The organism is Acinetobacter sp. YH01009 (assembly GCF_013420765.1).
GTDB classification, from domain to species: domain Bacteria; phylum Pseudomonadota; class Gammaproteobacteria; order Pseudomonadales; family Moraxellaceae; genus Acinetobacter; species Acinetobacter amyesii.
Map to the genome: position 1 here is coordinate 288,358 of NZ_VOYE01000001.1, position 57,209 is coordinate 345,566.

The following is a 57,209-nucleotide window of genomic DNA, read 5'->3' on the forward strand; positions in this document are numbered from 1 at the left end:
TTCTGGAGAGTTGATTGTAAAAGCTGGCAAAGGAAATCAACCTGCAACTTATCAGCTCAGCCGAGATGCGTGCATAGAACCAATGTCTAAAGAGTTAGCACTTATTTTGGTTATGGCAAATGAATATTTACATCATAGTCTACCTGATGAAATTTATGAAAAAGTTGAGGGTTTTTTTCAATCTGCTGAATTGCAACTTCAGCAGAATACAAAATTGGATGATTGGAATAGACGTGTGCGATTTATTCCTGATGGATACGGGGAGACAGAGAAGGCGCAACATTATGTTGAAATGCAACAGTTGATTTATAAAGCATTATTACAGGGTGATGTTTGGCTTAAAGCAAAATACCGAAAAGAAGGTACGCAGCAAATTGGAAGCTATATGTTAAAGCCTCAAGGAATTGTTCAATATGGGCAAAAACCATACTTGATGGCAAGTAAAATAGATTCTAAAAAAAGCGTATTAAGAACATTTAATATTTTAAATTTTGAATTTTTAGAAATAGTTCCTGAGAAAATAGCAATTGATATAGATGCATATGATTTAGATGATTTAATTGAAAAACGCGAGTTTGAAGATGCCTATTTTAACCGTGAAGAAATTGACATTTTTTTTGTGTTTCAAGAAATATTATTGGATGAGCTGACGCGTAATCCTTTGGGTGATTGTCAATCTATAGTAAAAATAGATGAAGGTTATTATGAATTAAATACAAGTTGTATTTTTACAATGAGCCGTATGGATTGGTTAATTCAAAATGCTGAGTATATACAAATTATAGGACCCGATGAATTAAAGGAGGAAGTTGCGGATCGGATAATGAGAGCAGCTGAAAAGCATGAAGTTTTTAACCAATTAAATTTTGGAGATTATGAGTAATGTCTTCAAAAATATCTATGATTAACCAACTTCTTCATTTATCTGAATTAGTAAACTCATGTTATTTGATAGAAGAAGTGCTTAGTGAAAATTTATATTTAGCAATAGAACAGTTGATCCGTAATGATCAAAATAAACGATACCCTGATGTGCGCTGGCATACGGTTAGATGGGATGTCTGCGCAAACTTTGAGTATAAAGAAATTTGGTTTTCTCCGATTTTGGGGAGTAATATTCAAACAAATCACCAACATTTAAATATAGATGAGTGCTATGCATTTTTTAAGTTAACGATTCAGAATCATGATAAAAAAGAAGTTTATTTGGATGATTATTTTGCAAATAACGGAAATCGTTTACCAACGGTAAATTTTTTTAATCATACAAATGGTTTTGTTTGTATTCAATTTCATTTAAATAAAAACATGATATACAAGAATGATCAACAAACATGCATTTCAAAAGCAAGGAGTTGGAAAAAAAAGAGGAATGAACTTATTCAGCAATACGGTGAGCTCACAACATTTGGTTTTAAATTAAATGAAAGTGAAGGTTATTGGTATTTAATTATTGAAACTCTTGATCCAGTTCAAGTCGCTACGGATTTTGAGAATAAAGAATTTATAGGTTCACTGGATCCTGTTAAAGATGCCTTTAAAAAAATATATCAGGCTTTAGATATATTTGATTTAATTGAAAAGAAGGCAAAATTATTAATTTAAAAACGATTTAGAATGTTGGGGGTATAATTGGAATTTCAGGATATAGCGAAAAATTCCTCTGAGAATTTTTTAACACATAGTGTATGTTTAATGGAAACTGAAATAGTTTCTGCTAAAGAACAGAATTGTTCGAAACAGTTAGAAGCTTTTTTTAAAGCTTGGCAAAAGATAAGTCTTGATATACCAACACCTGAAAAAGTCATCAGTGTTGATCATTTGAATTTAAGCAGGTTTTTTGATGCCTATAAGAAAGCCTTATTTCTTGTTCTAGAAGCTAGAGAAGCAGGCTTATTACTAAATGTCTGGAAAAATTCAGGTTTAGGCAGTGATGAAGTTCGTAATTCAAAGGTTTTGAAATGGTTTCTAGATTGTAGTGGTGATCATGGTCAAGGTAATAAGATACTATTACAATTTTTGAAACTGTTAGAAGCTCCTTTTTGTGATTTTCAATCAGAATTTTATTCTACTATCGAAGAATGTTGTCCGTTAGGTAATTTAGAAAGTAGAGTGGATATAGAAATTGATGCTCTAGAGTTTCTATTATTTATTGAAATAAAAATTCATGCAAATGAGAGTTTTCAGCAATTAGAGCGTTATAGAGGAATTGCAAAGAAAAAAGCTGCAGGAAGACCTTGGTTAGTCGTTTATTTAACAAAAGATGGAAATCTACCAACAGATTATTTAGATAATGCTGAGGGGTTACGTGGGCTTTCATGGGGAAGAATGGCTAAAGCATTTAAAAAATATGTCAATAGTCAGAACTTAAATAATCGAAGCCTATGGCTATTAAGCCAGTTTGCTGATCATACAAAAACGTTTTAAAAAAATTGAAATTAGGAGAATCAAATGAGCAATATGCAAGCAGTGGAACTCATCATCAAGAATATTGAATATTTGGAGGATGCAAAAAGACTATTAGAAGGTGAAATTTCTGAAAAAATATGTGCAGCTTTAGACAGTAAAATACATAATTTTATCGACGATTTTGAAGATAAATGGGAGGGAGTATTTAATTTTTATGATAACTGTTATAGCCAATTTGCACCTGAAAAATGGCGAGTAACAAATGGTGATACCTTTAAACACCAGCAGTTTTATGCGAGATACTTTTTAGGCTATGAAAGTGATGAAACTGGTGGAGATTCGACGGAATGGTTTTTAACGGCTTTACTAAAAAATGATAAAGAGAAGTTGGTTTTCAATTTTTATCCTTGGAGAGAAAATTTTATAAAATGTACGGTAAAAGATTGGAAGGATTTTGCGAGTGAAAGTAATCAAATGTATCAGCAAATTGAAGAATTTGGCTTTAAATATAATGCAAAGCAAGGAAGTTGGTACTTAATTATTGATGGAATTGATCCAGAAAAACTAATTGAAAATTATAAAAATGAAACAATTGAAGATGCTTTAGAACCTTTTGAAATCGCATTAAAAAAATTACAGCAAGCACATCCGTATTTCGACGCAATTGTAACATCTGCGAAAAATAAATTTAACAATGAAGCAATTGGTGTTGTGTAGATTATGAATGAAATTTTTTGGGAAAATTATCCATCTAGTTCAATAAAATTAACAAGTAAAGATGACAGAATATTTTTATTATTTGAAGGTAAATCGACTGAATATGGGCGTTACTTTTCAGGAAAAATTGAGTTGCACCTTTCATTAGAGGAACAGGTCGCTTCGGGTTTAATTCAATATCGTTATCAGGATGGTTTAGAGGAAGAGTTTGCTTATAAATTGACAGGTGCATTTGAAGATGACTCTTGGGAATACTTTACGGGTAACTGGGAAGAAAATGGTGAACTTGAAACTTTCGAAGCCTTATTAGAAATTGGTGAGCAAGAGGTATTGAATGCTGTTGATGTAGAAGTTGATAAAGAGGCAGTTGTCTTTGATCACCTTACAGCAGAAATAAATATTGCTAAGAAAAAAACCATTGACCGTCATGGTGCTATGCGACAACGAGCAGCAAGAAGTGACGCAAGAGTAAGAAAAATTCAAAGAAGTATTGAACTTTATTATGGTTTACCTCAAGGCTCGGTACGGCTTGTAAATCCTGATAAAAGCATAATCCACCCTTCCGCAAAAATAGGTACCCTTCGTGGAAGATGGATAAGTGAGGACGCTTAACCATAAAAAAACCTCCATTTTGGAGGTTTTTTTATTGAACTTATTTATGAAAAATACGGGCTTTATCGCGCTGCCAATCACGGTCTTTTTCCGTTGCACGCTTGTCGTGAAGCTGCTTACCTTTTACTAGGGCGATTTCAAGTTTGGCATGAGGACCTTTCCAGTAACATGCCAAAGGCACACATGAATAACCTTTTTGGTTAATCGCACCTTGTAGTTTTTCAATTTCACGGCGGTTCAGCAATAATTTACGTGTACGTGTTGCTTCAGGCACCACATGTGTCGAAGCACTCAGTAAAGGTTGCACTTGAGCGCCGAATAAAAATGCTTCACCATTTTTAAACGTAATATAGCTCTCTACGATAGTCATACGACCCGCACGCATTGATTTGACTTCCCAGCCTTGTAATGAAAGACCCGCTTCAAATTTTTCTTCAATGAAATAATCGTGACGCGCACGCTTATTTAGGGCAATCGTACTGCTACTATTTTTTTTAACTACTGCTTTCGTCATAATCAAAAACTTCCAAACTTAGCACTATTGTACCCGAACTTTGAATAAGATGAAGGTTTTAAATTTACAAGCTGACTTCACCTATAAATCAAGATTTTGTTAAAATACCCATCTACAAAATAACAGAGTACAACTGGATGTCTAAAACTCGTGTAATTTATCCGGGCACATTCGATCCAATTACTAATGGTCATATCGACTTAGTGACACGTGCATCACGCATGTTTGACGAAGTTGTCGTGGCAATTGCAATTGGACATCACAAAAACCCTGTGTTTAGTCTGGAAGAGCGTGTTGCACTAGCGCAAGAGTCTTTAAGTCATTTGTCAAATGTTGAGTTTGTAGGTTTTGATGGGCTGTTGGTCAATTTCTTTAACGAGCAAAAAGCAACAGCCGTATTACGTGGTTTACGTGCAGTTTCAGATTTTGAATATGAATTTCAATTGGCAAATATGAATCGCCGTTTGGACAGTAAATTTGAAGCCGTGTTCTTAACCCCATCAGAGCAATATTCGTTTATTTCATCTACGCTCGTGCGTGAAATTGCACGTTTAAATGGTGATGTCACTCAGTTTGTGCCACAAGCTGTTGTGGAAGCCTTTAAGCGTAAACAACAGCAAGGTTGGTAGAGTGTCTTTATATATCACTGATGAATGCATCAACTGCGATGTCTGTGAACCTGTATGCCCCAATGAGGCGATTTTCATGGGGGAACTCATTTATGAGATTAACCCTGATTTGTGTACGGAATGCGTTGGGCATCACGATAAACCGCAGTGTCAGTTGTTTTGTCCGGTGGACTGTATTCCATTGGATCCGGCACATCCTGAAACTCAGGAACAGCTTCAACAAAAGTACGAAAAACTAACTGCTCAAAAAACATCAAGCAATTAGTTGTCAGATTTGTTAGAATGCGCCCCGAAGTGAACCAGACGATCGCTGCTGTGTATAGGTCTCCGTGACTAAAGCAGGGGAGGAAAGTCCGGGCTTCATAGGGCAAGGTGCCAGGTAACGCCTGGGCGGTGTGAGCCGACGGAAAGTGCAGCAGAGAGTAGACCGCCTTCATTATGGTTTCGAGCAATCGAAATCGGAGGTAAGGGTGAAAGGGTGCGGTAAGAGCGCACCGCGTGTCTGGTAACAGTTCACGGCATGGTAAACCCCACCGGAAGCAAGACCAAATAGGGATCCTTTAGGCATGGCCCATGCTGGATCCGGGTAGGTCGCTTGAGCGTATGAGTGATTGTACGCCTAGAGGAATGATCGTCCTCGACAGAACCCGGCTTATCGGTTCACTTCAACAAATTTTGATCAAATACGCGCATTATGGGCTTGACGATATTTAAATATCCCTCCATAATGCGCGCACAGTTTAAGGCTATGTAGCTCAGTTGGTTAGAGCACCGCACTCATAATGCGGGGGTCACAAGTTCAAGTCTCGTCATAGCCACCATATTCAAAAAAAGACCACTCCGATTGAGTGGTCTTTTTTTATGTCTAAATTTTCCAAATTTAAAAAATTAACGGTAAACAAAACGACGCATGCCTGCACGTAAGGCAAATGCGCCATGCATATATACGCCACCTAGCCAATACGGCACATTATAAATATCTTCATGGCGATATTTGACTAATGCAAACTCTGCCAATAGTCCTTCAAAGAACATGCCGCCAATGGCAAGCATAATGGCTAATATCAGTAGCCATGTACGCTCATAGCTAAATAGCCAGCGAATAAAAAAGCTCAGGTAAAAAATCCAACAAAGTGCTTCGGGATGAAAATTACCAAATCCGCTGAGTATGTAGACGATGGCAAATAGTATTAGGCTCTCGACGAGGGGCGCAGTGCCGTCATGATGACAACTGAGCTGAGTCATCACATAGTGTTTAAGTAGTTGTGTAAGTTGAATATAGCTAAATGCCATGAAAGCAAAGGCAATAAAAAAGCCGGGGAATACCCACCAAGCCTGATGGAAAAATAATGGGTTGGGATAACTAAGTGTTTTTGTATAGACATGAATCGCATCGCAAAAAGTTGCGACGACTGCTGCCAGCAGGGCAAGTATAAATATGCCTGAGAATTGAGTGGTTCTCGTCATCATTCATCCTGAAAAGTGGGTCTTTTTATTTTATGAGTTCTTTATAGTCTGAATTTGAGGAAAAGGCTATGACAAGTTACGAGATGCTCATGGGTTAAATGTTAATTTATAGCGCTACTGCTATACTCAATACATAGTTAACTTGATGAATATAAATAGAAATGATGGATAACCAATTAAACTGGCCTAAAGATAATTTTGAGAATATTGAAACTGCATGGGAAGGTGATCTTTGGCATCGCCGTCGTTTAGGAGAGCAGCTTACAAGTTATGTTGATCGCTTAAACTGCGGTGCTGTTCTTGCTTTGGATGCACGATGGGGTGAGGGTAAAACGTGGTTTGTTCGTAACTGGGCGAAACATTTAGATGATACTCAGCATAACGTGATTTATTTGGATGCGTTTGCAAATGATTATTTGGAAGATCCTTTTTTGGTTATTGCATCTGAAATTGCTTCAAAGTTAGATAAAACAGCCGAAAATAAGCCCTTAGTGCATAAATTTAAGAAAGCAGCAGCAGTTATGCAACAAGGACTTTTAACCTTAGCTCCAACACTCATTGCTTCAATGATTAGCTGTGCTTTAACTGGTGGGCTAATTCCACTGATTAAAATTGATAGCGAGAAAATTACAGATAAACTTGATGATGCAATTGATAAAGTAACAGAAAATATTGGAGAAAAAGTTACTGAGGCAATTCAAGCTAAGATTGATAGTTATGAAGAAGAGAAAAACTCCATAATTGCTTTTAAAGCAACATTGGCACAGTTAGCAGAAAATTTAGATAAGCCTTTAGTCTTTATTATTGATGAATTGGATCGATGCCGCCCTGATTTTGCAATACGTTTAATTGAGAGGATCAAACACTTTTTTGATATTAGAAAAATAGTTTTTGTATTGGTAATGAATAAAAACCAACTTATAAATGGTATTCAGCATATTTATGGATATGACAATGAGAGTTCGAAAATATATTTAGAAAAATTTATCGACTTTGAGATTCCCTTGAGAAATCAAGTAAATATTCTGGATAAAAATAAATCTAATTTAGAAGTAATTTCAAAATTATTAAAATTGGTGGGAGAAGAGTCCGTAGATATTGCTTTAGTCGTGCTACTTAGTATTAGTAAAGATATATCCACACGGGAACTTAAGAGGAAAATTAATCTTTATGCTTTATTAAAAAAAGAAAAATTAGAAAATAATATTTTTATCGCTTTGGGAGTAATTAAAGGGGCAAGGGATTTATTGCATGATATGGAACGCATTGCTGTGTTAATAATGAAAATGAAGCAAGGTAATGAAAATGTTTCTGGTCTAAATATGGCTCATTTTAATATAGAAAACTTTAAAGAAATAGTTGAGAAAGAGTTTAATGTTGAGTTATTGATAATTAATGATTATCTTGAACACGTAAGTGCGATGGAAGACTTACGTACCCGCTATCAGCATAATACTTATGAAATAGAATATACTAAGTTTTTAAATAAATATGCATTTAAGCCGTCAGAAGAAATGCAATATCATTTATTCCAGCAGCAATACTTTAACTATATCGAAAACAGTGTATGGCTAGAGGATTAATCAATCTTAAAATAATTTATCAATAGTTCTACATCATCAGTCTGCAACTGTTCCCGCATATTTAAAAACTGCTTTTCATCTAAGTCATAGAGCTTAAGGGAAAGTAGTTTTTTGATATCTTCTTCAGGAAAGCGATATTTAATTACTTTAGCAGGGACTCCGCCGACAACAGCATAAGGTGGCACATCTTTAGTCACCACCGCACCAGTAGCTACTACAGCACCTTCACCGAGTGTAACACCTTGCATAATCATCGCACGTGAGCCGATCCAGCAGCCATCACCAATGATTGTGTCACCCGCAGGGACAAAACTCCGTGTATCAAACGGAAATGCCGAAATCCAGTCTGTGCGGTGGAGTTGGTTACCGCCCATCATAATCACGCATTCTGCGCCAAAACAGACAAAATTACCGATATGTAACTGGTCTATCGGCTTTTCAGCTGTTGCAGGTTTATCGTGCAAATAACGCACCACACAGCGCTCAAAACCTTGATCCCAATATGCAGAATAATATGAATAATTACCTTTGATGTGAATATTAGGGTTCTTCACTGTTTTAGAGATGAACTCAAATTCACACCAATGATTTACAGGTGAATTAATCAATTTTTCAGACATAAACAGTACAACTTAAAAAGGGTAAACCATTATAACCAATTGAACTGATGTCATGCGTCGTTCATTCCTATTAAAAATCAATCGCTAGACCGAAGTGTTTGTAGGGAGGTTTGGGATCCGAGCAATGACTTTAATTTCAAAATCAAAACCTGCAAGCCAATTAACACCTATTGCTGTCCAGTTTGGATAAGGCTTTTGTGTAAACACCTCATTTTTAACTTTCATGATGACTTCAAATTGCTGTTCAGGGTTTGTATGGAAGGTGGTGACATCGACAATTTCATCGAAAGTACAGCCTGCCGCAGCGAGAGTATGGCTAAGATTCTGGAATGCTAGTTTTACCTGTTTCTCAAAATCAGGTTCAGGACTGCCATCTTCACGGCTACCGACCTGGCCTGATACAAAGAGTAAATTTTCCGATTTAATAGCAGCAGAGTAACCATGCTGTTCATACAAGGCATGGCGATCTTGGGGAAATATTGCAATTCTAGTCATGTTTATTCTCATTCAATATCTGGTTTTAAAAGTGGGGGGAAAGCAGCTTTATTTTTGACATACGTATCGTATGTCAACATAATTGACATACGCCTGGTATGTCAATTAAAATTTTTGTGATGATGAGGTAATCAAAGCAATGTCTGTTCGTGAAAAAAAAATGGCGGCAACCCGCAAGAAACTGATTGAAGTGGCACGCCGTACGTTTGCTGAGTATGGCTATGCAGACACCTCAATGGATAAACTCACGGCAGAAGCAGGGCTGACCCGTGGTGCGCTGTACCATCATTTTGGCGATAAAAAGGGCTTATTTGCTGCTGTGGTTAATCAAATTGATTCAGAAATGGCTTTATCTGCCCAGAAGTATCTGGAGCAACCCGAAGATCTTTGGGAGGGGTTGATGCTTGAGGGGAAAACCTATATTGAAAATGCCTTGAATCCTGAGTTTCAGCGAATTGTATTACGCGACGGACCTGCGGTATTGGGTGATCCTGCGCATTGGCCGAGTCAAAACAAATGCTTGAAGTCTACACGTGAATGCGTAGAACAGTTATTGGCAGCAGACCGAATTAAAGCAGTGAATTCTGAAGCGGCAGCCATATTTTTAAATGGAGCAGCCATGAATGCGGCGCTTTGGGTGGCTTCTAGCAAGAATCCTGAGCAGGTGTTGTCAGAAGCATTACATGCCTTTCAACTTTTTGCATCAGGATTATTAAAAGAAGGATAGAGCAGGGGTATAATAATTATTTGTCTGATTATAAAAAACCCCTCAAAAGAGGGGCTTAAAATTGCTATCTTAATGAATTAAAGATATTCAACTTTAGAAACTTCGTACTCAACTTCACCTTGTGGTGTGTTGATTTTTACATCGTCGCCTTCATTTTTACCCAAAAGACCACGAGCAATTGGAGAGTTCACAGAGATTTTGTTGATTTTAAAATCTGCTTCGTCATCACCAACGATTTTATAAGTCTTTTGTTCTTCAGTATCTAAGTTCTCAATGGTCACAGTCACACCGAAAACCACACGGCCATTTTGCTCAAGTGATTTAACATCAATCACTTGGCAAGCACCCAATTTACCTTCGATATCTTGGATACGGCCTTCACAGAAACCTTGTTGCTCGCGAGCAGCGTGGTATTCAGCGTTTTCTTTCAAATCCCCATGTTCACGCGCTTCAGCAATTGCTGCAGTAATACGTGGACGATCAACACTTTTAAGTTGCTGTAATTCTTTCTCTAGGGCAATTTTGCCTTCGGGAGTCATAGGATAACGTTGCATTGTTGTCCCTCATGTTTGTAAAAAGAAAAAATCAGTAAAATTTTTACTGACCTAGAAATGAAAAAAAGCCCGCCACCGAGAGGTGGCGGGACTTCTCGGTAACTTAATTAACCTTTAGTAAGGTCTTGTAAGCGGTATACATCCATTGGCAATTTGATTGCTAAAGCTTGGCATACTGCATCAGCACCGTTAAGGGTAGTTGTGTAATACACTTTACCTTGTAATGCAGAACGGCGGATCGAGAATGAATCTTCTTGAGCCTGTTTGCCTTCAGTTGTATTGATAATGAGGTGAACTTCGCCATTTTTCAAGCGGTCTACGATATTAGGACGGCCTTCAGTCACTTTGTTCACACGTTCACATTCAATACCAGCATCTTTAATCACATCATAAGTACCGCCAGTAGCGATCACTTTGAAGCCAAGATCTGTCAACTGTTTCGCAATACCAACAGCACGAGGCTTGTCAGAGTGACGAACAGATAAGAATGCATGTTTTACTTCGCCTTCCGTTGGTAGGCCTGGTAAACGGTCATTAGAGCCTAACACAGCTTTATAGAACGCTTCACCAAATGTTTTACCTACACCCATCACTTCGCCTGTAGATTTCATCTCAGGGCCAAGAATTGGGTCAACACCAGGGAATTTGTTGAATGGGAACACCGCTTCTTTTACAGAAAAGTGTTCAGGAATAATCTCTGTAGTGAATCCTTGAGATTCTAGGGATTGACCTGCCATACAACGTGCAGCAACTTTTGCTAAAGATTCGCCGATACACTTAGATACGAATGGAACTGTACGTGATGCACGTGGGTTCACTTCTAAGATGTATACGTCAGTACCTTTAACCGCAAACTGTACGTTCATCAAACCAATTACGCCAAGCTCTTTCGCCATAGCGATGGTTTGGCGGCGCATTTCGTCCTGAACTTCTTTAGATAAAGAGTACGGAGGAATAGAACATGCTGAGTCACCTGAGTGAATACCCGCTTGTTCGATGTGCTGCATGATACCGCCGATCACAACGTCTTTACCGTCAGATACGCAGTCCACGTCAACTTCAATCGCATCGTCTAGGAAGTGGTCAAGAAGTACTGGCGCTTCATTCGATGCTTGAACTGCATCACGTAGGTAGCGTTTCAATTCGTCATCGTTGTATACGATTTCCATCGCACGACCACCAAGTACATACGAAGGACGTACTACAAGTGGGTAGCCAACTTTAGCAGCTTCTGCCATACCTTCTTCAGCAGATTTTACAATGCTGTTGTTTGGTTGACGAAGTTGCAGACGTTGAATCATTTGTTGGAAACGTTCACGGTCTTCTGCACGGTCAATTGCGTCTGGTGATGTACCGATGATTGGTGCACCAGCTTCTTCTAAAGCACGAGCCAATTTAAGCGGAGTTTGACCACCGTACTGAACGATAATGCCTTTTGGCTTCTCGATACGAACGATTTCAAGTACATCTTCCAAAGTAATTGGTTCGAAGTACAAACGATCTGATGTGTCGTAATCTGTAGAAACCGTTTCAGGGTTACAGTTCACCATGATGGTTTCATAACCGTCATCACGCATTGCAAGCGCCGCGTGTACACAGCAGTAATCGAATTCGATACCTTGACCAATACGGTTTGGGCCGCCACCGATGACCATGATTTTGTCACGGTTCGATGGGTTTGCTTCACACTCTTCATCGTAAGTTGAGTACATGTAAGCTGTGTCAGATTCAAACTCTGCAGCACATGTATCTACACGTTTGTAAACTGGAGTTACACCCAAGTTCCAACGGTGTTTACGGAATTGTTTTTGTGAAATGCCCATCAAGTCCGCAATGCGAAGGTCAGATAAACCTTTGCGTTTGAACGAACGGATGTTGTCAGCGTTCAAATCACCAAAACCTAAAGTTTTGATTTGATTTTCAGTTTTGATGATGTCTTCGATTTGAATCAAGAACCAACGGTCAATTTTGGTTGCTTCAAATACTTCATCAAGAGTGAAACCGTGACGGAATGCATCGCCTACGTACCAAATACGCTCTGGACCAGGAACTTTCAATTCAACAAGAATTTTCTCACGTGCGCCTTCAGTGCCCACAGCGATTTTTTCGTCAAAACCACATGCGCCCACTTCAAGACCACGAAGTGCTTTAGACACAGACTCTTGGAAGTTACGGCCAATCGCCATTACTTCACCTACAGATTTCATCTGAGTCGTCAAAGTTGCGTCAGCTTGCGGGAATTTCTCGAAGTTGAAACGAGGAATTTTCGTTACAACATAGTCGATCGCAGGTTCGAAAGATGCAGGGGTTGTACCGCCAGTGATGTCGTTTTTCAACTCATCAAGGGTATAACCGACAGCCAATTTCGCCGCGATTTTCGCAATTGGGAAACCAGTTGCTTTAGAAGCAAGGGCAGATGAACGAGAAACACGTGGGTTCATCTCGATCACAACCATACGGCCGTCTTTCGGGTTGATACCGAACTGAACGTTCGAACCGCCAGTTTCTACACCAATTTCACGAAGTACCGCTAAAGATGCATTACGTAAAAGTTGGAATTCTTTGTCTGTCAATGTTTGCGCAGGAGCAACAGTGATTGAGTCACCTGTGTGCACGCCCATTGGATCAAAGTTTTCGATTGTACATACAATGATACAGTTGTCGTTTTTGTCACGAACAACTTCCATTTCGTACTCTTTCCAACCAATTAAAGATTCATCGATCAATAGTTGGTGAGTAGGAGAGAGGTCGAAACCACGTTCACAGATTTCAATGAACTCTTCACGGTTGTATGCGATACCGCCGCCTGAACCACCCATCGTGAATGATGGACGGATAATCACAGGAAAGCCGAAACGTGCTTGGATTTCCAAAGCATGTTCCATGTCTTCTGCAACATCAGCGCGAGGGCATTCCAAACCAATTTTGCGCATTGCGATATCGAAAAGTTTACGGTCTTCCGCTTTTTCGATTGCTTCTTTCGTCGCGCCAATCAATTCAACATTGTATTTTTCTAAAATACCGTTGGCATCGAGTGCAAGGGCGCAGTTCAATGCTGTTTGACCACCCATTGTAGGAAGAACTGCGTCTGGGCGTTCTTTCTCAATGATTGCAGCTACAGTTTGCCAAGTAATCGGCTCGATGTAAGTTGCGTCTGCCATCGCAGGGTCTGTCATAATGGTCGCTGGGTTAGAGTTCACCAAAATAACACGGTAGCCTTCTTCACGAAGGGCTTTACATGCTTGCGCACCTGAGTAGTCAAACTCACATGCCTGACCGATCACAATCGGACCAGCACCAATAATTAAGATGCTTTTAATGTCTGTACGTTTAGCCATGATGCTTCCTTAATTACTTCTTAGATGCTTCGATAAGTTCGATGAAATGATCGAACAGTGGTGCGCAGTCATGTGGACCAGGGCTTGCTTCTGGGTGGCCTTGGAAACTGAACGCAGGTTTGTCTGTACGATGAATCCCTTGAAGAGTTTGGTCGAACAGTGATTTGTGCGTAGCTTTCAAGTTTGCAGGAAGAGTTTCTGCATCCACTGCGAAGCCATGGTTTTGCGAAGTAATCATCACAATACCAGTTTCCATGTTTTGAACAGGATGGTTGGCACCGTGGTGGCCGTGAGGCATTTTCACAGTTTTTGCACCTGAAGCAAGTGCAAGAATTTGGTGACCCAAGCAAATACCAAATACTGGTACATTGCGAGCATCTTCTACAATTGTTTTTACAGCTTCAATTGCGTAGTCACATGCAGCTGGATCGCCGGGGCCGTTCGATAAGAACACGCCATCTGGATTCAATGCAAGTACGTCAGCAGCAGGAGTTTGCGCAGGCACGACAGTCAATTTACAACCGCGGTCTGCGAGCATACGTAAGATGTTGGTTTTGACACCGTAATCGTATGCAACAACATGGAATTTAGCTTCAGGCTGAGAGAAACCTTTACCTAATGTCCAAGAACCTTCAGTCCATTCAAAGCCTTCAGGGTCACAGCATTCTTTTGCAAGGTCTAAACCATTTAAACCACCAAAAGCGCGTGCTTTAGCTAAAGCTTCTTCTTCTGTAATGTTTTCGCCAGCAAGGATACAACCATTTTGTGCACCTTTTGCTCGCAGAATACGCGTTAATTTACGTGTATCGATGTCTGCAATAGCAACAACATTGTGTTGTTCAAGGTAATCACCAAGTGATTGCTCAGCACGGAAGTTGCTATGCAATAAAGGTAGGTCACGAATGATCAATCCGTTAGCCCATACTTTATGAATTCGACCTGACTCAGCGTCTTCATCATTACAACCTGTGTTACCGATATGTGGGTAAGTTAGTGTCACAAGTTGTTGTGCATAACTAGGGTCAGTCAAAATTTCTTGATAGCCAGTCATTGCTGTATTAAAAACGACTTCACCAGTCGTACTACCCGATGCGCCAATAGAAGTACCTTTAAAGATAGTTCCGTCGGCAAGGGCTAAAATTGCTGGGGTGCTCAAACCAAAGCTCCTGAAATTTAGGCTGTAAAAAAGCGAGAAGACGAAAAAAAAGGAAGGCTGCTTAAAAACCTACCCTCCTTACATCTGCTCGCTTGAACTTAACACGGCATTATACGCAGAAAGCCACTGAAAGTCCATCGTAAATATCAGGAATAAAGCAGATAAAGCGCTTGCATTTTAGAATAAAGTTTGGTTTTGCAAAATCTTAGAAAAATGTAAGCAATTAATTATTGTCAGACAAATCATAAATTAAAATTTATCAAAAAGCGCTAATGTGGGTCGGTCAGCAAAAACTATAGGTACAAAGTCATGGCAACACAACAAAAACAAACAGCGGCTAAAACCTCCCTGAAAGAAGTCGTTATCGAAGGTGCTGAAAAGCTTGAACAAGTTGCAAAAGAGGCAAGTGTTCAAGCCACAGAAGCGGTCACTGAAAGCAAAGGAAAGATCGGAGCAGAGGCAAAGCAGTTGAATGCCAGTGTGCAAGATCAATTGCGTCAGTTGAAGCAAGATGTATTGAATAAACTTGATCAGTTAAAAGTTCAGTTTGGTTCATCGCAAAAAGATTTTAGCGAACTCAAAGAATTTGTGAAAACTGAGTTTAATACTGTTATTGATGATCTTTCAAAACTTGGAAAAGAGCTGAAAGAAGATGTGACCCAAATTTCAGGAAAGCACAAAGATCATCTAACAGAAACATTTAAGCGTTCTAAGGAACATACTTTGGAAGCGTGGAAAAAAGTTTCACCAGTGAAAGCTGAAGTTACGGATCAAACCACAGATCTTAAAAGTTAATTGTGAATGACATGAATTTTAAAACGCTTGAGCTAAGTCTAGTCATTCCAGGGAGCTGGATTCGGTGAGAGCGAATTAAACTTCAATTTAACGCTAAATATGCAAAAGGGAGTCATTAATGGCTCCCTTATTGTGAATGGTACATTTAAGTCCAAAATACTTATTTAAAATAAACAGGCAATAAAAAAGCAAAAGATCGTACTTTTGCTTTTTATCGAAGATCAAAACATCAAATGGTTTAGAACTGATGTAGCCAATCACGCTTGTTGTGAAAGTCAGCATTTGGACTACTATGCTGCATGGCATAGTACTGTTCACCTTGAGGGGTTTTCAGTACTGCAGTTAGACCAATATAGAGATCTTCCCATTTAAGTTTGTACTTCAGCATAAATTCTGTCAGATCAAGACTGACATTTAAGCCATAGTGCGTCCGTTTCAACTGATTCAGTTCAATATCGTAAGCAGCTTGTGGCGGCATATCTTCTGGATAGCGATATTCTTCAAACTGGTAAGCCTGCCAAGCTTGTGAAGGGGAGAGGTTGATTTCACGATAAAAGTCTTCATTGTGTACACCAATAAAAACTTCTAAGCAGGTCTGTTCCCACAAAAAATCGATTCGTGGGTGAGCTGATACCAATTCTGGCCATTGAATCAGTTGGTTTGGGTCTCGAATCCAATAACCCACATTTAAAGTATATGGGCTTTGTTGTTCGATAGCACCAACGACTGATACAGCCTGAAAGCGACGATCAAAGGCGCAGAGTTCGAAACTTGCCATAAATGCTTAGTTAGACAGGTGTGCGTAGCGAACAAGGTTAGACAGTTTTGCATTTTGTTTTGCCGCTTTGCGGTAAATCAAAGCAATCTTACCAATCGTTTGAACAACTTCAGAACCTGAAACAGTCGCAATTTCAGTAATCATTGCAGCACGAGCTTCACGGTCTTCTGCCACAACTTTTACTTTAATTAACTCATGGTCGTTTAACGCACGGTTTAATTCTTCAACAACGCTTTCTGATAAGCCTTTGTCCGCAACCATTACAACTGGGTTTAGGGTGTGACCAATTTGACGTAAGCGTTTACGTTCTTGAATAGATAAAGCCGCCATAAATATAACCTAATTTTAAAAACGACCTAGTATAGCAAAATCAAAGTTGAAGCGCTGTATTTAATCGGCATTTTCTCGATGAAGATTATTGAAAAAAACATGATTTAAGATGCTTTTTAGATACACATGTCTACTGCAAAAGTGCTGAATTTCACGTACAATCAAGACTGAGAAGTTTTTTTTATTTAGAGAGTTATGGCTACCCGCATTACTAACCAGAAATTATCCAAAAGTAGTCGTGACTGGATGCGTGAGCATCTTGATGACCCCTTTGTGAAAAAAGCACAAAAGGAAGGATATCGTGCGCGTGCCGCTTATAAATTGCTTGAAATTCAAGAAAAATACAAATTGATCAAGCCGGGCATGACCGTTGTCGACTTAGGTGCTGCACCAGGCAGTTGGTCGCAAATTGCCGGAAAACTTGTTGGTGACAAAGGTTTGGTTATTGCTTCTGATATTTTACCAATGGATGCTTTACCGGATGTGACCTTCTTGCAAGGTGACTTTCGTGAACAAGAAGTGTTCGATGAATTGTTAAAAATTTTAGATGGACGTACTGTAGACGTTGTAATTTCAGATATGGCCCCCAATACATCAGGTAATAAGGCTGTAGATCAACCGCGTCAGATCTATCTTTGTGAATTAGCAATCGACTTTGCTCAAAAGGTTCTTGGACCAAATGGACAGTTTGTTGTTAAAGTGTTCCAAGGTATTGGATTTGATGAATACCGTAAGCAAGTTGTAGACACATTTGATGTGCTGAAAACAGCAAAACCGGCGGCTTCACGTGCTCGATCTAAAGAAGTGTTTTTAATCGGGCAGGGACGTAAGAAAGCTTTCAAGTAAAGTTTACTTGCCAACTCGTTAAAAATTGTGCATTTTGTACGTTTTTAAATTATTGCGAAGCTACTCTGCAGCGTAAGTATTAGAGTCACCCATGTAAGTGGGATTGAACGAATTAGATAGAAATGGGAATAAAGCTTTGAGCGATCTTTTTAAGAATGCCGTGTTGTGGCTGGTTATCCTAGGCGTGCTGGTTTTAATCTTCAGCAACGTCAGTGACCGCAATCAACCGACCGCGATGAACTATTCTGAGTTCGTGGCAGCCGTAAATGCGGGTCAGATTAAACAAGTCACCATTGATGGCGAAAGAATTCGTGGCGAAAAATCAAACGGTTCAGAGTTTGAAAGTATCCGTCCTGCGGTTCAAGATCCTGAACTTATGCCGAACCTGATCAAGAACAATGTTGTTGTTGAAGGTACAGCGCCACAGCGTCAAAGTATTTTGATGCAACTTCTGATTGCAAGTTTCCCTGTTCTTTTAATCATTCTGTTATTCATGTTCTTTATGCGCAACATGGGTGGTGGAGCTGGTGGTAAGAATGGCCCAATGAGTTTTGGTAAGTCAAAAGCAAAAATGCTGTCTGAAGACCAAATCAAAGTGACATTTACTGATGTAGCGGGCTGTGATGAAGCTAAACAAGAAGTTGTTGAAATCGTTGACTTCCTAAAAGATCCATCTAAGTTCAAACGACTTGGTGCAAGCATTCCGAAAGGCGTGCTTATGGTTGGTCCTCCGGGTACGGGTAAAACTTTACTTGCTAAAGCGATTGCGGGTGAAGCGAAAGTACCGTTCTTTAGTATTTCGGGTTCTGACTTTGTTGAAATGTTCGTGGGTGTGGGTGCGTCTCGTGTCCGTGACATGTTTGAACAAGCAAAGCGTCATGCGCCATGTATCATTTTCATCGATGAGATCGATGCCGTTGGTCGTCACCGTGGTTCAGGTACAGGTGGTGGTAATGATGAGCGTGAGCAAACATTAAACCAAATGTTGGTTGAAATGGATGGCTTTGAAGGCAACGAAGGTATTATCGTTATTGCTGCAACAAACCGTGCTGACGTATTGGATAAAGCTTTACTTCGTCCGGGTCGTTTTGACCGTCAAGTGATGGTATCTCTACCGGATATTAAAGGTCGTGAGCAAATCCTGAATGTACATTTGAAAAAATTACCTTCTGTGACTGGTGTAGATGTTAAAGTCTTGGCACGTGGTACACCTGGCTTCTCAGGTGCTCAGTTGGCTAACCTTGTAAACGAAGCAGCACTGTTTGCTGCACGTCGTAACAAGAACACGGTCGATATGCATGACTTTGAAGATGCAAAAGACAAGCTTTACATGGGTCCTGAACGTAAATCGATGGTGATTCGTGAAGAAGAACGTCGTGCGACGGCTTATCATGAAGCAGGTCATGCGATTGTTGCTGAAATCTTGCCGGGTACAGACCCTGTGCATAAAGTGACAATCATGCCACGTGGTTGGGCACTGGGTGTGACTTGGCAGTTGCCTGAACATGACCAAACCAGCCATTACAAAGACAAAATGTTGAATGAACTTTCAATTTTGTTTGGTGGTCGTATTGCAGAAGAAGTCTTCATTAACCAAATGTCGACTGGTGCTTCAAATGACTTTGAACGTGCAACAAAAATGGCACGTGCAATGGTTACTAAATACGGTATGTCCGATAAAATGGGCGTCATGGTTTACGAAGATGACTCACAGCAGTCATTCATGGGTGGTTTAGGAAGTCGTGTGATTTCCGAAGCAACGCAGCTTGAAGTTGACCGTGAAGTTCGCCGTATTTTAGATGAACAATATAAAGTTGCTCGCGACATTCTTGAAAATAACAAGGATATTGCGCATGCCATGGTGAAAGCATTACTTGAATGGGAAACCATTGATCGTGATCAAATCCGTGACATTATGGAAGGTCGTGAACCACAACCACCAAAAGTGTACATCGCTGAAAATCCAGTGATTGATGTAACACCAACGGATGGTCCAGATGTTCCACCACCATTACCGTCATTGCCAAAAGCATAAAAATTTAAAACCACCTTCGGGTGGTTTTTTTATATGAAAATAAATGCATGTGAGCGAAATGCTGAGCAAACTTAGCGTTAAAATAAGCATAGCAAAATCTGGGATGTGTAATATGAAGTTGGTGTCTTTGCCGAATAAAATTTTAAACTGTGGTAATTTGCAATTAGATTTGTCAGAGCCACATGTGATGGGAATTTTAAATGTCACACCGGACTCTTTTAGTGATGGTGGCAAACACAATGGTAAAGACCAAGCTATAGCACATGCCTTACAAATGATTGCGGATGGTGCGACAGTGATTGATGTCGGTGGTGAGTCAACACGTCCGGGTGCATCTGTTGTTGAGGTTGAAGAAGAAATTCGACGGGTCGTACCCGTCGTTGAAGCCTTATCTAAACACAATGTAGTGATTTCTATCGATACCTCACAACCTGAGGTGAGTGAGGTAGCGGTTCAGGCAGGTGCGCATATCTGGAATGATGTACGTGCATTAACTCGGCCGAATGCCTTAGAAACCGCTGCAAAACTGGATATTCCAGTGATCATTATGCATATGCGTGGCGAACCTACCACGATGAATAATCTAGATCAGTATCAAGATGTCGTGGCTGATGTAATCGATGAATTAAAGCAACGTGTGCAAGATGCATTAGATGCAGGTGTACGTGCAGAAAACATTATGATTGATCCGGGTTTTGGTTTTGCTAAAAATGCGCAGCAAAACTTAAAGCTTTTACAGCAATTCTATCAATTGAATGACATGGGCTATCCGATCCTTTCGGCATTATCTCGTAAGCGTTTTATCGGTGAAGCACTTGGCGGTGCAGATGCACAAAATCGCGCAGTAGGCTCGGTTGCAGCGCATCTACTCAGCATTCAACAAGGTGCATGTATGGTTCGCGCACATGACGTCAAAGCAACGGTAGATGCGATACGTGTTTGGCAAGCCATGCAGAATGCAGTGTGATTTGAAAATACTGAATTCCAATAAATTTGGTGAATTGTAGTATTTGTGTTATATAAGCGCCCTGAATGTTTTGTGATAGAGTTTCGTATGTTTGCAGATTTACTGCTACCCATGTTTGATGATGAATATTACCCAGATGTGTTGGTTGCAGAGGTGAAGTTATTGGTTGTTCAATTTGCGAAGAAAATTGCAAAAGCAGATTTAAGTTCAACTGATATCTACCATTTTGCCAATGAAACGGTTGCACAGCTCAATAAGATGAAACCTCAATTTGAAGATTTAGATTCGTCTTTGGATGATACGGCTGCAGATTATATTGCAGAAGCCATGATGATGGTGCTGCAAGATGAAGGCCATATGGATATTGAAATGGAAGAGTTGGTTGCTAACCGAGAATGGTAATTGAACTTTAAAAAAAGCCCTGTAGTGACAGGGCTTTTTTGTGTTTAGGGATTTAAAAAAGTCATTGAGCATTGTTTAAAAAATCTTTAAATGATGATTTGATCGATGCTGATAGTTTTTGTTCTTCTTGCATAGCTTGTAAGTGTAGGGTGTAGAAATACAATTGATGTTCTTTTTGTTTTAAAGATTGTTGATAAGACCAAAATGCCAGTTGGCGAAGCTTTTGTAGTTTTACTCGTTCAATGGCGCTGCTTTCAGGTTTATAAAATAATTCAGTAAATACACATAAAAACAGACTGAAAAAAAGTCCACAGAGACTGATGAGGTTTAATACATCTGTTTGTAGATACTTAAAGTTTACAGCAAGGATAAGTGTGAATCCGCCAAGGAGATACAGTTGTATTTGCAGACGCGGAACTGCGGACTTACTGCTAAAACGTGCTTGATAATGTGCATACCAGACATAGCAATAGATCCATGGAAGAATAATCAATAAACCAAGATTAAACGCCATTTTGGGGTCGTGTATTGAAAGTGCCGTTGAAAGCATATGACCAAGTACAGCGCTGCTAAGGGGGATAGAAAGTATCAGGCAAAAGCTAAAGATTAAAACAGGTGCAGTGGGTGTGAGATTGATAATTTTAAAATGTGCAAACAGCAGCCGTTGATAAAAGGCATCGGGATGCTTGAGTTGTAGTGCGGGGAGATTAAAATCTGAAGGTGTCGGCATCGAATAATAATAGATTTCTAAATTTTAGGCATAAAAAAACCAGCAAATTGCTGGATCTTTTATTGCACCAATCTTAGAAGTATAAGAATGGTGCCCGAGGCCAGACTCGAACTGGCACGCTTTGTGGGCGGGGGATTTTAAATCCCCTGTGTCTACCGATTTCACCACTCGGGCATGTGCGCAATAATAGAGGACGAAATGAAGCTTGGCAAGAGTATTTGATGGTGTTTGTTTTAAAATCAATCAATTCATGCATATAAGTTGAAAATATTCAAAAATAGCGATGTATTGAATGACTTTTTGAGCAGTGATTTAAAGTTTTTTGCACTATATCAATGCCAGCTTATTTCATTAACTCATCAAGATAATGTTCAACATTTTGGTGCTTTAGCTTTTTACATAGCTGATTTTCCTGATGCAGCATTTGTATGTGCAAATTTTGGAACAGGGTAAAGCGCTCAGATAACTGTTTATGATTTGCCTGATTCGGATTACTGAGCGACAAACGTAATTTTGCTTTAAGCATTTGTTTATACGACCAATAAGCAATACGACGTGTCTCTTGCAGAAAATAGTATTCTTGGGTGTTACTTCCACCTTTGAATAGATTTTCTTTATAAAAACGCACAAAGCCGAAACTCATGGCAAAAAAGAACAATACAGATTGAACAAAGGTGCTTTGTAAAAAGGCGATATTGAGTAATTGTAATAAAATCACGATCGCAAGTCTGAACGGCGTATTCTTCAAACTTTGATACAGGGACATTGAACTGTGCTTGATTTGCTTGATGACTAAGGGCACAACCAGCATGAAAAACAGCATAATACTCAGTACAGCAATACCATGAGCGCGAAACTCACTCATATCTGGAAAATACAGTTGCACTGCATGACCAATACTCATGCTCAAAGAAATAAAAATCATCGCCGCCAAAACCCAAGGAATAAGTTCTTTAAGTTCGTCTAAAATGCCTTGAGTTTTCAGTTGGCTATAAAATAAATAATTATGTTTAAAGGCTGCTGGATATTGCTGTTTCAGTTGTTGAAGGTAAAGCGCAGCCTGTTTCTTTTGAGCCATATTGTGACGTTAGTATTAAAGCGTGAAAGTAATATAGTTGATTTCGATATTTTTGACAGAATTTTTTTCTAAATCATGTTGTATATCTGAACATTATAAGAGAAATCACAATTTCTATAGTGAAGGTCGCAGTTTTCATCCTTCTTTTATGCGAAAATACATACTTATTGAATATTAAGTTTTTATAGGCAGTTTATGACTGATCATTCTCCTGAAACATTAAGCGATATCGAAATTCTAGACATTCTTCAGTCGATGAAATCAGATGTTTTAAATACTGAAGCAAATGAAGTGATTCGTAGTGGGGGAAAAGCTGGTCGTCAAGAAGCACACAAACAAGCTTTGGTAAAATTAAATCAAGCATTTGAAGATAAATTTGTTGAAGCTGTGACTTTAGCTTTAGGCTTAAATGAAGGCCAAAGTAAAAAAATCCGCTACAAAAAAGACCGTATCCGTATTTTGAAAGTTCGTGGTATCGATTATTTAGCGATTGATGGTGCTGAAACTGCACAAGTATTGTCGCAAGTTGCACAAGCGATTGTACGTGAAGACGCAACGGTGACTCATGACCTGCATAACATTTTTCCATTTTGGAAAGAAGGCTGGCCAATGGTGCAATTCGACAATGTTTATAAAATTTTAGAAGATGATATTCGCATTCATTATGAAGCAGTTCTAGAAGCATTAATTTCAAAGCATTAATTACTACAAATGAACCTGTGAGTGTAAAGCACTGGCTAGTTCTATTGTTAAGCATAAAAAAGCACCTGATGGTGCTTTTTTATCTTTAAAATTTTAAGTTAAGCTCGAATAAAACGGAAACATCCCAAAGATCAGGCCTGCTGCTAACATGACAAAACACGTGATTACAGCCCAGATAATGGTAAATTTCTGATGTTGTCCAAACTCGATACCCGCAAGTCCACAGAGTAAATAGGTCGAAGGGACAAGTGGAGAGAGTAGGTGTACAGGTTGCCCTACGATGGAGGCACGTGCCATTTCTACAGGTGCAATTCCATAATGAGCGGCAGCATCGGAAAGAATCGGCAAAACCCCAAAATAGAAAGCATCATTTGACATAAAGAAAGTCATCGGCATACTAATGACAGCAGTAATAGGTGCTAAATAGGGGCCCATACTTTCTGGGATAATTGCCACTAGTTCTTTAGACATGGCTTCTACCATGCCTGTTCCAGCTAAAATACCGGTAAAAATACCTGCAGCAAAAAATAATACCGACCACATTTAAAGCACTACCTGCATGATGTGCGATTAATTTTTTCTGCAAGTCGACATTTTTGTAGTTGACGACTAGCGCAATACACAAAGCCACCATGAATAAAATAGGCATAGGTAAAATACTAAAAACCAGACAAATCATCAGAACGACGGTTAACAGTGCATTGAACCAACGTAGATCTGCGCGGTTGGCTTCTGGATTATCTGAAATTTGAATGTTTTCACCATGGCTGATATCCAATTGGACAATTCCCAGACGCTTTCTTTCCATTCGGCCATACATGGTTCCCAAAAAGTACAACCAGCCGATGGCAAATAGCATCGGTAAAACCATCGGAACAAAAACATCACTTGGGTCGACATGAAGTGCGCTGGCGGCGCGGGCTGTAGGCCCACCCCATGGCGTAAGGTTCATAATGCCGCTAGAGAGCATAATCAAACATGCCATAATCAATGGGCTCATACCTAAGCGCTTATAGAGTGGCAGCATGGCAGCAACACAGATCATATAGGTTGTAGAACCATCTCCATCCAAAGAGACAATTAACGTCAGGGTAATGGCTCCAAGAACGACTTTTAAGGGATCACCTTTGACCATTTTTAAAATAAATTTCACCTAAGGGTCGAACAAACCTGTATCAATCATGATGGCAAAATACAGAATCGCAAAAAGCAGCATGATGCCAGTCGGTGCAAGTTTTTTTTACACCTTCAATCATCATGTCGCCAATTTCATTTATTTGTATGTGTGACAAGCTGTCAAAATAAAAACCAAGTAACCACGCAATCAAGGCAAAAAGTAGGGGAATTAAAGTCAGTGCAACAAGTGGGCTTAAGCGTTTCGACATGATCAAATACATAAAGCACAAGATCATGCCCAAACCGAGTACGGTTAACATGGTTCATTCCTTTGAAATATAAAGCTGTTTTTAAATCCAAGGGCAGAGCATAAAGATAAATTTCATCAGTCAAAACAAAGGTGAGAAAGTGTGAAATGCATCACTATTTTAATGAAAAATAGTCATTAATAATGAAGGTATTAAGGAAGGGAGATTTTTCGATTTATTTTAATTTTTATTCAAAAAATGTGGTCTGTTTACATATATTCAACATCAGTAGAGAACTGTAAGTGCTGTGCAGATACAGTTTGATCACAACAAGTACGCTTATGCAAAAATAGACAGTAGCGTCCGAATCGGCCAACTAAAAAATCGGAACCAAAAAATTAAGGGATTATAAAAAAACAGACCAAAACGCATAGTTTCGTCAAAATGTTGTCTGCCGCGTTCATAAGGATAAGGCGTTAAAAACCAAGCAGTGACGATCAGTGCAACACCGAGCAATAGAAATAAAGGTTGTGGATGAGCTTTGAAAAAATAATAGATTAGATAAGCCCCAGTATAAAAACTAAAGCAAGTCAAAATAGCTTTAAGTGAAAAAGACATCTTCGTATTCCATCGTATTTTTATTTTATTGTTTTAGAAAAAGAAGAATCGAATTAATCCGATTCTTCTGGTATATCAAGTTCAGTCTCAGCCGGCTTTAAGCGAGTCACTAATAATTGGTCAATTTTAAAGTGGTCTACATCCACTACTTCAAATTTGTAGCCATGATAAGTAACAAAGTCCGCTGGACGTGGAATTTTACGCAGTTTAAACATCATAAAGCCCGCAAGGGTTTCATAGTTTTCTTCATCGGGCATTTCATCTAAAGCGAGGGCATGCTTTAAATCTTCGATTGGTGTACTGCCATCGATAAGCCAAGAATCCGCATCACGTTTAATAATTTGTTGTTCTGCTTCAATCGGTGTTACCCAGTCGCCCATCACGGTAATCATAATGTCGGAGAGGGTAATAACGCCGACAACCAACGCATATTCGTTAATTACTACGGCAAATTTTTCTTTGGTTGAACGGAAACGATCGAGTAATTCGGACAGTGTTAAAGTATCTGGAATCGTGAGGACATTACGAATGGTATTTTCGTTGAGTTGTAAAAGTGACTGATTGTTCAAGATACGAACCAAAATATCTTTGGCATCTACATAACCAATCACGTCATCAATATTTTCACTACAGACCAAAAACTTCGAATACGGAAATTCTGCGAGTTTTTGACGAATACTGGCTTCTGATTCTTTTAGGGTAAAGTACACCACATTTTCACGTGTAGTCATACTTGAAGGGACATTACGTTCTTCCAGTTCAAATACGTTTTCAATAAAGTGGTGTTCTTGCTTTTGTAGTACACCAGCTTGAGCACCGGCATCCATCACGGCTGAAATATCGTCAAAGGTAATATTGTCATCACGTGTTGTATTCACTTTGAATAAACGAAACAACAAATTGGCAATGGCATTAATCACCCATGCCATTGGTTTACACACTTTAATGAAGATTTGAATCGGGTCTACAACAGCAACGGCGATTTTTTCAGGTGCGATCATCGCCAAACGTTTTGGCATCAAATCAGCAAATAGAATGAATAAGGAGGTGACTAAAGTAAACGACAGGGTGAATCCTATGGTTTCAGTCCACGGGCCCTGATAAAAACGGGTCACTAAGGTTATGAAATAAGGACGAAATGCACCTTCACCCAAAATACCGCCAAGAATTGCCACGGCATTTAAGCCAATTTGTGATGCGGCGAAAAAGTCTGCTGAGTTGGCTTGTAAGTCAAGCACACGTTGTGCACGTGAATCTCCAGATTCAGCCAAAATTTTAAGCTTTACTTTTCGTGCACCCGCAAGGGCAATTTCTGTTAAGGATAGAAAACCCGCACCGACGATCAGGAGAATAATAATGACAATATTTTGGAAAAGGCTCACGAATACACCTGTTTGTGATTCATTCTATTTTTCTGTATTTCTAACACAAAAATGGGCAAGGTAGTAGTCTTAACTACTACCTATATAGTGACAGTATACGTTTGAATTAATAAGGAATTAAAGAGTTAATTACTGATACTGTGAAAACTGAGAGTTATTCATTAAGTATTCGCGGTTTTCTTCTTCAATCATTTGACGTGCAACATACAAAATAAGTTGACGCAACCAGCGATGAGCAGGGTGATGATGAAGTAAAGGACACCACGCCATTTTTAATTCAAATTCAGGAATATAGAATGGTGGATCGCGAAGTAACAGGTTTTGACTTTTGGCTTGAAGGCGAGCAATACGGCTTGGCAGAGTCGCAACCAAGTCAACATTCGAGGCCAATAAGCCTGGCATTTGATAATGACGGGTGAAAACTGAAATTTTACGTTTTTGGCCAATACGTTCTAAGGCTTGATCAATCCAACCTAGACCCGCTTGTTTTTCAGGATTGACACCAAAACCGACACCCATACCTGTTTTAGATACCCAAATGTGTTGTGCATCTAGATAGCTTTTCAGGTTTAAATTATTTGCAGCAGGGTGCTTGGCATTTAAAAGGCATGAAAAACTGTCACGCCAGACCAAAACTTGGTGGAAACTTTGCGGAATTTCATTAAAGCGGTTAATCGCCAAGTCGACTTTACCTTGTTCCATATCTCGATAAGACACATCACTAGGCGTTAAAAAATCCAGAACCACATTGGGTGCTTCTGAGCGCAAAGCTTTTACTAGGCGCGGCACTAGTGTTGCTTCAGCATAATCTGACGTCATGATGCGGAAGACACGATTTGAAGTGTAAGGTCGGAACTCGGTACGAGGTTCCAAAATCATCGAAAGGTCAGAGAGAGCATCACGGATACGTGGCTGTAATTCAAGCGCACGTTCTGTAGGTGTCATACCTTCTGAAGAACGAATAAGAAGTGGATCATTAAATAAGTTGCGTAAACGACGTAAAATATTACTCATCGCAGGCTGAGTTACACCCAGTTGCTCGGCAGCACGAGTCACGTTTTTTTCACGAAGAAGTACATCAAGATAAATTAATAGATTGAGATCGACCCGCTCCAGATTCATAAAATAAATACCGACAATAAAATCATGAAATTTATCTGATTATGCCATAACTACTAAGGCTTGTGTAAAAAATGGATGAAAAAATGACGTGTACTTTTGTACTAAAATTCGGCAGTTTTAAGACAAATTTGCTGAAGTGCCAGCACATATTTCTTAAATACTTATTATCTGTTTAGACCGATATTTTTAAGTGAGTGAAATAAAAATACGGAGCAATTTTGTTTATGCGATGTGATGTTCATAAAACAAAAAAATTAGATGAAATATCTCATTTACATGATCATTTGAAGACAGAATAACCAAGTATTTAGCTTGGTGAATTTGGGCAAAAATGGCGTAAAAAATGCTGTTTTTTTTAAAAGTGAATGCTCAGTCGACTTAAGTCTAATGAAGAATAATTCATCAAAATGTTTGAAAAATAGACAAAAAAATCAGCCAAATTTATTAATAAAATAATTTAAATACAAATACTTAAAAATATTGGTTAATTATTATAATACGACTTTAATCTACATATTTTTTAAATAAATACTGAAAATTAATGCAGAATATTGGATTAATTTTTTTAGTCAATCTACTCTGTGTCTATCGCAACGAAATGTTCTAAATCTGAACAATCATTCGAGGGTATGATTTTAGCCTTACGTTGCAGAAAAATCCTAATATTATTACAGGAACATATCATGTCTACATACTTAACAGCGATTGATGCAATCCGTGAATTAAAAGCAAAATTCGGAAGCACTTGGCGCGATATTAGCCCAGAAGATGCTGCACGTATGCAAATGCAAAACCGTTTCAAAACTGGTTTAGACATTGCGAAATATACAGCTGCTATTATGCGTCGTGATATGGCTGCTTATGATGCTGATTCTAGCAAATACACTCAATCATTAGGTTGCTGGCACGGTTTCATCGCACAACAAAAAATGATTGCGAACAAAAAATACTTCGGTACAACTGAACGTCGCTATATCTACCTTTCAGGTTGGATGGTTGCAGCTCTTCGTTCAGAATTCGGTCCACTTCCTGACCAATCTATGCACGAAAAAACTTCAGTACCTGCATTGATCGAAGAAATCTACACTTTCCTACGTCAAGCTGACGCGAAAGAATTAAACGACTTGTTCCGTGCGCTTAAAAAAGCAAACGAAGCTGGTGATACTGCTAAAGCTGCTGAAATCACTGCTCAAATCGACGGTTTCCAAACTCACGTTGTGCCAATTATTGCTGACATCGACGCTGGTTTCGGTAACGAAGAAGCGACTTACTTACTAGCTAAGAAAATGATCGAAGCGGGTGCTTGTGCACTTCAAATCGAAAACCAAGTATCTGACGCTAAACAATGTGGTCACCAAGCTGGTAAAGTTACAGTTCCACACGAAGACTTCATCGCGAAAATCCACGCTCTTCGCTATGCATTCTTAGAAATGGGTCTTGATGACGGTATCATCGTTGCTCGTACTGACTCTGAAGGCGCTGACTTGACTCAAAAAATCCCAGTGGTTAAAGAGCCAGGCGACATCGCTTCTCAATACATCAGCTACTTAGACACAACTGAAATTGACATTTCAGAAGCTCAAGAAGACGAAATCCTAATCAAGCGTAACGGTAAACTTCACCGTCCAAAACGTCTTGCTTCTGGCTTGTACCAGTTCCGTCCAGACACGCAAATTGACCGCGTTGTACTTGACTGTGTATCTAGCCTTCAAAATGGTGCTGACCTTCTTTGGATCGAAACTGCGACTCCAAACGTTGAAGAAATCGCTCACATGGTTAACCGTGTTAAAGAAACAGTTCCAAATGCGAAACTTGTTTATAACAACTCGCCTTCATTCAACTGGACTTTAAACTTCCGTCAACAAGCTTACGACCGTTGGGTTGCTGAAGGTAAAGACGTTTCTGCTTACGACCGTGCTAAACTAATGAGCGCTGAATACGATAACTCTGAATTAGCTGCTGAAGCTGACGAAAAAGTTCGTACGTTCCAAGCTGATGCTTCTCGTGAAGCGGGCGTGTTCCATCACTTGATCACACTTCCGACTTACCATACAGCTGCTCTTTCTACTCACGAGCTTGCTCAAGGTTACTTCGGCGACCAAGGTATGCTTGCTTATGTAGCTGGCGTTCAACGTAAAGAAATCCGCGGTACGATTTCTTGTGTTAAACACCAAGCAATGGCTGGTTCTGACATCGGTGACGACCACAAAGAAATCTTCGCTGGTGACAACGCGCTTAAAGCGGGTGACGATGCGAAAAACACAATGAACCAATTCGCTGCTCACTAAGCATTGAACTGATTCGAAAAAAAGCCCAGCGAAAGCTGGGTTTTTTTATGGCCTTAAAATCGTGTTGAATTTAGGTTCTGTTGATATTTCATAATGACAGCCAAATAAATATGTAAGCTAAGGCAACTGATTTTTCATAGTTCTGCTTGAGTCTTGCAAATGTATTCTGGATTGTTTTTTTGGATAGATAGCAAGCCAAACTGGGACAACTCTTAAATAAGCTTTTGAAATTGAAAAGATTTGAATGAAATATTTGAAGCAAAGAAAAGTGGTGGAATGGAGCAGAGATAGAGTATTACATTATTGAAGAAGCCTTTAGTGGCAGGTTTGTGCGCCTTTAATCAACAACTCATCGGAATTAAAACAAATACGCTATATCTACACTTGTATATTTAATAAGCTTTCTTTGCGCTAAAAAAGCGACACTTATCTGATGGCTTTGGTCAAAAGGTATGCATAAAAACAAATGAATGGACAATAAAAATGGAAAAAAATCTCTGGATCAGGACACTTCTTTGTATGACAGTTACGGTGTCGCCACTTATTTTCGCAGCGACAACCACTGCACCCGTTCCACCCAATAGCCAGCAAGTCTTTTTTGTCGGCAATAATTGGGATGGTACGGTTACAGTGATCAATCCTGCAAAAAACTATCAGAAAGTTGGTGTCATCAATATGGTGCCCGACAAAAAACAACGCCTCACTGAAATTTACATCAACCCAGTAAAATTAATCGCTTATAGCTATATTCGTAATACGGCAGGAGAGGGAAATGATCAATTGGTCGATGACATGTATTCCACACCAGATGGCAAATCGGTGGTTGCATCACGCCCAAGTTATGCAGATGTAGTCTCGATTAACATTGCAACGGGGAAAATCAATTGGCGCACACCCGTTGAAGGATTTCGAGCAGACCATATGGCGGTTTCACCCGATGGGCAACAAGTTGCTGTTTCAGCATCTTCAGGGAATGTTGTACATGTACTCGATATCAACACGGGCAAAGAATTAGGACGTTTTGCGACGGGCGATAAACCACATGAAAATATCTATTTTGCCAACGGTACTAAAATTCTAAATTCAGCCATTGGAAATGTCGAAACAGCCATGGATGCATCTTGGCAAGATTTTACTAAAGGCAAACGCTATATCACGATCGCAGATGCTCAAAATTATAAAGTCCTTAAAAAAATCGATTTTAGACCTGCTTTAGATGCCGTGGGACGAAAAGATCTGTCTAACTCAGTTCGACCGATTGTATTTAGTAAAGATGAATCCAAAATCTATGCTCAGGTCTCATTTTTTAATGGTCTGGTCGAATATGATCTCAATCAAGACAAAGTCACGCGCATTGCACAGCTTCCGGGAAGTACAACGATTCCCTCAGATCGCACCAAATGGGTGAATGACTCACGCCATCATGGGCTTTCAATCAGTGGTGATGGTGAAAAACTGTGTGTCGCAGGAACCATGGATGATTATGCCACTATAGTAGATCGTAAAACTTTGACCGCGGCGAAATTGATTGCTGCAGGTAAACCGTATTGGGCAACGCAAAGCCCAGATGGAAAACGCTGTGTAATTTCTGAAAGTGCGACAGATGCAGTAACAGTGATTGATTTCGCGACAGGTGAAAAAGTCATCACAGTTCCAGTTGGCAATCACCCACAGCGTGTTCGTTTGGGTTATGCGCCAGCAGGATGGGGCAACTAATAATTTAGATAAAATTAAATAAAAAGGTAAATTCAGAGTCAAATCGGCTCTGAATTTTTTAAATATCAGAAGGTGTCTAGAGACTGCATCATGAATAAAAAATGGATTGTTTTAGGTTTGACGTTTAGTTTAATTTTATGGTTGATGATTCAGTTTTTAAAACCACGGCAGCAGGAGGTTCATGAACAGCTACCTTTAGATCAACAAAAAGTGTCCGAAACACATTCAGATCAAACCACGGAAAATGTTTTACAGCATTCAAGTTCCAAACCCAAACAAGAAAGACAAGATAATGAAACGCACACCCAGTTATTACAGCAACGTGAACAGGTATTTCAACAATTTCAGCAAATAAACACACAGATGAGTCAGGGGCAGCAGCCGAATCAAAATCAAGTACTCGCTTTACTCGAGCAGCAATACAGATTGGTTGAAAAAGGCGTCGTGAACGTGGATGAAGCTATTTCATCTATTCAATATTTACGCCAAATACTTCCCGAAATGGATCGATTTTTAGATGGGCAGCAAGCTAAATTGGAACAACTCAAAAATTGAATAAGGCGGATTAAATCAGCTTTTGAAGGTGAACAAACTTGAATAAAAATTTTTAACTGATGTTACGCAGTAACATCAAAGCGCAATTTGCTTCAAATAAAACAACGATACGCGGTAACGTCATCCGCAAGTGTTTAAGACAGGACTACTTCTAATCAAAAATGTTTTTGTGATGCTTTGAATAATTTGACGGTAGTGAACGAGTTTTGCGGATGACAATGGTTTTGGGTACTTTTGCCGAAACAAAAGTATCTCCAGCCGAAGGCTAATCTCTTTATTTAATCCTTAGATGTAAGACTCCGTCGAATAGGCTTAAAATTATTTTAAAAATACGAAATTACTTTTATGTGCGTAACATCAGTTTTTAAGAAAAGAACAGGAGTCGAATAGCGCAGAAATAGAATAGTGAATTTTTTAGAATATTTTTGAATTGAGTTGAATGCTGAAAATTCATTTAATGACTTGGAAGATAAACACTCCGAAGATGCCGCTGCAAATGTCGTGACCCTGAACCCGATGAGTTCAAGGTGGACGCGACGTACACTCGCTGGGTTTCCCACACGAGGAGGGCATACGCTCAGAATATACAGAATACATCCATAAGTTTAAGTATCGGCAGGGGATTAGACCTAGCTGGCGAACACCTCAGAGATGTACTCAGTATAACGAATTCAGCGTTATTGGCAAATCACCAAACGCTGACAAAGTGTTTAAAATGAAGCAATCGGGCAAAGTATAATCACTAAACCACCGATTAATCAGTCAATTCTTCCACTTGTTCCAAAATATTTTGCAACAAAAGTTCGCAGTTTGCATATTCTTGCAAACTCTTATTCATCGACAGGACTTCTTGCATTAACTCAAGTGCGACCATAATGATCAACTTGCTTGGTTCCATACGTGGCGCTTTACGACGAAATTCATCGTATTTGTCATTCAGCAGCTGCGCTGCACGTTCTAAATCTGCTTGTTGGTCAGAAGTCGTTGCTAAACGGAAACTATGACCTAGAACTTTTAAATCAACTGCAATTTGTTCACTCATGATCAAACTTCCTCATTACTTTCAGTCGGATGTGCCAATTGTTGAATTTCTTGTGCATGTTGATCTTGAGCAGTACCTAAAATTGCTAAACGTTGAATAATCGCTTCAACTTTGGCCTTGGCATGTTCATTTTTTTGTAGCAGACGTTCACGTTCTTGCTTTAAACCTTGAATTTCTTGCTGAGCATGACGTTGTTCATTTTGCATTTTTTCTTTGACGATACGTAACTCATTACGCTCTGCCAAAATTTCCTGAAAACGATTTTTTAGATCAGTACAGCTTTTTTCGAGGCGGCTGTATCGGTCAGCCAAAGCAGTTGCATCAGTATTGAGCTGTTGAAGTTGAGCACGTGAATCAGTTAATTGCTCATTCAGTGTTTCAATTTCTTCTTGTTTCGAGGTGATAATGCCGTTCTTATGTACAATTTGAGCATGATGCTGCTCATTTGATGAGTTTTTCTCATCATGTAAGGCACCATTTTCGCTTTCAAATTGCGCCAGTCGCGTTTTTAAAACGCTAATATGCGCTTGGAGACGCTGTAATTCTTCTAACATAACGTAGTCGCACAGTCTTGCAAACAAAGGTAATATATACGAAGTATAGAGATTGGATAAGCGAATGCAAGACGATATTTCAGGTTGGTCAGATTGGTCCCACAATTTTTCTAAAATTGAAGAAATTTCAAGCCCAAGTGAGTTACATGGTTTACTCACTGGTATAGTTTGTGTGTCACAACCACCGAGTCGTGAAGAGTGGCAACAAATTTTAGCAACACTTGATGTAGCTGAATTAGATGAAGATGCATTGGCATTGTTAACTGAAGAAGCAGAAGATGTTGCTCATTCACTTTCAGATGATGAACTCGACTATCTTCCTTTATTACCAGATGATGATCACTTACTTGGTGAACGTGTGCAAGCCTTGGCAGACTGGTGTGCAGGTGTGGTTCTTGGTTTTGGTTTAGCGGCAGGACATCTGCGTACCAATGAACAAGAATTGATTGAGCATTTACAAGATGTTGCTTCAGTAGAATTTGAAGATTCAGATGATGATGAAGAAGGTGAAGAAAGCTATCAGGAATTATACGAATTTGTTCGTTTAATCCCAGTGAGTCTGTCGATGGGACGTACCAAAGTTGATGTTTCAGAAACACCGTTGCTACAACTGAGCGCTAAAAATTCATTGGCTCAAGCGGGCAATGTGGTTGAAATGTTCACCCCACACCGTCCAAGTTAAGGCATTCTTTTTGCATTAATAATTAATAGATGATGGGCTCTATCTAAGGAGTTCATCATCCTATTAAATCAATCATAGTCCAAGCGTATAAGAAGCATATCAATGAAGAAATTAACTCAAGCAGATTTTCAGGAACGTCGTGACATCCTTGCAGGTGAAATGGGCTTACGCAGTATCGCAATTATTGCCACGAGCAAAGAAGCCATGCGAAACCGTGATGCCGACTATAAATTCCGTGCTGATAGTAGTTTCTTTTATTTAACAGGTTTTGCTGAACCTGAAGCGGTTGCAGTGATTGAAACCTTTGATAGCGAAGAAGAAGGTTATAGCTATAGTTTGTTCTGCCGTGAACGTGACCGTGAAATGGAAATTTGGAATGGTTACCGTGCGGGTATTGATGGCGCGATTGATGACTATGACGCGGATGAAGCCTTTGCTATCGATTTATTAGACGAAGAAATTTTAGAAAAATTACAAAATAAAGATAAATTATTTTACCGTATCGGGCAGCAAGCAGATTTTGATGCCCGTGTGGCGCAGTGGATTGCAGCTGCAAGCGGTGAATCACGTAAGGGTGCAAGTGCGCCGGCACAAGTCATTCAATTGGATCGCATTATCGATGAAATGCGTTTGCATAAGTCTGATGATGAACTCGAATTGATGCAGATTGCTTCGGATATTTCAGCAGAAGCGCATACCCGCGCCATGCAAACAGTCAAACCGGGCATGATGGAATATGCACTAGAAGCAGAACTGAATTATGTCTTTGGTATAAATGGCTGTGTACCGTCCTATAACAGCATCGTTGGTGGTGGTGAAAATGGCTGTATTTTGCACTATGTGGAAAATGACAAAGAATTGAAAGATGGTGATTTGGTACTGATTGATGCAGCGTGTGAATATCAACTGTATGCCTCAGACATTACCCGTACTTTCCCTGTTAACGGTAAATTCAGCCCTGAACAAAAAGCACTTTATAATGTCGTGCTCGATTCGCAAATTGCGGCGATTGATGCTGTGCGTATCGGCAACTCGTATAAAGAACCGCATAACGTTGCAGTGCGTATTTTAGTTCAAGGTTTGCTTGATTTGGGCATCATGCAGGGAGATATTGACGAAATCATCGCAAAAGAAGGTTATCGTCAGTTCTATATGCATGGCACAGGCCACTGGCTCGGTATGGACGTGCATGACGTTGGTTCATATAAACAAGACGGTGAATGGCGTGCCTATGAAGAAGGTATGGTCGTGACTGTTGAGCCGGGGCTTTATATTGCGCCAGATGATGAAACTGTTGATGAAAAATGGCGTGGTATTGGTATCCGTATTGAAGATGATGTTGTAGCAACTCAAAATGGTCCACGTGTTTTAACCGCTGCAGTGGTGAAATCTGTAGAAGAGATTGAAGCGCTGATGGCGAAAGCGAAAGCCGCTTAAGTTTATACAGTATTTAAAAAAGCCGGTCAGATGATCGGCTTTTTTTTATCTATAAGCAGTCATATAAATACTAATCATACAGACAATGTTAATTAGCAATGTAGTTGATTTTCTGATGTTAAGTTTTTACAAAAATTAGATATAAGTCTTTTAAAATTAATCGTATAAATTTTTTATTTTAATCATAATTATGGGCGTTAGAAAAGCTGGGGTGGTTATTCCCTTTAATGGCAATCAACAGGATATAGAAAGACTGGTAAATGATTGGCTGGTTTATTTTGAAGAAAACTCAAAATCTGCATTAGATATAGAGTGGCTGACGGATCATGTTGTTTGTATCAATAGTGCCGGATTAGCGCATTTTGCTTTTACTGAACCTGAAAAATGGAGCAGCTTGCTGAGCAGTGGGTTACCGATTAAATGGATGATATTCTTTGATTTTGCAGACACAAATTCAAGCTATAGCTATGCGTTTTATAAAGAGGGTGCAGAAATTAGATGTGTCATTCAAGCGGAAGAAGATGAACTTTACATGGATAGGCAAATACAAGATTTTGAAAAAGAATGGTTAAACTTTTCAACAAGATATTTATACGAATATGTTGAAAATGGCAAAATTCAAAAAAAATGGATGACTGATTTAAACAGTTTAAAAGAAGAGATCAATGAAGATTTGGAAAGCTATTATCAATATTATTATTTTAGCGAAAAGGATCATTTAATTTATCATACTCAATTGGTTCGGCTGTTATTGATTGAACTCTTTAAAATCTATGTCGGTTTTGAAATCTTTGATAGTGATTATAATCCAGTAAAGAAAATAAAGTTTAAGTATAACAATCAGCGTACTTATGATGATTATTTAAGTTTAGCATCAAGAGGGGATATTGCAGCCCAAATTAAATTGGGTGAAATGTATGAAATGGGATGCGGCGTCGAAAAAAATGATTTAACAGCACAAGGATGGTATCAAAAAGCGGTTGATCAAGGGGATGATGCGGCGATGCTGAAGTTAGCAGCGCTGTTGTTCAAAAAACCATGTAAAACAGAGGTTCATATTGCTTTAGATCTACTGAATCAGTCAGTGGAAAAGGGAAATATAAACGCAAGAACGGCCCTTGCTGAAATATATGAAAAGGGCGAAATTCTTGATCAAGATTATAATCTAGCTATGAACTTGTACAAGCAATCGGCAAAACAAGGCTGTGCAATTGCCCCCTATAAAATTGGTTTAATGTATGAGCTGGGTAATGGTGTAAATCTAGACTTAAAGATAGCAAAGCGCTGGTATCACCAAGCGGCGAATGCTTTTAATCAAGATGCAGAAATTCGATTACAGAAATTAATCCAGTATTTTAATGCTTAACTTCCTAAGCACCTTATTTAAATTACTGATGTTACTGCGTAACATCAGTTAGGCAGAATAACAAGGCACTTTTTATGAAGGGCGATGTGAATCATTTGAATGAGGAAGCTGATGCTTGAAATTAAAATGATCTGTGGTTGAGCCGGAAATTTAATCGGCTCAGTCATTTTTATTGTGATTTTAAGTGATTCGCTATTTTTTGAGATGAATATTTACGGCGAGAGATGATTTATTTTGTATTTATTCAGTGCAAATACCCGCAACAAATTTGTATTTCATTATAAAAAATCATGCCCTTGATGTAAGATAAAATCCATTACAGATTATATGTATTTCGAGTGAATTTCCTAAATTCGAATACTTGATAAAAAAGGAAGTAAGCATGCAGCAAGAAGTCATCATTGTCGGTGGTGGTATGGTCGGTTTAAGTCTGGCACTCATGTTGGCCAAAGCCAAAATTGGCGTAAAACTTTTAGAAGCCATTAAATACCCAAATTATGATGATGCAAACCTTGCGCCTTATCACTCTAGTTTTGATGCGCGAAACAGCGCCTTGTCACGCCGTACGGTGCAGATTTATCAAGAACTTGGTCTGTGGGATGCTTTGCAAGAACATGCCACGCCTATTTTAGAGGTGAATATTACAGAGCAAGGCAGTTTTGGTAAGGCACGACTAAAAGCAGAACAAGAAAAAGTCGAAAGCTTTGGACAAGTCATTGAAAATGCATGGCTCGGTCGTGTGTTGCTCACAGAAGTCAAAAAACAACCATTAATCGAATTAATTGATGGCGTACAAGTGACTTCACTGACGCAAGATGCAGACTTTGCATATATAGAAGCACAGCGTGCTGAAGAACAGCTCAAACTACAATCTAAAATCGTGATTGCCGCAGATGGCCGTGATTCATTCTGCCGCAAAGCCCTAGGCGTTGGCGCATCAGAACATGACTATGACCAAGTGGCGATTGTCACTACGGTGCAAACCTCTAAACCGCATGCTCATGTCGGTTTCGAGCGCTTTAGTCCACTTGGCCCGTTAGCGCTATTGCCACTTCCGGGTGAATACCGCCGCTCAGTGGTTTGGCCTGTTCCTAAAGGAACTGAAGGCGAGTGGATGGGTGATGAAAATGATCAGCACTTCTTAGATGCCTTACAAGAAACCTATGGCGACCGTGCAGGTAAATTCCAAAAAACGGGTAAACGTTTCAGCTTCCCATTATCCCAAGTGCTTGCAGAAAAACAAGCTGTCGGCCGTGTAGTGCTGATGGGCAATGCTGCACATACCATTCATCCAGTGGCGGGTCAGGGTTTTAACTTATGTATGCGTGATGCCTATGTACTGCACCGTTATTTAACAGAGCAAAGTACCCAAGGTGCAGATTTGGGTGATGCAGCTATGTTGCTGGATTATGAAAAATCGCGCCTGACCGATCAGCAGCGGGTGATTAAATTCTGTGATTCAGTTGTACGTGGTTTTAGCAACCAGAATCCAATTTTAAAACTCATTCGCAATACAGGATTAGTTGCCTTTGACACCATTCCGGGGATCAAGCCTTTGGTCGCGAATTATGCAATGGGGCTAAAAGCATGAGTTTCAATCAAACAGATGTACTGGATGCTGTGATTGTCGGCGGTGGCTTGGTCGGTGGTTTAACGGCATTGTTATTGGCGCAGGGCGGTGTGCAGGCTACGGTATTGGATGCGGCACCTATATTGGATGCAGAAAAAACCAAAAGTATTGCGAATCCTCGAGTTTTGGCGCTCAGTCAAGCCACTATTCATTTACTCAAGACCGTGGGTGTTTGGGAAAAGCTTGCTCGTCAGCAGCCTTATACAGGCATGCAGGTGTGGAATAAAAATGGCTATGGCGAAATCAATTTTGGCCATGCTACAGAGCAAACGCCATCAGTTGAGCAAGCTTTAGGTTCAATGGTTGAACCAAGTGTTTTGAATTTAGCTATTCAAGAAAAAATGCTAGAACAACTCGAAGACTACCGAACCCAAGTCAAGGTAAGTCGAGTTGAGCGTGGCGTTGGTGTATGGATCATTCACCTCGCAGATGGTACCCAGCTCAAAACAAAACTGGTGGTTGGAGCAGATGGTGCAAACTCATTTGTCCGAGAACAAGCTTTCATCGATCTAGATGTCTTGGACTATAAACAGGCGGGTGTGAGCTGTGCAATTAAAACCGCCCAACCGCATCAGCATGTAGCGCGTCAAATTTTCTTAGAAACTGGGCCTTTGGCATTTTTGCCGATGGCGAGTCTGAAAAAAGAAGAAAGCGGTTATTGGCAATCCATTGTGTGGACCTTACCAGATGATTATGCCGATGAATATGTCGCTTTATCCGATGTGGAATTTACTGCGTTGCTCACTCGAGAAAGCCATCACATGCTCGGCGAGGTCTTAGAAGCAACGCCACGTGCTAAATTTCCATTGAAGGCACGAGCTGCACAGCAATACGTTCATGATGGTCTGGCGCTGATTGGAGATGCGGCCCATGTGATTCATCCGCTTGCAGGACAAGGCGTGAATATTGGCTGTTTAGATGCAGCAGTACTTTGCGATGTGCTTTTGACCGATAAAAAACGGGGTGTGTGGGCACATGAACAAAGTTTGAAGCGCTATGAGCACCGCCGTAAAGGGCAAAACGATGCCATGATGCATAGTATGTCCGCAATTGGTTGGTTAGAAACTACAACTTTTTCTCCTGTGGTGTGGGCGCGAAACTTTGGTTTAAAACAAGTGGAAAATCAGACTGTTCTTAAAGATGCATTTATGGCTCAAGCCAATGGTCTGAGTATTTTAAAAGATACAATCTACGCAGCTTAGGTCAAAGTCAGATATTTTTTAGACAGTCGTATAAACAAGGTTACGATTTTGATTAAAAAAGATACGATTTTTTGATTGTGGGTACTAGTCGAAATGCTCAGAGATTGCTAAATTTCTGTTAATTTAAAACCAGCCATTCGCTGGCAAACAGAAGTCATTCGCGGGGAGAACACAATGACTGATATGAACGATTATGATGATCCAGAAGATTCAGTAGTTGATGAAGATGAAGCACAAGCAGCTGAAAAAGGTGCAGGTGACGCAGCTGATTCTGCCTCTGATGGTGACACCTCTGAAGCTGAAACATTAACAGTGACTGCAAAACTAAAACAACGTCAGGCGCTTGAAGATGAAGTTGCTGCGTTCTTAGCGCGTGGTGGTCGTATTACCGAAGTCCCTCCAGACGAATCGGCAAAAGATTAAAAATGAAAAAACACCACGTCATGTGGTGTTTTTTTTTGCTTCATTCGCTTGTGCGAGGATGCATGTCATTCAGTTCTTAACTCTGTAGCATGTTTGCTCAAGAAGTTAAGTCGTTAATAAGATGTGAAATCGCTTCAAGCCGTCTTTGGCTTCATATATTTACGACTGATCGCGTAAATAGGATAGAACACAAAATGCAGTAAAAGCAAAAACATACAATTAATAATAAATGCAGCAATATACGGCGGTGCATGCATGGCCGCCACAGCAGCGACAAAAGATTGAAAAAGTAATACCGCACTCAAAACGACATAAGCCCAATAGCGATGCCTATCCCAAAATTGGCTCAGTTTCAGTAAATTACCGACTACAAAATAGAGGGAACAATATCCACAGACCATCGCAATCGCGCTATGATCGGCCGTCATTTGCTCGCCACTAATATAGTGCGGATAGGGTTGAATGCCAGTAAAAATAATATGTACAAGGGCCGTGAGCCAAACCAGATTAAAGAGAATGAACACCAGCGGTTTTTTGACAGACAGATTTATGGACATGTTATAAGCAACTTTTTTCATTCTATTTAAATTATTGTAAGGAATAGCTTATGGAACCCGTAGGTTCCATAAGCGGTTTAAATTAAAAGAAAAAATTAAGCTTAATCGTTCGCTTGGGTTAACTCTAAAGCACGTTGATAGGCCACTTTCTTTTTAATCCCAGTTAAATCTGCAGCCAATTGAGAGGCAGCTTTAACGGACAAATCTTGAAGTAAACGTGTTAGCAATTTGTCTAACTTTTCTTGCTCTAGGTCTTTTTCTTCGGTCGCACCACCAATCACCAAAACGATTTCGCCTTTTTGCTGATTGTGATCAGATTCGACAAAATGAACCAATTCACCCAAAGACATTTTTTTAATAGTTTCAAATGTTTTGGTAATTTCACGTGCAAAGCCCACAGGACGATCTGCACCAAAGACATTCGACATATCTTTTAGGCAATCCACAATACGGTGCGGCGCTTCATAAATAATCATGGTTTGAGTTTCGTCTTTCAGTTTTTCCAATGCTAAAAGACGTTGTGACTGTTTAGAAGGTAAAAAGCCTTCGAAACTAAAACGGTCACTGGGTAGGCCGACAGCACTGAGAGCAGCAATGGCAGCACAGGCACCTGGCACAGGAATGACACGAATATTTTTTTCTTGTGCAGCTCGAACCAATTTAAAGCCAGGATCACTGATCAATGGCGTGCCTGCATCACTGATTAGCGCCATATTTTCACCCTTTTCGAGGCGTTCAATCAGCTGGTCTATTTTGTTACTTTCGTTATGGTCGTGGCAGGCGGTTAAAGGTGTATTGATACTAAAATGTTTAAGTAATTGTGCGGAAGTTCGTGTATCCTCGGCGGCAATAATTTTAACCGACTTCAATACCTCAATTGCACGATAACTAATATCATCTAAGTGCCCGATTGGAGTTGCAACAACAAATAACTGAGCACTCATAGGTTTCTCCATGTTGGATAATAAGAACAAAATTTTGGGTCTTTGCCTTTTAAGCAGTCTGTTTACTGCTGCACAGGCAGACGTCTTGGTCATTCTACCTGAATCTGGCCCTATGGCGCGAGCCGCATCCAGTATTAAGCAAGGTTTCAATAGCGCATATCAATCGTCAGACTACAAAGTGCCCATTAAGTTTGTAGATTCAAATCAAAAGCAAATTGCAGCGATATTGAAGCAACAGGTCAATAAAAAAACTCAATTGGTGATTGGTCCTTTAGCACGTCAAGATGTAGAAGCACTTGTAAAAGCAAAGCCTAAAGTCCGCGTGTTGGCTTTAAATGAAACGACGAGCCAAATTCCAAACGTCTGGCAGTACAGTCTATCAAAACGTGATGATGCTTTAGCACTCCAAAAAGTCTTCGAAAAAGACAAACTAGCGCAAGTGTTAGTGTTACGTCAGCCTGCAACAGAGGCAGAACATGAATTACTACTCATGTCCTTAATTAGTCAAAGTTCAGTGCCGATTCAAGTGGTTGAACAACTCCCAACGAAGCTGGACAAAAATCAAGGGGTGCTGTTGCTGGGCAATAATGAATGGTTAAACAGTCAAAAAAAACTACCTAAAGCAAAACTATATAGCGTCGCCAATGCGATTGAAGCCACAAAGCCCATTCCTGTAGGGCTGAAATTTTGTGATGCACCTGCATTGCATGACGCGCGTTGGCCTGACCTGATCCGAGCTTATGAGGAAAACCCAGTAGATATGCCATATCAACGTCTTTTAGCTTTTGGCGGAGACACATGGCATATCGCAAAACAATATTTGCAAGAACCGAAATTAAAAAGCATTGAGTTTCAGGGGCGAACAGGGCTAATCAAAATTAGTCAAAATAATATTCAGCGTGTTCCTCACTGCTATGAGCGAAGTAAAAAAGGCATCGTGGCGATCTCACTTTAGGGATGAAACGATGCAGCTAAACTTAGAGCAGATGAATTTGGGACAGATGAATCTGGGGCAGTGGGCAGAACGGCAAGCGCTGCGTTTGGTTAAGCAGCAAGGCTATGTACAGGTGCAACAGAATTATCATAGTCGTTATGGTGAAATTGATTTGATCGTTGCACGTGGTCAAGAATTGGTGTTTATTGAAGTTAAAGCCCGTTCGAATACCCGCTATGCCCAAGCCATCGAAAGTATCTCAATTCACAAACAACGTAAGATGATGAAGACTGCGTTGAATTTTTTAAATGAACAGTCACATTTTCAAAATTATTATTGTCGCTTTGATGCAATTTGTTTTGATTTTTATCAACACTTTGCAAAAACACTACAGCAAGACTTTTCTAAATACCCGTATCATCAGCAATGGATTGAAAATGCTTTTACTTTTGATCAAGAGTTGATTAATCTCTGATAAAACAAACTGTGTAAACGCATAGAAAAATACGTGTGGAAATTTGAGGAGTCGTGCTGAGTGGTTAAGCGTATTGCAATAACGATGCTTTGTGTCGCAAGTTTATCTGGCTGTGCGAGTTTTATTTCGAATGGAACAGGATCAGCACCTGTAGGAACTGAAAGCGGCGCACGCTCATTGGGACAAGTTTTTATTGACTCTTCCATTGTTCGAACAGCAAAAATTAACTTATATAAATTAGATACTCGTTTTAAACAGTCACGTGTCAATATTGAAAGTTTTCATGGCAATGTCTTATTGACTGGGCAAGTGCCAGATAATCATTTAAAAGAATTGGCAGAAGAAAATGTCCGTTCAATGAGTGATGTCAAAACTGTACATAACTATATTACAGTGGGTAATCAGATCAGCTATAGCACCATCATGCAAGATACTGCGGTTACTGCGAATACCCGTGGTTTGATTATGAAAGCGCCTGTGGTATCTGACAGCAAAGTACACATTCATACTGAAGATGCTGTTCTTTATGTGATGGGCCGTTTAAACAGTGCGGAAATCACAGACTTAAATCAAATCTTGCAACAAGTGGGTAATGTAACGCGAATTGTCACTTTAATCGATAATATTGATCAGAACCCAAATCCACAGGCACGTTCAATTAACTCAAGTTACACCACACCTGCTGTAGGCAATGTGCAACCTGAAGTACAAACGCCTGTAGCGATAGATCCGGATGCTGTCGATCCAAATGCTCAATAAAATGTCGGAAATGATGCTGTAAAATATGAATCAATGGTCTCTGCGGCTTCAGCAAAAAATGGATTTGGCTAAATCTTTATACCGAAATTTTCGGTTATATGATTTTGGCAGTTATGCATTAAATCGACTGACACCCAAACAAGGATATCATGTTCAAAACAATATCCCTTATGGTCTAAAAGCGCGCCATCGCCTAGATTTGTATCGCACGTCAGCACCTCGTCAGCAACGTCCACTCATCGTGTTTGTACATGGTGGGGCGTGGATGCATGGTGACAAAAAGGACTATGGATTCATTGGTGAAGCTTTTGCCAAAGAAGGCTTCGATGTTGCTGTCATTAATTACCATCTCGCACCTGAATATATTTTTCCGGCTTCAATTGATGATCTTAGCCTTGCATTAAACTATTTGACGCAGTCTCAGCATAAGTTGCAGATTGAAGTGGAAAATGTGGTGTTAATGGGACATTCGGCAGGGGCATTTAATGTCATGTCTGCACTGTATCATCCGACGCCTTATCAGCTACAAGTGAAAGAGAATATTCGTGCAATTGTGGGATTGGCAGGGCCATATCATTTTGATTATAAAGGTGATCCGATTTGTGCAGATGCCTTTGATCAAAATGTACCGTATCAACAAGTGATGCCGTATTATTTTGTTGAGCACAATCAAGTGAAGCATTATCTATTTACTGCGGATAAAGACAATATCGTTGGCTATAGCAATAGTGAAGATTTAGATCGTCGATTAAAAGCCTCAGGCAACCACAGTCAGTTGATTCAAATCCCACGTGTTGGGCACATCACGATGATTGGTTCAGTTTCGAGTTTATTTAGTCGCTTCTTTAAAACCAAAGCTGAAATCATGCGTGTACTCGATGAAATTAGTCCACGCTAGTAGATAGCTTTCATAAGTCAAAAAAATGATCATTAATTCGTAGCAAGATTAATACTGAAAGCCCTTCTTCCTCTAAGATGAGGGAAATTTTTCATATAAATCCTCTCCTTCTTGCGCGTAATTATGCTCATCCTTGAAAAGGAGAGGGAATATTTTTGTGAATTAAGTATTGATTTAAAATTGATTTATGAAAGAAGTTTAGTGTTTGACGTTAAATACTAATTTAAGTAATAAAAAAACCACCATATTTTGGTGGTTTTTTTCTTCTTAGATTTGAATTCCAATTAGGCAGATTTCGCGTAAATATTGGCTTGTATCCACAGGTTGCCACGAATATATTGCCCAACATTGAAATCTTTATGCGCCGGATTTCGTGTTGCAACACGAACAATCACCGCTTCTTGGTTTTCTTCGTGGATTAAGGTCACATCATACAGCGTATAGTCTTGCTCTTTAAATTGCATGGCAGTTTTGCCAACAATATGCCCTTGGAACCAAGCTTCGTCTTCTTGGCCAAGATTTTCACCATATAGGTATGCAACCATTTTAGAAAAATCGACGGTGACTGGTGCTTTGTCATCTTCAGACTTCGGTTGCCACGCTTTAATCTGTTCGTGTAAGTCTGCAGGGGCAACACCATTATTTGCTGTCAAGATATCGTTTAAAGCACGATGATGTTTTATCGATGCAGGATCGTCAACGACGAGCTGTTCATGTTCAGCGACAGCTTCAAGTTCATAGGCCCAAGCATTGAGTTGCACACTGTAGCTTGCATCTTTTTCATATTGGTCGTGATTGACGCTATATAAACTATCAAAAGCATACACACTGGTATTTGCGCCTAAGTCGAGGCAAAGCACAGCTTGCGTATTGGATTTACAGGTAATAATACGTTCAATGGTGGCTTTGGTTTTATATGGGCTATCAAAACTTGGAAATGCAGTTTTAACGGCTTTAGGTTTATTATTTTCTACCGCAATCACTTGGCACAGTTGAATCGACGCTTGTGATGGACCTTGAATCAGCCAGGTACTTTGATCCATATCAGATTCTTGTGCGCATAAGCCCATCGGCATAATGGGTGCATCCAATGCCTGACCCAGCCAAACTGGTACATCCGTTGTCGGGTTGCCTGTAAGCAAATTCCAATGTTCAACATGACTACCAAAAGTTTGATCTTCAATAGTGATAATTTCAGGGCTATTTTGTTTTTTCATATGCACAATTGATATTGGGTTGGTTTCATAATTAATAAATCGAGGGTTATTTGAAATTTTCAAGTCACCGACGTCATATTTATCATGAAATCATGCATAAAAAATGTTTTCAGTAGGATTTAAATGTAAAAGCATTGGAAAATAAGCCCAAGTTGGAGTCAATTTGCAGCTTTTCGATTCTCATGATTAGAGAAATGTAGATCCATTCAGCGGATGCAGATCCCCAAATTGTCATGTAGATTTGTTACTATGAGTCATGTTTAAAAGTGAATGGAAAATCAGTGCTGCCATTTAAATTATGGGTGGATGCAGATGCGTTACCACGCATTTTACGTGATGTAATTATTCGGGCTTCTGATCGTTACCAGTTAGAAGTCACTTTTGTCGCCAATCAAAATGTTGGGATAACGCCTTCGGTGCGGATTAACTCGATTCAAGTCATGAGCGGGGCGGATGCCGCGGATAAAGAAATTATTCAGCGCATGAAAGAGCACGACATCGTGATGACACAGGATATTCCACTTGCTGCTGAAGTGATTGAGCGGGGCGGTATAGCGATACATCCACGCGGTGAGATTTATACCACAGCAAATGTCAAAGCTCGTCTACATTTACGCGACTTTATGGATACATTACGGGGCGCAGGTGTGCAAACTGGTGGTCCAGCACCGATTTCAGAACGAGATAAGCGCGAATTTTCTAGTAGCTTAGATCAAACCATTCAAAAGCAAAAACGTAAAACGGCGCAGAAGTAAAACCATGCCATCTAAAACAAATCTAGCGACGACCTATGCGTTGTTGGTCTTTATTTGGTCGACAACGCCACTTGCCATCGTTTGGAGTGTAAGTGATATCAATGCGTTTTGGGCGATGACATTACGCTTTTTTATTGCGTTACCCTTGGCTGTCGCATTATTGTTTATTTTTAAACATAAACTGCCGATGGATAAAACCTCCCTGCACAGTTATTTGGCGGGGGCATTTAGTTTTATTGGTTCTCAGATTTTTACCTATATGGCAACGGCCTATCTCAGCTCAGGCATTATTGCCCTGATGTTTGGTTTGGCACCAATTATGACGGGTCTGATCGGTCGTTTCTTCTTTCATACCTATCTGCATCGCTTGCAATGGATTGGGATGTTGATTGCCGTTTGTGGTTTAGCCATTATTTGCTTAGGGGGCAGTGATCAGCACGTACAACCTGTTGGCATCGTCTTAATGTTAATGAGCGTATTCGTCTACTGTATGTCGATTTTTTGGGTGAAAAAAGTCAATGCGCCATTGCAGCCCATGTCTCAAGCCACAGGTTCGATTCTCATCTCAACATTATTTTCTGCTGCAATGCTACCGTTTATTTGGCAGTATGCACCGACACAGATGCCTTCAACTAAAGCGCTCATCGGCTTATTTTATGCGGTGATTATGGCTTCATTGATTGCAATGTTTTGTTATTTCAAACTGGTACAAAACATTAAGGCGACAACCTTATCATTAACAACGGTACTTACACCGATGCTCGCGATGTTGTTCGGGGCACTGTTAAATGATGAAAAATTGACCTTGATGGTGTTCTTGGGGGCGATTGTATTGTTGACCGGTTTATTTGTGTATTTCTACAAAGATTTACAGGCAAGTCGTGAGCTTGCCCGAAAAACACAAGCTCCGAATTAAAGCTTCTGCTGAGTCAGGGCGATGCATTCAGCCAATTTAACCCGGTCTTGAGGGAGCAGTGTGATAAAATAGGCACCCGTACGATATAAGTTGCTTTCTTCTTCACGGCTATAAACCACTTGTGCTGTTGCCGCAATATGGAAGAAATTTTCAGGGTGGCTTAAGGTCACATGGATATAAGTACCTTCTTTAATCGCGCGTTCGCTAAAAAAGCTCAAACCAGTCTCTGAAAAATTCACATGCTCAGGCACTGGTAACATGCTTTGTACAATTGCGTCGTATAAAGAACCCGTAATAAGGTTTAACTTTTGGTTAAATAAGGATAAGATTCGAGCAATTTGTTGATCTTTCTCAGCTAATTGTTCTAATTCGTAGTTGAGTGCATGATCAAATTGATCTAATTCAGCAAGTAGTAGAAAATAGCGCGGCAATACAAAATTAGGATCGTAAGGATCATTCAGTGCAACATCATCAGAGATAATCTGATAGTTGATGCGCAAAGCAGCATCGATACGCGACATTACACGGCGTTCAGTTTGAACGCTTTGATGCTGTAAATTTTCCATAATATATTACCTCGGACTAGATGGTTATGTTTAAACCAATCTCGCTGTATATAGGGTTGAGATACACTCGCGCTCGGCGCAGTAACCACTTTATTTCTTTTATTGCTCTGGTATCCATGATCGGCCTCACGCTTGGTGTGGCAGTCCTTATTACAGTTTTATCTGTGATGAATGGTTTCGATCGTGAGCTGAAAACTCGTGTCTTAGGAATGATACCTCAAGCCACTGTTTCTTCAACACAAATTTTAACAAATTGGCCTGAACTTGCAAAAAAAATTGAGCAGCATGAGCATGTTCAAGGGGTCGCACCATTCACCCAATTACAGGGAATGTTGACGGCACAAGGTCAAGTGTCTGGCATTATGGTCAGTGGGATTGAACCGCAGTATGAAAAAAAGGTATCAATTATCCAAGACCATATGGTGGAAGGTAGTATCGATAACCTGAAAAAAGGTGAGTTTGGTATTGTCCTTGGCAAGCAAATGACAGATGCCTTAGGTTTAGGCTTGAATGACAGTGTGACCTTAGTGCTTCCTGAAGCAACACCTTCTCCGGCTGGGGTCGTTCCGCGTTTTAAACGATTTAAAATTGTGGGTATTTTCAGTATTGGTGCGGAAGTTGATTCGATGATGGGCTATGTAGCTCTGAACGATGCGTCGACTTTATTAAGACTGCCAGATGGTGCACAAGGCATCCGTATGAAGTTGGATGATATTTTTGCAGCACCACAAGTCTCTCAAGAAATTGTGCGTGATCTACCAGCAAACTTCTATGCTTCAGATTGGACTTATACACACGGCAACCTGTTCAGTGCGATTCAAATGGAAAAGGCAATGGTAAGTTTATTGCTGTTCCTGATTGTATTGGTTGCAGCATTTAATATTGTGTCTTCATTGGTGATGGTGGTCACTGATAAAAAATCCGATATTGCCATTTTGCGTACACTAGGCGCTTCACCGGCTACAATCACGCGGATCTTTATGGTGCAAGGTACAGTGATTGGGGTGATTGGTACGGTGTCTGGGGCAATTTTAGGGATTATCGCTGCATCTAGTATTAGTAATTTAGTTGGTTGGTTGAATACAACACTGGGCTTAAATATGTTTGATGCTTACTTCATTAACTATTTACCGTCTTATTTAAGATGGCAAGATGTTGTGGTGATTGTGTCCTTATCATTGGGTCTTAGCTTTATCGCGACTATTTATCCGGCTTTACGTGCAGCTAAAGTTCAACCTGCAGAGGCTCTACGCTATGAGTAATTTAGTTTTAGATGCCCAAAACATTACCAAATCTTTTACCGATGGGAAGTCTACAGTCGATGTGATTCGTGGACTTTCATTACAAGTCAAAGCGGGTGAGTTTGTTTCGATTGTGGGGTCAAGTGGTTCTGGTAAAAGTACGTTGTTGCATGTATTGGGTGGCTTAGATCGTCCAACATCGGGTCAAGTGTTGATTAATGGTCAACGCTTTGACACTTTAGGTGAAGCAGAGCGTGGATATATTCGTAATGAGCATTTAGGTTTTGTATATCAATTCCATCACTTACTACCTGAATTTACCGCCTTTGAAAATGTGGCGATGCCATTAATGTTACGGAAGTCGAGTAACTTCAAAGAAGTCAAGCAGCAAGCTGAATACCTGTTGGAACGTGTTGGACTTTCCCACCGCATGACGCACAAACCCGGCGAACTTTCAGGCGGTGAACGTCAACGTGTGGCTTTGGCCCGTGCATTGGTAGCAAGACCTAAGTTGATGATGGCTGATGAGCCAACAGGGAACTTAGACCGAAAAACCGCAGTGAAGATTTTTGAGTTGCTATCTGAGTTGCGTAAAGAATTTAACATGGCCATGTTAATCGTGACCCATGATGAATATTTAGCTCAATCTGCTGATGCGATTTTGCATATGCAAGATGGTTTATGGGTTGATGACTAAGCGCTAAATTGATTTCGCAAAAATTAGTGGATTAAGATTGTTTGATTGAAGCTCACCTCGGTGGGCTTTATTATTGCCAGCACATAATAAAAATAATGATGACTCATGTTGCAAAGCTTTTGTATTGGCTGGATTTTAGGCATTTCTTTTATGGGTTTCAGGTTTTGGAATCCACAACTCTCGACAGCTCAGTTGCTTTTTATTGTCCTGATTTGGCTAGGTTTACAGCTTGGTATTTCATCAAAACTAAAAAGTATTTTTTCGAAAATCTTACAGCTCAGTACAAATCTATGCATGGGTGCAATTCTCGGCTTCAGTTTCGCCAATACTCAACTTGATCAGCGTTTGGCATTGGTTGAGCATCAGAGCAGACAAGGCGAGTTTATTGTGTATATCCCACAAATTAGCCAACTCAAAGACCAAGCGATACATCAAAAAGTCGAAGTGCTAAATGTGAATCAGCAGATTCAATATTTTATGGCGTATTTACCCAATTCGATTTTGCAAAATAATGACCAGACGATCCAGCTAGTTCCCGGGCAATACTATCGCATGTATGGTGAGTTACGGCCTACACAGAGTTATGTGACCGAAGGTGCATTTGATCAAGAACGGTGGAGCATACAGCAAAATATACATGCCAGTTTAAAGGTGAAGTCAGTCGAATTGATACCACCCCAACATATGACTGCAATGGGCTATGGTCATCAGTATCAACGACATCAAGGTGTGTTGCATCAGTTCAAAATAAAAGTCGAACAGCAGCGTTTATATTTAAGAGCGTTTATATATCAACAACCACTACGAAATCATGGCTTGCTGCTAGCACTGCTTACTGGTGATAAAAGTTTACTCACTGAAGGCACCAGTGAATTATTTCAACGCTTTGGCATGAGTCATTTACTAGCGATCTCTGGTCCGCATGTACTGGTTTTTGCCAGCATGCTCTGTTGGGCGATGCAGTTGGGTATCCGTAAATATTGTCCCAAAATTTATCTCAAATGGCCTAAACAATATGTATTGGTCGTGCCCTTTATCTTCTGTGTCCTTTTATATTGTGCATTTACCGGTTTTGAAATACCAGCACTAAGAACGCTGACGATCTGCCTTGTCGCAAGTAGCATGCTTTTGTTACGGCAAACCATTCAGCCTTTTCAACTGCTGGTTTTTAGTGCCGCAATTTTATTGCTCGTGGATCCCTTTAGTATTTTATCCGCGGCATTTTGGTTGTCTTATGGCGCATGCTTTATTTTACTGCGGATATATCAAACCTTAAGGATGCATTTACTGGCTCAAGCGGAAGTCAGTTTTTGGCAAAAGTTAAAGCATTCAATGTGGTTGATGGTGGAATCACAATGGAAAATCTTTGTCGCCTTATTTCCATTGATGGTGATTTTTTTCAAGCAAGTGACTTGGATTAGCCCATTAAGTAATTTATTCGCCATCCCGTGGTTAGGGGCTGTGGTGGTTCCTTTAGATATCATCGGAGGGGCACTTTCTTATATTTCTACACCTTTGGCGCATTTGGTCTTTTTATTCAATGATCTGTGTTTAGAAGTGTTGCATGTATTTCTCTATGGCTTAGATCGACTCTTTGCACCACAAATGCAAGATGTCGCATTGACGTCAACTCAGATCGTACTGTTGATACTCGTTATAGTAATCTTATTTTTACCTGAAGGAATCTTGCCAAAATATTGGGCGGTCATTGCCTTTTTTGCTCTGTTTATCCCATGGAGAAATTCAGCAAATTTTCAGCTTTCAATTTTAGATGTGGGGCAAGGGCAGGCGATCTACATCCGATCTGTAGATCATCATATGATGGTGGACTTCGGTGGAAACTATGATGAAAATAAATTTAGTGTTGGGCAAAATATCATCCGGCCATTTTTGAGTGTGCAAGGTGTCCATCGACTAGATCGGGTGTTATTGACTCATTTAGATCAAGACCATAGTGGTGGCTTTTTCTCATTGGAGCAACAGCTTGATATTGGACAGCTTTCAAGTAATGAGCGGGTACAAACCATAAACCAAGCTCCACAGCGCTTATGTCAGCGTGGTCAGCAGTGGAATTGGGATCAGCAAGTATATTTTGAAATACTCTCGCCAAAGCCTGAAGATCTGACAAATGCTCAATGGAATGCCAATGAACGTTCTTGTGTTCTATATGTCACGGTCAAAGGCGTCAATGGCCCACGACATTTTCTATTGATGGGGGATGCGGGTTGGGAGACGGAATATCAAATGTTAAGTGATTATCCAGACCTAAAAGTCGATGTCTTGGTGCTTGGACACCATGGTAGTCGGCACAGTTCATCCTATGCGTTTTTAAACCATTTTAAGCCCAAGTTGGCGATTGCTTCCGCAGGTCGCTTTAATCGTTATGGACATCCTGCAAAGATGACCCAAACACGTCTCAAACAATTAGACATTCCACTCTTGCAAACTGCACAAAGTGGAAGTATTCATTTCAAGCAAAATAAACAACAAATTGAACTAATTGAAGAGCGTACAAAGTATAAATGGCTCGATCTATATCGCAGGCTATCTAAAGAATCTGAATAGAAAACTGCTTCAAGTGTATTGCTTGAAAATGTCATTCTGTCACATTTTTAATTTTTTGCTGTCTTTGATATTCCTCACGAATATCACGAATGCGTTGAGCGGCTTCCTCATCACTAATATTGTATAGATTTCTCAATTTTGGATTGGCTTTAAAGCGTTTATAGCTCCAGTGATAATGTTCTGGATAACGATGAATTAAATCTTCCACTGCTTTAAAAATAACCATTGAGCCATCATCTGCATTGCCTTGATAAATATTGTCATCGATAGGTTCGATATGCATATCAAAACCATGATTATCATTACGAATGGCGTACAGTAAGAGCGCACGTGCTTTGGTTTTTTGAATTAGTTTTGCACTTAAGTTGCTGGTTTTTAGTGGAATACCAAAGTATGGAATCATTTCACCGCCGGCATTGGGGGTATGGTCTGGCAAAATCACCGTCGTCCCACCTTGTTTTAAGGCTTTGAAAATTTGACGTACACCTGATTCATCCGTAGGAACCAATATTGCTTGCTCACGGCTTCGAGCAGCACGGACAAAATTGTTGGCAGATTCACTTTTTACCGGCTTGTACATGATGGTCATTTGAGTGTACTGCGCAACCCATGCATTCATGATTTCCCAAGTACCAAAATGTGGTACCACGAGTACAACGCCTTTTTGTAGGGCGAGCGCTTCATGTAAATATTCAGCGCCATGTACGTGATGAATTCGTTGAATATTTTTTTCTGTACTTGCACCCCAAATGTTAAAAAATTCAAAATAAGAACAAAGTTCGTTTCGAATCGCTTGTTTAGTGAGTTGAATGCGAGCTGACTCTGATAATTCAGGCAATGCAATTTTAAGATTGCGTTGAATCGTAGAGTAGGTTTTAGAGATTTTTAAAACATTGACTAACCCAGCCAAACCTTTTGCAATTAATCTAGAAATTTGAATAGGTTGACGGCTGATAAATTTTAACAGGTGATATGTGGTGTCCTGTGAATTTTGGTCGGTCATCTTATTTAAGTCTGAAAGAAATGAAAGAAAATTTAAAATAATTATAGGGGAAAATGAATTGATTAGACAGTTATAGCGATTAGCGTGTATATAATGACTACAAATTAACGATCAAATGGGTTTTTTTATGTCCGAATGGCCACCAAAACCTGAAGAAAAACAGCAAAGTTCTTCAAACAATATCCAGCAGCCAACTGGAAATGAATGGAAAATATTAGAAAAAGCCGTGCTTTCTTCCGTTGAGGAACAACGTAGAGCACGTAGATGGGGTATATTTTTTAAATTTTTAACCTTTGCTTATTTGCTATTTATTATCATTGCGATGGCGAAAAGTTGCAGCATGTCATCATCAGATCCTGCAGCAACAGCGGGTTCACATATTGCCGTGGTTGATATCATTGGGACCATTGCAGCGGACAAGCAAAGTGTAAACAGCGCAAATACCATCAAAGCTTTGAAAAAAGCTTATGAAAATAAACAAAGCAAAGCGGTTGTTTTAAATATTAATTCACCGGGTGGTTCACCTGTTCAGTCTGATGAAATCTGGCAAGAAATTCAGTACTTGAAAAAAGCCCATACCGATAAAAAACTGTATGCCATTATTGGTGATACAGGCGCTTCAGGTGCGTACTATATTGCTTCTGCCGCAGATGAAATTATTGTCAATCCTTCAAGTTTAGTGGGTTCAATTGGCGTGATCATGCCGAACTATGGCGTTAGTGGTTTGATGCAAAAGTTTGGTGTAGAAGATCGCACCATGACTTCGGGTGAGAACAAAGCGATTTTATCCATGACTCAACCTGTCGATGCTGCACAAAAAGCACATGTTCAAGGTGTACTCGATAACGTTCATGCGCATTTTATTAATGCCGTGAAAGAAGGTCGCGGTAAGAAATTAAAATCGAATGATCCGGCTATTTTCTCAGGTTTATTTTGGACAGGTGATCAGGCTGTGAAGCTGGGTATTGCTGACCGTACAGGTAGTTTAAATAGCCTGAAACGTGAGTTGAAAACTGAAAAAGCTGTGAACTACACCATTGAAAATAGTCCATTTGATTCTGTACTTGGTCGTATGGGAAGTTCATTTGGTCAAGGTTTGGCAAGCGCATTGTCACAACAGGTTCAATCTGAAAACAGCACGAAGTTACAATGAAACCGTTAATTCATTTTGCGCACGCCAATGGCGTGCCATCACTGGTTTATCAAAAATTGTTTGATTTATTGAGTGATGAATATGATGTGATCTATGTGCCGCTACTTGGGCCAGATAAGCGTTACCCAATCGATAACCATTGGAAGAGCTTAACACAGCAAGTCATTGATAGTATTGTACGTCAGGCCAATGGTCGTAAGGTGATTGGATTAGGTCACTCATTAGGTTCGGTTTTAACATTTCAGGCTGCGTTACAACGCCCAGAATTGTTTGAACAAGTGTTAATGATTGATCCGCCTATGATCATGGGTAAAGAGTCTTTTGCTTTGCACATTGCAAAACTCCTCAAACTCAAAGTTGTCGATAAAATGTCGCCCGCAGGCTTGTCGAAACGTCGTCGTGATCATTGGGACAGTCGTGAACAAGCAGCGGAGCTTTTAAGGCCGAAAGGTTTTTATAAAGATTTCGATCCAGACTGTTATCAAGCTTATATTGATTATGCCTTGATGGACGATAAACTGCGTGGTGGGGTGGAGTTGACGATTTCACGTGATGATGAGGTTCATATTTTTCGAACCAATCCTTCACTGTGGTGGTTACCTCAGACTCAACCACAAGTGCCTGTGCAGCAGTTAATTGCAGAGCAGGGGCCATTTTTAGCTCGGCACTTTCCACAAAAGGTTGAGAAAAAATTTGGGATTCCATTTAAAGTTGTTGCGGGGAGTCATATGTTCCCATTGGAACATCCTGTGGAAACTGTTGAATTGATCAAAGATTTACTTAAATTGCCTAAGCGTCATCATTAAAGCTTAAAAACGACAACACAAAAAAAAGCACTCTATAGAGTGCTTTTTTTATGAATGAAACATTCTACTTTTGAGATTTATTTCGCATTTTCAAATTGTAAAACAACTTTGTTGTTGGCATCTAAAAATTTCAAATGATCTTTAGAGGCATCATAATGAGTAACTTGGCTCAATGCCTGCGAAAAATGTTGAGGAATATTTGTCGCAGTCAAACACGCTCTTTGTGTTGTAGCAAGGTTTGAAAATTGGATTTTTGTGTTTTGCACAGCGTAACCGCCCATGAATCGATTACAACCATCAGAACCACTTACACGAGTATCGTCGAAAGTGATGGTGGGTACGTTCGAATTGTTAGGGTCAGCTTCAAGCTTAACGCCTTGAATTTCACTCGCAACCCAATTTTTGTTTTGTAATTTATCTAAATTACGATCAGTAGCCGGATTTGATGTCGTAGCACAACCAATCATACCCAGTGTTATACATGCACAAGTCGCCAGTGTGATGGATTTTAACATGTGATTTTCTCCACTTTTTTTGAAGGATGTAATATTTCTAGATTTATAAGGTTTACTAATTGCAATATAAGCTTATTATTTTAATGATGCTAAAAGCTTTAATTTAACTAAAAACTACATATTGATCATAAAGTTGAACATTCTGCAAAAATGGATTTTAGATTTTAGATTTTAGATTTTAGATTTTAGATTTTAGATTTTAGATTTTAGATTTTAGATTTTAGATTTTAGATTTTAGATTTTAGTAATAAATAGAGTTTTATTTGGCACTGAAAAACAAAACGCACCCTAAGATGCGTTGATTGTTAAATTATACAGTTGCTTAGAACTTACAGAATTGAAC

General features: G+C 39.7%; 57 protein-coding genes, 2 tRNA genes, 2 other RNA genes and 2 pseudogenes (2 of these 63 only partly in view). 37 read left to right on the top strand and 26 right to left on the bottom strand.

The features are described 5' to 3' along the window. The 5 genes in view from FTT76_RS01425 to FTT76_RS01445 are tightly spaced (at most 27 nt apart) and all read left to right on the top strand, a layout consistent with a single transcriptional unit that may run on beyond the window. Window positions 1-883 carry the 3' portion of a YafY family protein gene (locus FTT76_RS01425; protein WP_180073597.1) on the top strand. The gene continues 194 nt to the left of window position 1, outside the view, so the window shows 883 of its 1,077 coding nt (coding positions 195-1,077); its start codon lies off the left edge, out of view; the stop codon is at window positions 881-883. Continuing rightward, window positions 883-1,605, top strand: a complete 723-nt coding sequence (locus FTT76_RS01430) for a hypothetical protein (protein ID WP_180007597.1) — start codon at window positions 883-885, stop codon at window positions 1,603-1,605. Before FTT76_RS01425 ends, FTT76_RS01430 begins: the two co-directional genes overlap by 1 nt. 27 nt (window positions 1,606-1,632) lie before the next feature. Further along, window positions 1,633-2,427, top strand: a complete 795-nt coding sequence (locus FTT76_RS01435; RefSeq protein WP_180189960.1) for a PD-(D/E)XK nuclease family protein — start codon at window positions 1,633-1,635, stop codon at window positions 2,425-2,427. A 24-nt stretch (window positions 2,428-2,451) separates the two neighbouring features. Further along, the gene (locus FTT76_RS01440) at window positions 2,452-3,126 is read left to right on the top strand and encodes a hypothetical protein (RefSeq protein WP_180009655.1); all 675 of its coding nucleotides are present in this window, start codon (window positions 2,452-2,454) and stop codon (window positions 3,124-3,126) included. A gap of 3 nt (window positions 3,127-3,129) precedes the next feature. Further along, window positions 3,130-3,738 carry a hypothetical protein gene (locus FTT76_RS01445; protein ID WP_180009654.1) on the top strand — a complete coding sequence of 203 codons (609 nt, stop codon included), beginning with the start codon at window positions 3,130-3,132 and terminating at the stop codon, window positions 3,736-3,738. Between the two features lie 40 nt (window positions 3,739-3,778). On the opposite strand, the gene smpB is transcribed toward FTT76_RS01445, so the two are convergent. Beyond that, the gene (gene smpB, locus FTT76_RS01450; protein WP_078191351.1) at window positions 3,779-4,252 is read right to left on the bottom strand and encodes an SsrA-binding protein SmpB; all 474 of its coding nucleotides are present in this window, start codon (window positions 4,250-4,252) and stop codon (window positions 3,779-3,781) included. Between the two features lie 137 nt (window positions 4,253-4,389). Here smpB and coaD point away from each other — a divergent pair, with 137 nt between their 5' ends. The 4 genes from coaD (at window position 4,390) to FTT76_RS01470 (ending at window position 5,702) form a co-directional block, all read left to right on the top strand. Next, complete coding sequence (coaD, locus tag FTT76_RS01455; RefSeq protein WP_078191350.1) at window positions 4,390-4,881, top strand: pantetheine-phosphate adenylyltransferase; 492 nt, start codon at window positions 4,390-4,392, stop codon at window positions 4,879-4,881. Window position 4,882: 1 nt separating this feature from the next. Then, complete coding sequence (locus FTT76_RS01460; RefSeq protein WP_078191349.1) at window positions 4,883-5,146, top strand: YfhL family 4Fe-4S dicluster ferredoxin; 264 nt, start codon at window positions 4,883-4,885, stop codon at window positions 5,144-5,146. Window positions 5,147-5,172: 26 nt separating this feature from the next. Further along, window positions 5,173-5,552: RNase P RNA component class A (gene rnpB, locus FTT76_RS01465), an RNA gene on the top strand. Between the two features lie 73 nt (window positions 5,553-5,625). Further along, window positions 5,626-5,702 (top strand) — tRNA-Met (locus tag FTT76_RS01470). Window positions 5,703-5,769: 67 nt separating this feature from the next. On the opposite strand, the gene FTT76_RS01475 is transcribed toward FTT76_RS01470, so the two are convergent. Further along, entirely contained in the window at window positions 5,770-6,348 is a 579-nt protein-coding gene (locus FTT76_RS01475) for a hypothetical protein (protein WP_180009653.1), read from the bottom strand. A gap of 161 nt (window positions 6,349-6,509) precedes the next feature. Between FTT76_RS01475 and FTT76_RS01480 the strand changes: the two genes are divergently transcribed. Then, window positions 6,510-7,931 (top strand): P-loop NTPase fold protein, encoded by a 1,422-nt coding sequence (locus FTT76_RS01480; protein WP_180048746.1) that lies wholly within the window; start codon window positions 6,510-6,512, stop codon window positions 7,929-7,931. On the opposite strand, the gene FTT76_RS01485 is transcribed toward FTT76_RS01480, so the two are convergent. Further along, complete coding sequence (locus FTT76_RS01485) at window positions 7,928-8,551, bottom strand: CatB-related O-acetyltransferase (RefSeq protein WP_180009716.1); 624 nt, start codon at window positions 8,549-8,551, stop codon at window positions 7,928-7,930. The genes FTT76_RS01480 and FTT76_RS01485 overlap by 4 nt on opposite strands. An 84-nt stretch (window positions 8,552-8,635) precedes the next feature. Further along, complete coding sequence (locus FTT76_RS01490; RefSeq protein ID WP_180005422.1) at window positions 8,636-9,046, bottom strand: RidA family protein; 411 nt, start codon at window positions 9,044-9,046, stop codon at window positions 8,636-8,638. Window positions 9,047-9,185: 139 nt separating this feature from the next. Here FTT76_RS01490 and FTT76_RS01495 point away from each other — a divergent pair, with 139 nt between their 5' ends. Continuing rightward, window positions 9,186-9,773, top strand: a complete 588-nt coding sequence (locus tag FTT76_RS01495; RefSeq protein WP_180021942.1) for a TetR/AcrR family transcriptional regulator — start codon at window positions 9,186-9,188, stop codon at window positions 9,771-9,773. 77 nt (window positions 9,774-9,850) lie between these two features. Here FTT76_RS01495 and greA read toward each other — a convergent pair whose 3' ends face one another. The 3 genes from greA to carA form a co-directional block, all read right to left on the bottom strand. Beyond that, entirely contained in the window at window positions 9,851-10,327 is a 477-nt protein-coding gene (gene greA / locus FTT76_RS01500; RefSeq protein WP_078191345.1) for a transcription elongation factor GreA, read from the bottom strand. A gap of 107 nt (window positions 10,328-10,434) precedes the next feature. Then, the gene (gene carB, locus FTT76_RS01505; RefSeq protein WP_180008915.1) at window positions 10,435-13,665 is read right to left on the bottom strand and encodes a carbamoyl-phosphate synthase large subunit; all 3,231 of its coding nucleotides are present in this window, start codon (window positions 13,663-13,665) and stop codon (window positions 10,435-10,437) included. A gap of 13 nt (window positions 13,666-13,678) precedes the next feature. Next, a complete protein-coding gene (carA, locus tag FTT76_RS01510) occupies window positions 13,679-14,821 on the bottom strand; it encodes a glutamine-hydrolyzing carbamoyl-phosphate synthase small subunit (protein ID WP_168378093.1) in 1,143 nt (380 codons plus the stop codon). A gap of 309 nt (window positions 14,822-15,130) precedes the next feature. Here carA and FTT76_RS01515 point away from each other — a divergent pair, with 309 nt between their 5' ends. Further along, entirely contained in the window at window positions 15,131-15,616 is a 486-nt protein-coding gene (locus FTT76_RS01515) for a hypothetical protein (protein WP_168378092.1), read from the top strand. 238 nt (window positions 15,617-15,854) lie between these two features. On the opposite strand, the gene FTT76_RS01520 is transcribed toward FTT76_RS01515, so the two are convergent. Next, entirely contained in the window at window positions 15,855-16,394 is a 540-nt protein-coding gene (locus FTT76_RS01520; RefSeq protein ID WP_180008918.1) for a DOMON-like domain-containing protein, read from the bottom strand. A 6-nt stretch (window positions 16,395-16,400) separates the two neighbouring features. Further along, window positions 16,401-16,724 carry a YhbY family RNA-binding protein gene (locus FTT76_RS01525; RefSeq protein WP_078191340.1) on the bottom strand — a complete coding sequence of 108 codons (324 nt, stop codon included), beginning with the start codon at window positions 16,722-16,724 and terminating at the stop codon, window positions 16,401-16,403. 195 nt (window positions 16,725-16,919) lie between these two features. Between FTT76_RS01525 and rlmE the strand changes: the two genes are divergently transcribed. From rlmE to FTT76_RS01545, 4 genes are all read left to right on the top strand, one after another. Continuing rightward, on the top strand, window positions 16,920-17,570 hold the full coding sequence (gene rlmE / locus FTT76_RS01530) for a 23S rRNA (uridine(2552)-2'-O)-methyltransferase RlmE (RefSeq protein ID WP_078191339.1): 651 nt from the start codon (window positions 16,920-16,922) through the stop codon (window positions 17,568-17,570). Between the two features lie 136 nt (window positions 17,571-17,706). Beyond that, complete coding sequence (ftsH, locus tag FTT76_RS01535; protein WP_078191443.1) at window positions 17,707-19,605, top strand: ATP-dependent zinc metalloprotease FtsH; 1,899 nt, start codon at window positions 17,707-17,709, stop codon at window positions 19,603-19,605. A 112-nt stretch (window positions 19,606-19,717) separates the two neighbouring features. Beyond that, window positions 19,718-20,572 (top strand): dihydropteroate synthase, encoded by an 855-nt coding sequence (gene folP / locus FTT76_RS01540; RefSeq protein ID WP_218948504.1) that lies wholly within the window; start codon window positions 19,718-19,720, stop codon window positions 20,570-20,572. Between the two features lie 87 nt (window positions 20,573-20,659). Then, window positions 20,660-20,974 carry a DUF5713 family protein gene (locus tag FTT76_RS01545; protein WP_078191338.1) on the top strand — a complete coding sequence of 105 codons (315 nt, stop codon included), beginning with the start codon at window positions 20,660-20,662 and terminating at the stop codon, window positions 20,972-20,974. A gap of 61 nt (window positions 20,975-21,035) precedes the next feature. Here FTT76_RS01545 and FTT76_RS01550 read toward each other — a convergent pair whose 3' ends face one another. From FTT76_RS01550 to FTT76_RS01560, 3 genes are all read right to left on the bottom strand, one after another. Continuing rightward, window positions 21,036-21,488 (bottom strand): hypothetical protein, encoded by a 453-nt coding sequence (locus tag FTT76_RS01550; protein ID WP_180189961.1) that lies wholly within the window; start codon window positions 21,486-21,488, stop codon window positions 21,036-21,038. 304 nt (window positions 21,489-21,792) lie between these two features. Further along, a tRNA-Leu gene (locus FTT76_RS01555) sits at window positions 21,793-21,878 on the bottom strand. A 169-nt stretch (window positions 21,879-22,047) separates the two neighbouring features. Continuing rightward, a complete protein-coding gene (locus tag FTT76_RS01560) occupies window positions 22,048-22,782 on the bottom strand; it encodes a hypothetical protein (protein ID WP_180008922.1) in 735 nt (244 codons plus the stop codon). Window positions 22,783-22,977: 195 nt separating this feature from the next. Here FTT76_RS01560 and FTT76_RS01565 point away from each other — a divergent pair, with 195 nt between their 5' ends. Then, window positions 22,978-23,484 (top strand): hypothetical protein, encoded by a 507-nt coding sequence (locus FTT76_RS01565; RefSeq protein WP_078191335.1) that lies wholly within the window; start codon window positions 22,978-22,980, stop codon window positions 23,482-23,484. A gap of 93 nt (window positions 23,485-23,577) precedes the next feature. On the opposite strand, the pseudogene FTT76_RS01570 reads toward FTT76_RS01565, so the two are convergent. The 3 genes and pseudogenes from FTT76_RS01570 to FTT76_RS01580 all read right to left on the bottom strand — a co-directional run bounded on the left by FTT76_RS01570 (window position 23,578) and on the right by FTT76_RS01580 (window position 27,970). Then, window positions 23,578-24,920, bottom strand: a pseudogene (locus tag FTT76_RS01570) (CitMHS family transporter). A 599-nt stretch (window positions 24,921-25,519) separates the two neighbouring features. Further along, on the bottom strand, window positions 25,520-26,848 hold the full coding sequence (locus tag FTT76_RS01575; protein ID WP_180008926.1) for a hemolysin family protein: 1,329 nt from the start codon (window positions 26,846-26,848) through the stop codon (window positions 25,520-25,522). Window positions 26,849-26,977: 129 nt separating this feature from the next. Then, window positions 26,978-27,970, bottom strand: coding sequence for a LysR family transcriptional regulator (locus FTT76_RS01580; protein ID WP_078191331.1), 993 nt, complete (start codon window positions 27,968-27,970; stop codon window positions 26,978-26,980). A 683-nt stretch (window positions 27,971-28,653) separates the two neighbouring features. Here FTT76_RS01580 and FTT76_RS01585 point away from each other — a divergent pair. Continuing rightward, window positions 28,654-30,258: an isocitrate lyase gene (locus FTT76_RS01585; RefSeq protein WP_168378085.1), complete on the top strand. Its 1,605-nt coding sequence runs from the start codon at window positions 28,654-28,656 to the stop codon at window positions 30,256-30,258. Window positions 30,259-30,346: 88 nt separating this feature from the next. On the opposite strand, the pseudogene FTT76_RS17785 reads toward FTT76_RS01585, so the two are convergent. Continuing rightward, window positions 30,347-30,448: pseudogene (locus FTT76_RS17785) on the bottom strand (IS5/IS1182 family transposase); the annotation flags it as partial. A gap of 329 nt (window positions 30,449-30,777) precedes the next feature. Here FTT76_RS17785 and FTT76_RS01590 point away from each other — a divergent pair. After that, window positions 30,778-31,974, top strand: coding sequence for a YncE family protein (locus FTT76_RS01590; protein ID WP_257224684.1), 1,197 nt, complete (start codon window positions 30,778-30,780; stop codon window positions 31,972-31,974). 90 nt (window positions 31,975-32,064) lie between these two features. Beyond that, window positions 32,065-32,529, top strand: a complete 465-nt coding sequence (locus tag FTT76_RS01595; protein WP_168378083.1) for a hypothetical protein — start codon at window positions 32,065-32,067, stop codon at window positions 32,527-32,529. Between the two features lie 472 nt (window positions 32,530-33,001). Here the strand turns inward: FTT76_RS01595 and ssrS are convergent. The 3 genes from ssrS to FTT76_RS01610 all read right to left on the bottom strand — a co-directional run bounded on the left by ssrS (window position 33,002) and on the right by FTT76_RS01610 (window position 34,125). Beyond that, window positions 33,002-33,184: non-coding RNA, 6S RNA (ssrS, locus tag FTT76_RS01600), on the bottom strand. A 99-nt stretch (window positions 33,185-33,283) separates the two neighbouring features. After that, entirely contained in the window at window positions 33,284-33,571 is a 288-nt protein-coding gene (locus FTT76_RS01605; protein WP_168378082.1) for a cell division protein ZapA, read from the bottom strand. 2 nt (window positions 33,572-33,573) lie between these two features. Beyond that, window positions 33,574-34,125 (bottom strand): hypothetical protein, encoded by a 552-nt coding sequence (locus FTT76_RS01610; protein ID WP_180008929.1) that lies wholly within the window; start codon window positions 34,123-34,125, stop codon window positions 33,574-33,576. A 64-nt stretch (window positions 34,126-34,189) separates the two neighbouring features. Between FTT76_RS01610 and FTT76_RS01615 the strand changes: the two genes are divergently transcribed. The 6 genes from FTT76_RS01615 (at window position 34,190) to FTT76_RS01640 (ending at window position 40,865) form a co-directional block, all read left to right on the top strand. Beyond that, window positions 34,190-34,807, top strand: coding sequence for a UPF0149 family protein (locus tag FTT76_RS01615; protein WP_180008931.1), 618 nt, complete (start codon window positions 34,190-34,192; stop codon window positions 34,805-34,807). Window positions 34,808-34,909: 102 nt separating this feature from the next. Continuing rightward, entirely contained in the window at window positions 34,910-36,244 is a 1,335-nt protein-coding gene (gene pepP / locus FTT76_RS01620; protein ID WP_180008932.1) for a Xaa-Pro aminopeptidase, read from the top strand. Window positions 36,245-36,434: 190 nt separating this feature from the next. Next, a complete protein-coding gene (locus FTT76_RS01625; RefSeq protein WP_180008934.1) occupies window positions 36,435-37,610 on the top strand; it encodes a tetratricopeptide repeat protein in 1,176 nt (391 codons plus the stop codon). A gap of 382 nt (window positions 37,611-37,992) precedes the next feature. Then, window positions 37,993-39,201 carry a 2-octaprenyl-6-methoxyphenyl hydroxylase gene (gene ubiH / locus FTT76_RS01630; protein WP_180008936.1) on the top strand — a complete coding sequence of 403 codons (1,209 nt, stop codon included), beginning with the start codon at window positions 37,993-37,995 and terminating at the stop codon, window positions 39,199-39,201. Further along, window positions 39,198-40,442 carry an FAD-dependent monooxygenase gene (locus FTT76_RS01635; RefSeq protein ID WP_180008938.1) on the top strand — a complete coding sequence of 415 codons (1,245 nt, stop codon included), beginning with the start codon at window positions 39,198-39,200 and terminating at the stop codon, window positions 40,440-40,442. The genes ubiH and FTT76_RS01635 overlap by 4 nt, the downstream gene beginning before the upstream one ends. A gap of 174 nt (window positions 40,443-40,616) precedes the next feature. Further along, on the top strand, window positions 40,617-40,865 hold the full coding sequence (locus tag FTT76_RS01640; RefSeq protein WP_078189169.1) for a hypothetical protein: 249 nt from the start codon (window positions 40,617-40,619) through the stop codon (window positions 40,863-40,865). Between the two features lie 134 nt (window positions 40,866-40,999). Here FTT76_RS01640 and FTT76_RS01645 read toward each other — a convergent pair whose 3' ends face one another. Further along, complete coding sequence (locus tag FTT76_RS01645) at window positions 41,000-41,422, bottom strand: hypothetical protein (protein ID WP_180008940.1); 423 nt, start codon at window positions 41,420-41,422, stop codon at window positions 41,000-41,002. 101 nt (window positions 41,423-41,523) lie between these two features. Next, a complete protein-coding gene (gene rsmI / locus FTT76_RS01650; RefSeq protein ID WP_078189168.1) occupies window positions 41,524-42,366 on the bottom strand; it encodes a 16S rRNA (cytidine(1402)-2'-O)-methyltransferase in 843 nt (280 codons plus the stop codon). A 10-nt stretch (window positions 42,367-42,376) separates the two neighbouring features. On the opposite strand from rsmI, the gene FTT76_RS01655 reads away from it, so the two are divergent. The 4 genes from FTT76_RS01655 to FTT76_RS01670 are packed head-to-tail and all read left to right on the top strand — an operon-like array spanning window position 42,377 to window position 45,432. Continuing rightward, window positions 42,377-43,321, top strand: a complete 945-nt coding sequence (locus FTT76_RS01655) for a penicillin-binding protein activator (RefSeq protein ID WP_180189962.1) — start codon at window positions 42,377-42,379, stop codon at window positions 43,319-43,321. Window positions 43,322-43,367: 46 nt separating this feature from the next. Continuing rightward, complete coding sequence (locus tag FTT76_RS01660; protein WP_180008963.1) at window positions 43,368-43,775, top strand: YraN family protein; 408 nt, start codon at window positions 43,368-43,370, stop codon at window positions 43,773-43,775. A 60-nt stretch (window positions 43,776-43,835) separates the two neighbouring features. Continuing rightward, complete coding sequence (locus FTT76_RS01665; protein ID WP_078192932.1) at window positions 43,836-44,534, top strand: BON domain-containing protein; 699 nt, start codon at window positions 43,836-43,838, stop codon at window positions 44,532-44,534. A 25-nt stretch (window positions 44,535-44,559) separates the two neighbouring features. Further along, window positions 44,560-45,432, top strand: coding sequence for an alpha/beta hydrolase (locus FTT76_RS01670; RefSeq protein WP_180008944.1), 873 nt, complete (start codon window positions 44,560-44,562; stop codon window positions 45,430-45,432). Window positions 45,433-45,716: 284 nt separating this feature from the next. On the opposite strand, the gene FTT76_RS01675 is transcribed toward FTT76_RS01670, so the two are convergent. After that, entirely contained in the window at window positions 45,717-46,649 is a 933-nt protein-coding gene (locus FTT76_RS01675) for a hypothetical protein (RefSeq protein WP_168378073.1), read from the bottom strand. A gap of 266 nt (window positions 46,650-46,915) precedes the next feature. Between FTT76_RS01675 and FTT76_RS01680 the strand changes: the two genes are divergently transcribed. Both FTT76_RS01680 and FTT76_RS01685 read left to right on the top strand, forming a co-directional pair. Further along, window positions 46,916-47,404: a YaiI/YqxD family protein gene (locus FTT76_RS01680; RefSeq protein WP_372491130.1), complete on the top strand. Its 489-nt coding sequence runs from the start codon at window positions 46,916-46,918 to the stop codon at window positions 47,402-47,404. A gap of 4 nt (window positions 47,405-47,408) precedes the next feature. Next, window positions 47,409-48,320, top strand: a complete 912-nt coding sequence (locus FTT76_RS01685) for a DMT family transporter (protein ID WP_180008946.1) — start codon at window positions 47,409-47,411, stop codon at window positions 48,318-48,320. Here the strand turns inward: FTT76_RS01685 and FTT76_RS01690 are convergent. Next, the gene (locus FTT76_RS01690; protein ID WP_078190390.1) at window positions 48,317-48,886 is read right to left on the bottom strand and encodes a PilZ domain-containing protein; all 570 of its coding nucleotides are present in this window, start codon (window positions 48,884-48,886) and stop codon (window positions 48,317-48,319) included. The genes FTT76_RS01685 and FTT76_RS01690 overlap by 4 nt on opposite strands. A 26-nt stretch (window positions 48,887-48,912) precedes the next feature. On the opposite strand from FTT76_RS01690, the gene FTT76_RS01695 reads away from it, so the two are divergent. The 3 genes from FTT76_RS01695 (at window position 48,913) to FTT76_RS01705 (ending at window position 53,389) form a co-directional block, all read left to right on the top strand. Beyond that, complete coding sequence (locus tag FTT76_RS01695; RefSeq protein ID WP_078190389.1) at window positions 48,913-50,148, top strand: lipoprotein-releasing ABC transporter permease subunit; 1,236 nt, start codon at window positions 48,913-48,915, stop codon at window positions 50,146-50,148. Further along, window positions 50,141-50,824: a lipoprotein-releasing ABC transporter ATP-binding protein LolD gene (gene lolD / locus FTT76_RS01700; protein ID WP_078192053.1), complete on the top strand. Its 684-nt coding sequence runs from the start codon at window positions 50,141-50,143 to the stop codon at window positions 50,822-50,824. Before FTT76_RS01695 ends, lolD begins: the two co-directional genes overlap by 8 nt. 105 nt (window positions 50,825-50,929) lie before the next feature. Next, window positions 50,930-53,389 (top strand): DNA internalization-related competence protein ComEC/Rec2, encoded by a 2,460-nt coding sequence (locus FTT76_RS01705; RefSeq protein WP_180008948.1) that lies wholly within the window; start codon window positions 50,930-50,932, stop codon window positions 53,387-53,389. Between the two features lie 31 nt (window positions 53,390-53,420). Here FTT76_RS01705 and FTT76_RS01710 read toward each other — a convergent pair whose 3' ends face one another. After that, window positions 53,421-54,392 carry a lysophospholipid acyltransferase family protein gene (locus FTT76_RS01710; RefSeq protein WP_180008950.1) on the bottom strand — a complete coding sequence of 324 codons (972 nt, stop codon included), beginning with the start codon at window positions 54,390-54,392 and terminating at the stop codon, window positions 53,421-53,423. A 127-nt stretch (window positions 54,393-54,519) separates the two neighbouring features. On the opposite strand from FTT76_RS01710, the gene sppA reads away from it, so the two are divergent. Then, window positions 54,520-55,545 (top strand): signal peptide peptidase SppA, encoded by a 1,026-nt coding sequence (sppA, locus tag FTT76_RS01715; protein WP_078190385.1) that lies wholly within the window; start codon window positions 54,520-54,522, stop codon window positions 55,543-55,545. Beyond that, window positions 55,542-56,351 carry an alpha/beta fold hydrolase gene (locus FTT76_RS01720; RefSeq protein WP_180008952.1) on the top strand — a complete coding sequence of 270 codons (810 nt, stop codon included), beginning with the start codon at window positions 55,542-55,544 and terminating at the stop codon, window positions 56,349-56,351. The genes sppA and FTT76_RS01720 overlap by 4 nt, the downstream gene beginning before the upstream one ends. Before the next feature lie 77 nt (window positions 56,352-56,428). On the opposite strand, the gene FTT76_RS01725 is transcribed toward FTT76_RS01720, so the two are convergent. Together FTT76_RS01725 and purN are read right to left on the bottom strand one after the other, a co-directional pair. Next, window positions 56,429-56,866, bottom strand: coding sequence for an META domain-containing protein (locus FTT76_RS01725; RefSeq protein WP_078192049.1), 438 nt, complete (start codon window positions 56,864-56,866; stop codon window positions 56,429-56,431). 322 nt (window positions 56,867-57,188) lie between these two features. Then, window positions 57,189-57,209, bottom strand: the 3' end of a protein-coding gene (gene purN, locus FTT76_RS01730) for a phosphoribosylglycinamide formyltransferase (RefSeq protein ID WP_180008955.1). Its footprint extends 609 nt past the window's final position; only the last 21 of its 630 coding nucleotides appear in the window; the start codon falls outside the window, past its right edge; it ends in the stop codon at window positions 57,189-57,191.

Excerpts from the sequence above, each read along its gene's own strand:
- rlmE (WP_078191339.1), top strand. The coding sequence starts at position 16,920 with ATGGCTACCCGCATTACTAACCAGAAATTATCCAAAAGTAGTCGTGAC.
- FTT76_RS01615 (WP_180008931.1), top strand. The coding sequence starts at position 34,190 with ATGCAAGACGATATTTCAGGTTGGTCAGATTGGTCCCACAATTTTTCT.
- FTT76_RS01710 (WP_180008950.1), bottom strand. The coding sequence starts at position 54,392 with ATGACCGACCAAAATTCACAGGACACCACATATCACCTGTTAAAATTT.
- folP (WP_218948504.1), top strand. The coding sequence starts at position 19,718 with ATGAAGTTGGTGTCTTTGCCGAATAAAATTTTAAACTGTGGTAATTTG.
- FTT76_RS01670 (WP_180008944.1), top strand. The coding sequence starts at position 44,560 with ATGAATCAATGGTCTCTGCGGCTTCAGCAAAAAATGGATTTGGCTAAA.
- FTT76_RS01655 (WP_180189962.1), top strand. The coding sequence starts at position 42,377 with ATGTTGGATAATAAGAACAAAATTTTGGGTCTTTGCCTTTTAAGCAGT.
- lolD (WP_078192053.1), top strand. The coding sequence starts at position 50,141 with ATGAGTAATTTAGTTTTAGATGCCCAAAACATTACCAAATCTTTTACC.
- FTT76_RS01725 (WP_078192049.1), bottom strand. The coding sequence starts at position 56,866 with ATGTTAAAATCCATCACACTGGCGACTTGTGCATGTATAACACTGGGT.
- FTT76_RS01645 (WP_180008940.1), bottom strand. The coding sequence starts at position 41,422 with ATGTCCATAAATCTGTCTGTCAAAAAACCGCTGGTGTTCATTCTCTTT.
- greA (WP_078191345.1), bottom strand. The coding sequence starts at position 10,327 with ATGCAACGTTATCCTATGACTCCCGAAGGCAAAATTGCCCTAGAGAAA.
- sppA (WP_078190385.1), top strand. The coding sequence starts at position 54,520 with ATGTCCGAATGGCCACCAAAACCTGAAGAAAAACAGCAAAGTTCTTCA.
- FTT76_RS01625 (WP_180008934.1), top strand. The coding sequence starts at position 36,435 with ATGGGCGTTAGAAAAGCTGGGGTGGTTATTCCCTTTAATGGCAATCAA.
- FTT76_RS01605 (WP_168378082.1), bottom strand. The coding sequence starts at position 33,571 with ATGAGTGAACAAATTGCAGTTGATTTAAAAGTTCTAGGTCATAGTTTC.
- FTT76_RS01640 (WP_078189169.1), top strand. The coding sequence starts at position 40,617 with ATGACTGATATGAACGATTATGATGATCCAGAAGATTCAGTAGTTGAT.
- FTT76_RS01490 (WP_180005422.1), bottom strand. The coding sequence starts at position 9,046 with ATGACTAGAATTGCAATATTTCCCCAAGATCGCCATGCCTTGTATGAA.
- FTT76_RS01560 (WP_180008922.1), bottom strand. The coding sequence starts at position 22,782 with ATGGCTCAAAAGAAACAGGCTGCGCTTTACCTTCAACAACTGAAACAG.
- FTT76_RS01495 (WP_180021942.1), top strand. The coding sequence starts at position 9,186 with ATGTCTGTTCGTGAAAAAAAAATGGCGGCAACCCGCAAGAAACTGATT.
- FTT76_RS01610 (WP_180008929.1), bottom strand. The coding sequence starts at position 34,125 with ATGTTAGAAGAATTACAGCGTCTCCAAGCGCATATTAGCGTTTTAAAA.
- FTT76_RS01685 (WP_180008946.1), top strand. The coding sequence starts at position 47,409 with ATGCCATCTAAAACAAATCTAGCGACGACCTATGCGTTGTTGGTCTTT.
- carB (WP_180008915.1), bottom strand. The coding sequence starts at position 13,665 with ATGGCTAAACGTACAGACATTAAAAGCATCTTAATTATTGGTGCTGGT.
- FTT76_RS01590 (WP_257224684.1), top strand. The coding sequence starts at position 30,778 with ATGACAGTTACGGTGTCGCCACTTATTTTCGCAGCGACAACCACTGCA.
- FTT76_RS01675 (WP_168378073.1), bottom strand. The coding sequence starts at position 46,649 with ATGAAAAAACAAAATAGCCCTGAAATTATCACTATTGAAGATCAAACT.
- ubiH (WP_180008936.1), top strand. The coding sequence starts at position 37,993 with ATGCAGCAAGAAGTCATCATTGTCGGTGGTGGTATGGTCGGTTTAAGT.
- coaD (WP_078191350.1), top strand. The coding sequence starts at position 4,390 with ATGTCTAAAACTCGTGTAATTTATCCGGGCACATTCGATCCAATTACT.
- FTT76_RS01430 (WP_180007597.1), top strand. The coding sequence starts at position 883 with ATGTCTTCAAAAATATCTATGATTAACCAACTTCTTCATTTATCTGAA.
- FTT76_RS01585 (WP_168378085.1), top strand. The coding sequence starts at position 28,654 with ATGTCTACATACTTAACAGCGATTGATGCAATCCGTGAATTAAAAGCA.
- FTT76_RS01550 (WP_180189961.1), bottom strand. The coding sequence starts at position 21,488 with ATGGCGTTTAATCTTGGTTTATTGATTATTCTTCCATGGATCTATTGC.
- FTT76_RS01520 (WP_180008918.1), bottom strand. The coding sequence starts at position 16,394 with ATGGCAAGTTTCGAACTCTGCGCCTTTGATCGTCGCTTTCAGGCTGTA.
- smpB (WP_078191351.1), bottom strand. The coding sequence starts at position 4,252 with ATGACGAAAGCAGTAGTTAAAAAAAATAGTAGCAGTACGATTGCCCTA.
- FTT76_RS01690 (WP_078190390.1), bottom strand. The coding sequence starts at position 48,886 with ATGGAAAATTTACAGCATCAAAGCGTTCAAACTGAACGCCGTGTAATG.
- FTT76_RS01515 (WP_168378092.1), top strand. The coding sequence starts at position 15,131 with ATGGCAACACAACAAAAACAAACAGCGGCTAAAACCTCCCTGAAAGAA.
- FTT76_RS01445 (WP_180009654.1), top strand. The coding sequence starts at position 3,130 with ATGAATGAAATTTTTTGGGAAAATTATCCATCTAGTTCAATAAAATTA.
- FTT76_RS01695 (WP_078190389.1), top strand. The coding sequence starts at position 48,913 with ATGTTTAAACCAATCTCGCTGTATATAGGGTTGAGATACACTCGCGCT.
- FTT76_RS01635 (WP_180008938.1), top strand. The coding sequence starts at position 39,198 with ATGAGTTTCAATCAAACAGATGTACTGGATGCTGTGATTGTCGGCGGT.
- FTT76_RS01565 (WP_078191335.1), top strand. The coding sequence starts at position 22,978 with ATGACTGATCATTCTCCTGAAACATTAAGCGATATCGAAATTCTAGAC.
- FTT76_RS01525 (WP_078191340.1), bottom strand. The coding sequence starts at position 16,724 with ATGGCGGCTTTATCTATTCAAGAACGTAAACGCTTACGTCAAATTGGT.
- FTT76_RS01660 (WP_180008963.1), top strand. The coding sequence starts at position 43,368 with ATGAATCTGGGGCAGTGGGCAGAACGGCAAGCGCTGCGTTTGGTTAAG.
- FTT76_RS01720 (WP_180008952.1), top strand. The coding sequence starts at position 55,542 with ATGAAACCGTTAATTCATTTTGCGCACGCCAATGGCGTGCCATCACTG.
- FTT76_RS01475 (WP_180009653.1), bottom strand. The coding sequence starts at position 6,348 with ATGACGAGAACCACTCAATTCTCAGGCATATTTATACTTGCCCTGCTG.
- FTT76_RS01705 (WP_180008948.1), top strand. The coding sequence starts at position 50,930 with ATGTTGCAAAGCTTTTGTATTGGCTGGATTTTAGGCATTTCTTTTATG.
- FTT76_RS01595 (WP_168378083.1), top strand. The coding sequence starts at position 32,065 with ATGAATAAAAAATGGATTGTTTTAGGTTTGACGTTTAGTTTAATTTTA.
- FTT76_RS01440 (WP_180009655.1), top strand. The coding sequence starts at position 2,452 with ATGAGCAATATGCAAGCAGTGGAACTCATCATCAAGAATATTGAATAT.
- FTT76_RS01485 (WP_180009716.1), bottom strand. The coding sequence starts at position 8,551 with ATGTCTGAAAAATTGATTAATTCACCTGTAAATCATTGGTGTGAATTT.
- FTT76_RS01545 (WP_078191338.1), top strand. The coding sequence starts at position 20,660 with ATGTTTGCAGATTTACTGCTACCCATGTTTGATGATGAATATTACCCA.
- pepP (WP_180008932.1), top strand. The coding sequence starts at position 34,910 with ATGAAGAAATTAACTCAAGCAGATTTTCAGGAACGTCGTGACATCCTT.
- FTT76_RS01580 (WP_078191331.1), bottom strand. The coding sequence starts at position 27,970 with ATGAATCTGGAGCGGGTCGATCTCAATCTATTAATTTATCTTGATGTA.
- FTT76_RS01480 (WP_180048746.1), top strand. The coding sequence starts at position 6,510 with ATGATGGATAACCAATTAAACTGGCCTAAAGATAATTTTGAGAATATT.
- rsmI (WP_078189168.1), bottom strand. The coding sequence starts at position 42,366 with ATGAGTGCTCAGTTATTTGTTGTTGCAACTCCAATCGGGCACTTAGAT.